At 32.0% G+C, this 57,671-nt stretch carries 32 protein-coding genes, 3 tRNA genes and 1 pseudogene; 22 read left to right on the top strand and 14 right to left on the bottom strand.

The window, feature by feature from the left end:
• Positions 1-1,393: 1,393 nt before the first annotated feature.
• From P3F56_RS00185 to P3F56_RS00165, 4 genes are all read left to right on the top strand, one after another.
• Entirely contained in the window at positions 1,394-2,257 is an 864-nt protein-coding gene (locus P3F56_RS00185) for a tetratricopeptide repeat protein (RefSeq protein ID WP_281152768.1), read from the top strand.
• A 1,357-nt stretch (positions 2,258-3,614) separates the two neighbouring features.
• On the top strand, positions 3,615-4,856 hold the full coding sequence (gene larC / locus P3F56_RS00175; protein ID WP_281152767.1) for a nickel pincer cofactor biosynthesis protein LarC: 1,242 nt from the start codon (positions 3,615-3,617) through the stop codon (positions 4,854-4,856).
• Positions 4,857-4,948: 92 nt separating this feature from the next.
• Positions 4,949-5,866, top strand: a complete 918-nt coding sequence (locus tag P3F56_RS00170; RefSeq protein WP_342637154.1) for a lysylphosphatidylglycerol synthase transmembrane domain-containing protein — start codon at positions 4,949-4,951, stop codon at positions 5,864-5,866.
• Positions 5,867-6,357: 491 nt separating this feature from the next.
• Entirely contained in the window at positions 6,358-7,068 is a 711-nt protein-coding gene (locus tag P3F56_RS00165) for a lysophospholipid acyltransferase family protein (protein ID WP_281152766.1), read from the top strand.
• A 1,746-nt stretch (positions 7,069-8,814) separates the two neighbouring features.
• Here the strand turns inward: P3F56_RS00165 and P3F56_RS00160 are convergent.
• Entirely contained in the window at positions 8,815-9,186 is a 372-nt protein-coding gene (locus P3F56_RS00160) for a YkgJ family cysteine cluster protein (RefSeq protein WP_281152765.1), read from the bottom strand.
• Between the two features lie 155 nt (positions 9,187-9,341).
• On the opposite strand from P3F56_RS00160, the gene psb30 reads away from it, so the two are divergent.
• A complete protein-coding gene (gene psb30 / locus P3F56_RS00155; protein WP_281152764.1) occupies positions 9,342-9,461 on the top strand; it encodes a photosystem II reaction center protein Ycf12/Psb30 in 120 nt (39 codons plus the stop codon).
• Positions 9,462-10,086: 625 nt separating this feature from the next.
• Here the strand turns inward: psb30 and P3F56_RS00150 are convergent.
• Both P3F56_RS00150 and P3F56_RS00145 read right to left on the bottom strand, forming a co-directional pair.
• Positions 10,087-10,290: a hypothetical protein gene (locus P3F56_RS00150; protein WP_281152763.1), complete on the bottom strand. Its 204-nt coding sequence runs from the start codon at positions 10,288-10,290 to the stop codon at positions 10,087-10,089.
• Between the two features lie 219 nt (positions 10,291-10,509).
• Positions 10,510-10,650, bottom strand: coding sequence for a DUF2256 domain-containing protein (locus tag P3F56_RS00145; RefSeq protein ID WP_281152762.1), 141 nt, complete (start codon positions 10,648-10,650; stop codon positions 10,510-10,512).
• A 2,308-nt stretch (positions 10,651-12,958) separates the two neighbouring features.
• Between P3F56_RS00145 and P3F56_RS00140 the strand changes: the two genes are divergently transcribed.
• From P3F56_RS00140 to P3F56_RS00120, 5 genes and pseudogenes are all read left to right on the top strand, one after another.
• Entirely contained in the window at positions 12,959-13,156 is a 198-nt protein-coding gene (locus tag P3F56_RS00140; RefSeq protein ID WP_281152761.1) for a hypothetical protein, read from the top strand.
• Positions 13,157-13,190: 34 nt separating this feature from the next.
• The gene (locus tag P3F56_RS00135; RefSeq protein WP_281152760.1) at positions 13,191-13,973 is read left to right on the top strand and encodes a cobalt-precorrin-6A reductase; all 783 of its coding nucleotides are present in this window, start codon (positions 13,191-13,193) and stop codon (positions 13,971-13,973) included.
• An 843-nt stretch (positions 13,974-14,816) separates the two neighbouring features.
• Positions 14,817-14,942 (top strand): hypothetical protein, encoded by a 126-nt coding sequence (locus P3F56_RS00130; protein ID WP_281152759.1) that lies wholly within the window; start codon positions 14,817-14,819, stop codon positions 14,940-14,942.
• 1,379 nt (positions 14,943-16,321) lie between these two features.
• A tRNA-Ser gene (locus tag P3F56_RS00125) sits at positions 16,322-16,408 on the top strand.
• A gap of 146 nt (positions 16,409-16,554) precedes the next feature.
• Positions 16,555-16,689: pseudogene (locus P3F56_RS00120) on the top strand (DUF29 family protein); the annotation flags it as partial.
• Between the two features lie 285 nt (positions 16,690-16,974).
• Here the strand turns inward: P3F56_RS00120 and P3F56_RS00115 are convergent.
• From P3F56_RS00115 to P3F56_RS00105, 3 genes are all read right to left on the bottom strand, one after another.
• Positions 16,975-17,214, bottom strand: coding sequence for a 2Fe-2S iron-sulfur cluster-binding protein (locus P3F56_RS00115; RefSeq protein ID WP_281152758.1), 240 nt, complete (start codon positions 17,212-17,214; stop codon positions 16,975-16,977).
• A gap of 35 nt (positions 17,215-17,249) precedes the next feature.
• Entirely contained in the window at positions 17,250-18,734 is a 1,485-nt protein-coding gene (gene cobQ, locus P3F56_RS00110) for a cobyric acid synthase CobQ (protein ID WP_281152757.1), read from the bottom strand.
• Between the two features lie 67 nt (positions 18,735-18,801).
• Positions 18,802-19,272, bottom strand: a complete 471-nt coding sequence (locus tag P3F56_RS00105; RefSeq protein WP_405054757.1) for an Npun_F0494 family protein — start codon at positions 19,270-19,272, stop codon at positions 18,802-18,804.
• A gap of 60 nt (positions 19,273-19,332) precedes the next feature.
• Here P3F56_RS00105 and P3F56_RS00100 point away from each other — a divergent pair, with 60 nt between their 5' ends.
• On the top strand, positions 19,333-19,767 hold the full coding sequence (locus P3F56_RS00100; RefSeq protein WP_281152756.1) for a peroxiredoxin: 435 nt from the start codon (positions 19,333-19,335) through the stop codon (positions 19,765-19,767).
• A gap of 52 nt (positions 19,768-19,819) precedes the next feature.
• Here P3F56_RS00100 and P3F56_RS00095 read toward each other — a convergent pair.
• From P3F56_RS00095 to mnmE, 3 genes are all read right to left on the bottom strand, one after another.
• Positions 19,820-19,906: transfer RNA gene (locus P3F56_RS00095), tRNA-Ser, on the bottom strand.
• A gap of 829 nt (positions 19,907-20,735) precedes the next feature.
• Positions 20,736-23,648: a DEAD/DEAH box helicase gene (locus P3F56_RS00090; protein ID WP_281152755.1), complete on the bottom strand. Its 2,913-nt coding sequence runs from the start codon at positions 23,646-23,648 to the stop codon at positions 20,736-20,738.
• Between the two features lie 1,590 nt (positions 23,649-25,238).
• Entirely contained in the window at positions 25,239-26,621 is a 1,383-nt protein-coding gene (gene mnmE, locus P3F56_RS00085) for a tRNA uridine-5-carboxymethylaminomethyl(34) synthesis GTPase MnmE (protein WP_281152754.1), read from the bottom strand.
• A gap of 1,509 nt (positions 26,622-28,130) precedes the next feature.
• Between mnmE and rimI the strand changes: the two genes are divergently transcribed.
• Complete coding sequence (gene rimI, locus P3F56_RS00080; RefSeq protein WP_281152753.1) at positions 28,131-28,724, top strand: ribosomal protein S18-alanine N-acetyltransferase; 594 nt, start codon at positions 28,131-28,133, stop codon at positions 28,722-28,724.
• 139 nt (positions 28,725-28,863) lie between these two features.
• Positions 28,864-31,332, top strand: a complete 2,469-nt coding sequence (locus P3F56_RS00075) for an ATP-dependent Clp protease ATP-binding subunit (RefSeq protein WP_281152752.1) — start codon at positions 28,864-28,866, stop codon at positions 31,330-31,332.
• 2,155 nt (positions 31,333-33,487) lie between these two features.
• Here the strand turns inward: P3F56_RS00075 and P3F56_RS00070 are convergent.
• The gene (locus tag P3F56_RS00070) at positions 33,488-35,086 is read right to left on the bottom strand and encodes a S8 family serine peptidase (protein ID WP_281152751.1); all 1,599 of its coding nucleotides are present in this window, start codon (positions 35,084-35,086) and stop codon (positions 33,488-33,490) included.
• Positions 35,087-36,844: 1,758 nt separating this feature from the next.
• Between P3F56_RS00070 and P3F56_RS00065 the strand changes: the two genes are divergently transcribed.
• The 5 genes from P3F56_RS00065 to P3F56_RS00045 all read left to right on the top strand — a co-directional run bounded on the left by P3F56_RS00065 (position 36,845) and on the right by P3F56_RS00045 (position 40,471).
• Positions 36,845-37,033: a hypothetical protein gene (locus P3F56_RS00065; protein ID WP_281152750.1), complete on the top strand. Its 189-nt coding sequence runs from the start codon at positions 36,845-36,847 to the stop codon at positions 37,031-37,033.
• 1,367 nt (positions 37,034-38,400) lie between these two features.
• On the top strand, positions 38,401-38,808 hold the full coding sequence (rsfS, locus tag P3F56_RS00060) for a ribosome silencing factor (protein ID WP_281152749.1): 408 nt from the start codon (positions 38,401-38,403) through the stop codon (positions 38,806-38,808).
• 26 nt (positions 38,809-38,834) lie between these two features.
• The gene (locus P3F56_RS00055; RefSeq protein ID WP_281152748.1) at positions 38,835-39,335 is read left to right on the top strand and encodes a CGLD27 family protein; all 501 of its coding nucleotides are present in this window, start codon (positions 38,835-38,837) and stop codon (positions 39,333-39,335) included.
• Positions 39,336-39,384: 49 nt separating this feature from the next.
• The gene (locus P3F56_RS00050; protein ID WP_281152747.1) at positions 39,385-40,338 is read left to right on the top strand and encodes an asparaginase; all 954 of its coding nucleotides are present in this window, start codon (positions 39,385-39,387) and stop codon (positions 40,336-40,338) included.
• A 59-nt stretch (positions 40,339-40,397) separates the two neighbouring features.
• Positions 40,398-40,471: transfer RNA gene (locus tag P3F56_RS00045), tRNA-Met, on the top strand.
• A gap of 1,270 nt (positions 40,472-41,741) precedes the next feature.
• Here P3F56_RS00045 and P3F56_RS00040 read toward each other — a convergent pair.
• Complete coding sequence (locus P3F56_RS00040) at positions 41,742-42,617, bottom strand: 4-hydroxybenzoate solanesyltransferase (RefSeq protein ID WP_281152746.1); 876 nt, start codon at positions 42,615-42,617, stop codon at positions 41,742-41,744.
• Between the two features lie 1,722 nt (positions 42,618-44,339).
• Here P3F56_RS00040 and P3F56_RS00035 point away from each other — a divergent pair.
• From P3F56_RS00035 to atpC, 3 genes are all read left to right on the top strand, one after another.
• Positions 44,340-45,956, top strand: coding sequence for a Ppx/GppA phosphatase family protein (locus tag P3F56_RS00035; RefSeq protein ID WP_281152745.1), 1,617 nt, complete (start codon positions 44,340-44,342; stop codon positions 45,954-45,956).
• 2,605 nt (positions 45,957-48,561) lie between these two features.
• Complete coding sequence (atpD, locus tag P3F56_RS00030; RefSeq protein WP_281152744.1) at positions 48,562-50,013, top strand: F0F1 ATP synthase subunit beta; 1,452 nt, start codon at positions 48,562-48,564, stop codon at positions 50,011-50,013.
• 99 nt (positions 50,014-50,112) lie between these two features.
• A complete protein-coding gene (gene atpC, locus P3F56_RS00025) occupies positions 50,113-50,523 on the top strand; it encodes an ATP synthase F1 subunit epsilon (RefSeq protein WP_281152743.1) in 411 nt (136 codons plus the stop codon).
• Between the two features lie 76 nt (positions 50,524-50,599).
• On the opposite strand, the gene P3F56_RS00020 is transcribed toward atpC, so the two are convergent.
• Complete coding sequence (locus tag P3F56_RS00020) at positions 50,600-50,929, bottom strand: 30S ribosomal protein PSRP-3 (protein ID WP_405054756.1); 330 nt, start codon at positions 50,927-50,929, stop codon at positions 50,600-50,602.
• A 48-nt stretch (positions 50,930-50,977) separates the two neighbouring features.
• Positions 50,978-51,592: an aminoacyl-tRNA hydrolase gene (gene pth, locus P3F56_RS00015; protein WP_281152742.1), complete on the bottom strand. Its 615-nt coding sequence runs from the start codon at positions 51,590-51,592 to the stop codon at positions 50,978-50,980.
• Between the two features lie 197 nt (positions 51,593-51,789).
• Between pth and P3F56_RS00010 the strand changes: the two genes are divergently transcribed.
• Positions 51,790-53,424, top strand: coding sequence for an alpha-D-glucose phosphate-specific phosphoglucomutase (locus P3F56_RS00010; protein WP_281152741.1), 1,635 nt, complete (start codon positions 51,790-51,792; stop codon positions 53,422-53,424).
• Between the two features lie 1,944 nt (positions 53,425-55,368).
• Here the strand turns inward: P3F56_RS00010 and P3F56_RS00005 are convergent.
• Positions 55,369-56,211 (bottom strand): tetratricopeptide repeat protein, encoded by an 843-nt coding sequence (locus P3F56_RS00005; RefSeq protein WP_281152740.1) that lies wholly within the window; start codon positions 56,209-56,211, stop codon positions 55,369-55,371.
• Positions 56,212-57,671: the final 1,460 nt, after the last annotated feature.

Here is a 57,671-nt window from a genome sequence, read left to right as displayed (position 1 = left end):
AGTAAAACTGTCCTAGATAAAAACATAATTAAGTATAAAAAATGGAAATATTATTCTATCTTTGTCCAAGCTGTAAAAGACTATAACTTTGTTAATTATACAAGTAATACTAATAACAACCAAAACTATTTTAATTAGACTAAATTTATAGTACTAAATTTACTGGTAAAGTATTAACTGTAAAAAACACTATAATTAAACATTGACACAATTTATCAATCTATAAATTATTTTTTTAGTCAACTTAAATTTATTGTTAATATCTTTGATTTTTTTATATTTATGCAATAAGTAAATTAAGTTTTTAAAGATAACAAGCTGAGTTTAATACTTATGCTATTTAGTCTTTTATCTTAGCAAGATATTATCAGTAAGTAGCATTACATATAATGTATTATTTTTTTAGATCTTGTATGTTAAAGATAACACACATTTTTTTATTTAGAATTAAAAAGATATTTGGCTATAAGTTAGTATTTTATTGGTCTGAACTTATAATTTAATATTTTTTTTGATTATTCAATTAAGTATTCTTCTTTTTCAAAAGAAACTATATATATTTTACTATTCTTCCAGATATTATTGATTTTAATCATGATCGTTTTATTAAATATCAACCGTTGCGATATTTATTTTTTTTGTATTATCAATCTTTGATTATTTAATAAAATTACTTTTAGTAATTGTTTACTTATTGTATTTTTTAGTCACACTATTAATCTCACTATTTTTAATTTTTTCAAGAAAAATTATTCTATTTTATCAGAAGATATTCTTTTATTTTTGGGGTAGACTAACTCTTCTACTAATTTGTTATCGGCATCTATATACATCTAATTTTATAACCATCTTTTCTGAGGTAAACAACTTTTTTAATTAATGTACTTTTTATAGTAAATTTCAATTTAAATTAATTTAACTGGTAGTTAAATCACAATAATTAATAAGTTGCTATTAGGTATGCTTTTTATAAATTGAAAGAGTTTAATTTTATTTAAAAAATAATAATTGGCAATAGTTTTATTTATATAAATATAAATTTTATTCATACAACTTAGCTTTTGATAAAAAAATATAAATTAAATAAAAGTATTGATTATACTATCCTCTGATTTATACATAAAACCTTGTTAGAATATTTATGTATAAAAGTCATAGCTGTTGATAAGTCTATCATTAACACTAAAACTTTATTCTTATAGTTTTATTTTTGGTACAACAGATTTGCTAGAATCAATACTTTTTTAGTTTTTTAAATTTAAATTAACTCTGTCTCAACACAACTTACAGTCTCCAAATTTGCCAACACTATCGTCCAAGCAAATTGGAACGAGACAGACTACAATAATTGGGATGACCGACTAGCTATTCTGAAGGACTTTAATAAAATACCGTGCCTAAACGTAACTGGTTGCTTTCCCTATTTGCTTTGACAGGTTTTTGGACTTTGATGACCCCCGTGATGGGACAGGCCCTTCTGCCCTACACTCCCAAACTAAACTTAGAACAATTGGAACAAAGGGGTTTAGAATTAGCCGAGGATGCGGTACAGTTAGTTCGCTTTCAACAATACGAGTTAGCCCTGTCAAGGGCTAAACTGGCCACTCAACTTGCCCCAACTCAATATCAACCTTGGTTTATTTTAGGAACTTTATATCTTCAAAAAGAAGAAGTAGATCAAGCGATTGAAGTATTACAAAAAGCATTATCCATAGCTCCAGAAGAAGCAGGAATTAAATTTACCTTAGGAAATGCCTATTTTCGACAAGGAAAGTATAAAACGGCGGCAAGGGAATTGGAACAAGGACTTGTCCTTAAACCAGATGTCCCCGCAGCTTTGTTTGATTTAGGTAATTCCTATCTAAAATTAAGAAAAACGACAGACGCAATTATTGTTTATAAAAAGGCAATTGCCCAAGAGAAAGATTTTTGGCCTGCGGTTAATAATATTGGTTTGATTAAGTACGAGCAAGGAGACACCAAGAGCGCGATCGAAGAGTGGCGCGCAGCATTAACAATTGATTCCGAACAAGCAGAACCCAAGTTAGCTTTAGCTATAGCCTTATATTCCCAAGGAAAAACAGAGGAAGGACTTAAGTTAGGGGAAGCTGCCTTAAAATTGGACAGTCGCTATGGCGAATTACAATTTCTAGAAGATAATCTCTGGGGGACTAAATTATTAAAAGATGCTGAAGTATTTTTAGCTGCTCCTAGGATTAGAGCCCTCTTAAAAGGTCTTGAAAAAACACCTTCATAGTTTACCTCAGTGGATAGACATAAATCAATTAACTAAAGATTTCTAAATCTTTTAAGAGAACCACTGTTTGATCTTTTTTGACAGTATTGGTTGTCCAGCTCAGTTAATTTTTAGCCGATCTCAATATCGAGATCATTCCAAAAAATAGTTTTCTCATACTGTGGGACAGAATAATCCGTCGCTTTATTAAATAAACTCTGCCTTATCTGATAGAACAATAAATCCATGGGCAAATTCCTCAGTAAAAAAACATATGTTTTTTACTGAGGAATTTGCCTACCCATTATCCAAAAGTAGGAGAATTTTTACGTATATCACGGGTAACATCTAACATTTCTTCTACAACATTTCGTACTAATTTTACTTGAGGTTGTTGAATTTAACAGTAAAAACTTCGCAGAATCTTTTTAAGGGACTTTGAATAATTTTTTAAAACAAAATTGAGCTTAATTTTAGTTGATTAAAAAATTTTTTTATAATTAAAATTTCCATAGAAAGAATATCAACTTTTAACTAAAATACGAGGTTCAATAACCATAACTTTAGAAATTATTATAGTAATAATTTTTATATTTGAGATATACTTAAGTTAATAATAGGTAATTGAGTAATCTAGTTAAATTATTACAGTAACTCTATTCTGCAACTTATCCCAATTTAATTTTTGTAAGACAACTATAGGATTATCAGAAGTCATCTCTCAAATAGTAGATACTTCAAATCTAAATTGAAATCTATTTTCAATAATTAAATTAACTTGATTATCTAGATATCAAAAAAATTCGCTTTTTTAAATTTAATGATAAAAAATTTTTTTCTTATTGAGAAGATTTACATAATAAAATACAATATCTAAAATTTCTAAAATTATTTAATAAATACTACTGGCAGGAACTTAGATTTCTATGTCTTTTTATTTGGAACTCACCACCAATTTAGAGACTAGTTTTATTCTTAGCAGAAAAAAAGTATAAGTACCAGGAATAATCCGCTTCATCATCAGATAAGCTTTGTTAAAGATACAAGCATAACCAGTAATCTTATACAAAGAATAACAGAGACAGGTCAAGCATTTATAATTAAATGATTGTCTTAATTGCTTAACCAGCTGTGCAGCTGATTTTGATTGAGATCACAACCAATAGCATAAACTGTATCGGTAAGGATATAACATAATTACCCCTTGTTTCAGCTTTTTTACAATTATTTCAATAATATGAGATTTGCGATTATTTTAGAATGGAGATTCTATACTTTAGCCATGTTAAACATCAAAGATAAAATCTTATTTTAAGTATTAAAATGAACTCAAGATAATGATGTTGTTTTAGTAAACAATAGAAAATCTATAAAAGTAATGAAAAAAATAGGGTATTTAGATTGTTCAACAGGAATCGCTGGGGATATGTGTCTGGGAGCATTAGTTGACAGTGGTGTTCCTTTAAAATATCTAATAGAAAAACTCCAAAAATTAGGTATTAAAGTAGAATATCGTTTGTGGAAAGAACAGGTCTATCGTCAAGGACAATTAGCTACTAAGGTTCATGTTGACTTGTTGAAAGATAATCAGTCAACTGAGCATCATCATAGCCACAATTATAGTGTGCGTCATCTACCTGAAATTGAATTAATGATTAAACAAGCTAATTTATCCTCCCAGGCAACTCAATGGAGTCTGGAAATATTCCGTCAATTAGCTATAGCAGAAGGAGCTGTACACGGAGTAACACCAGAAAAAGTACACTTTCATGAGGTAGGAGCTACCGACGCCATTGTAGACATTGTAGGAACTTGTTTAGGATTGGATTGGTTGGGGATAGAAGCCTTATATTGTTCACCTATGCCGACAGGTGGAGGAATAGTTTGGACAGCTCACGGATGTTTGCCAGTTCCTGTTCCAGCAGTAATTAAGTTATGGGAATTTCGTCAAGTTCCTATCTATAGCAATGATATTAATAGAGAATTAGTAACACCGACAGGGGCAGCTATTGCGGCAACTTTAGTAAAAAAATTTGGATTTTTTCCTCCAATGAAATTGCAAAAAGTTGGCTTAGGAGCAGGTTCGCAGGAATTAGTTATTCCCAATATTTTAAAGTTATGGATTGGAGAATCTCTTAGCGGAGATACTATTACCAGCTCAGATAATAGATCAGAAAAAATTGCTGTGTTAGAAACTCAGATTGATGATCTTAACCCCCAGATAATTAGCTACCTTTTCGAAAAGTTATTTTTAGTGGGAGCTGTGGATGTATTTACACAAGCTATTGGCATGAAAAAGTCTCGCCCAGGAATTTTATTAACCGTAATTTGTCCCCTGGATAAAATGGTAGATTGTGAGAAAATTATCTTTCAGGAAACAACTACATTGGGAATACGTTCTCTCATTCAAGATCGCTCTATATTAAACCGAGAAATCCAGGAAATACATACAGATTATGGTATGGTAAGAGTTAAAATTGCTAGTCAAGAAATTAATGGACAGAAAACTATCATTAATGTTCAACCAGAATATGAAGACTGCGCAGTGTTAGCTAGAAAAATTGACCAACCATTAAGAACTGTTCAACAGATGGTTTTGAATATTTGGCATAAAAAATAGAGAAAATACAGAAAATGTAAATAACTTATTTTAAGTTTTTCTTTTATTTTTACTCAAATATTTTTTAAAGGACATTTAAAGAAAACTGCTATATGAAAATAACTGTTGCTTTTCTTAAAAAATACTTAAAATGGTTTATTTTTGGAATGTCCCTATTGTTCATAGTAAATACTTTTCAAAATAATTGGAGTACTATCATAAAAATAACTCTTAATAAGAAAAGTTTTTATCTATTAACTTTAGCATTTTTAGTTACTTTTTTCTCTCATATTTGGTCTGCATTAGTTTGGGTTAAACTCCTACAAATGCTAAAGCACCCAATAAAAAAAACATGGGGACTAAAAGTTTATCTAACTACCAATATTTCTAAATATATACCCGGAAATATAGGACATTTTTATGGACGTATTTTAGCTATTTCTCAACAAGGAATCTCCTTAAAAATTGCTAGTTTTAGCGTTTTATTAGAACCTTTATTTATGGCTAATTCAGCTTTGATAATTACTTTATTAAGTCATCTTATTAGAACTGATAAAACCACTTATAATTTTTGGCTATTTATTATAAATATATTAACTATGTTAATTGGATTATTAGCAATTCATCCTTTTTTTGTAAATAAAATACTTTTTTATCTCAAAGGAATTAAGCAAGAAAATGTTCAGAAAAATATTTATTTAGAACAATATCCTAAGACAATTTTATTAGGAGAAATGGTATTTATTTTGCTGAGAGGACTAGGGTTTATCTTGACTTGGATGGCATTTATTCCAATATCAACTTTTCAATTTTTTTTATTATTAAATGCTTTTAGTTTTGCCTGGTTATTAGGATTAGTAATTCCTGGCGCGCCTAGTGGAATAGGGGTATTTGAAGCCACAATTATTATTTTACTAAAAACAGAAAACTTTCCCATTCAAATAGTTTTTAGTACCATTACTATCTTTCGATTAATTAGTATCTTAGCAGAAGTTACAGGGGCAGGATTAGGACTATTAACAAAAGAATAACTCAATAAAGCACTTATGTAAGTTTTCAATAGGCGTATTTGATAAAAATCTTTTATCAAAATTAATTATTGATATTTAAATCATATTATTAAAAACACTAAAAAGTGACTTCTAGCTTAGATAGAATAGAAATATATTTAACGTGTAGTTTTTTAAAAGTCTAAAAAAAAGTTATATTATCAATGTAATTGAAATAAATTTCACTGTTACTCCATATTTATAGCACTGTAATTACTAGAATCTTGCGAAGACAAAATTTAACTTTTTTTTCAAACTATGTCTTCGTAGAAGTCGCGATGCTCGATTATTCGTTTTTGTCGTCAATCTTCAAGGATTACTGATTGTATAGGTTTTGCCTGAATGACACTCGGCTAACTGTCCTCTACTTTTGAGACATTAATTTACAAGACAGATTAAAGTAAAGCTGAAACTAACTCTAGTTATAGAAAATCATTTTTTAAAATTTTTTCAATTGTATTTTGCCTAATTTTATGAATTCATCCACTTTACCTAGTAACTTTACTGAATCGTCTATTAATCCCTGGTTAGTTAAGTTGGTATACCATCTAGGGTGTTGGTTAGTATTGCCTTCATTTTTTGGTCGAATTATAATTACTGGACAGGAAAATATTCCAATAACTGGGCCGACAATTATTGCGCCAACCCATCGTTCTCGATGGGATGCTTTGATTATCCCTAAAGCTGTAGGAAGACTTGTTAGTAGCCGAGACGTACGGTTTATGGTAACATCAACTGAAATGAAGGGAATTCAAGGCTGTCTAATTCACCATTTAGGAGGTTTTCCTATTGATGTTAAACGTCCAGGATTAAGCAGTTTAGAACATAGTGTTGCGCTCCTAAAAGCAGGAGAAATGTTAGTTATTTTCCCAGAAGGAGGGATTTTTCGGGATAATAAAGTTCATCCTCTTAAGCGAGGAGTCGCCCGTATTGCCCTAGAAGTGGAATCCGAAAAACCAGGCTCTCAAATTAAAATTCTTCCCGTTGGGATTCGATATATTCAACCTTATCCCAGTTGGGGAACCGATGTAACAGTGACTATTGGAAAACCTATAGAAGTAGCTAAATATAATTCAAAAAGAATGAAAAGTAGTTCCGAAAAGCTAACTAATGATTTAGAAGCAATTCTCAGGGAATTATATCAAAAACAAGATCCTTCAAAATCAGTGGCAATTGCCTCCTAAATTATTACTATTTTTTCCGCAAAAAGATGCGAACACTCGACACAATGATGTCAGTACTTAGTAAAAGTAAATAGCACTATAACGACAATTAGTAACATCGCCATTTGATTATTTAACCAATGTTTAATAGTTATTAAACTTTTTTTAGAAAGTCTTAAAATTAAGTTTTTAAAACTATATAGCTTTATATAGTTGAATACAAATGATGCACGCAAATGAATCTTTCTCCTAGTTTTTCGAATACATTTCTGAAATTAAAGCTATAAATACAACAATTTTGGCTACAGTATTTAATATATTTTTTACGTGCCTGGAAGTCACGTTCGTGAGCATTAACTAAAACTCGGTTTATTATTTCTTAGTTATAATTTTAATTTACATCAACTTTATTGGACAAAGTAGATACTTCAATCTCACATATTGATGGTACAAAAAAATTAATTAAGCATGGGTTACCTCTATTTTTTTAAAAAAATCTAAACAAGTTTTTAAGAAGTTGTAAGTTAAAATTGCAAATTTGAGAAATATAAGTCTATTTTAGGAGAGAGTAAAATTCAACATATATAAACAAATAAGCGAAGTATATTTTAATACTTATTAAACTAGTTTATATTTAAAATTTGTATACTTATTAAGTTTTTACTGATATAAAAATTACAGACTACAACTATTTACTTCAACATTAACTACTGCTAGATAAATACCGTTTACTACTAAAATAGTAACTTGCCAATAAACTCCAATCTAAAATTAATTTGGAAAATATTTATTCTCAATAACTAACTTACATAATCTATTTATTTCAATGTATTTCTCTAGCTTAATACTTATTAAAACTATTTAAAAAGAAAGATATAAGAGTAGTTACTGCTAATTAACCAGTGACTATATCATATGATATCTCGTAGATTAGAAATAGTTTTCTAGCCCAATCATATAGAAAAAATGCAATTCTTAAAATAGTAATAGTTTGTATTTATTGATTTTAAGAAAGACTTATTTTTTAAAATATTGCGTAAATTCCTTGATGTTATCCATATAAATACGACAATAGCCAATATTTTAAAACTTGTTCAGTAAGATTAAAGTTACTATAATCCAAGTAATAACGTCTAAAAATATCGTGAGAATTAATGTTGAAGTTTAACTCCAAAAACTACATTAGTAGACCTAAAACTCTATCTTAACGAAATAGCTATCAGTTAACTTTTAACATAAATCTCTGCTAAAAATACTATCAATGACACTTAACCCAAATAATTGCGAATCTATTATGATTAATAAGTTTGATGTTCAACTAGTTTTTTATTGATAAATAAAGCTGCAATTGTAAGTAAAAGGAAACCTGCAACTAAATCTAAAGTTTCAGAGTATAAATGACAAGATAATAAACACCAAATTAATACCTCAAGTAAAGTAGTATTAATTACCTTAATTAGTACTACTTATAAAAAAAGGAAATTGATATTTTGAACTAATTAATAACGTTGCTAATTTTGTTCTGTAACCAATTTGCGCAAAAATATTGATACAAAAGTGGAACTACAAACAGGCTGGAAATACCATTTTTATCTAACTATTAAGTTTAATTTACTCCTTGTTTAATCATTCACTAGAAAATAAAACAGCTAAATTAGCATTGGTTTCGGTAGATTTTGCAGTTGTGGGATTTAAGTTAATTTTGGACTTATCTCTCCCTTAGAGATCAAAAATCTGTCCCGAAGAGAACATCCCAAAGTTACCGATTTATTCACTTCTCGTTTTCCTATCTACTACTACTTCTTGTTTATAATGCTCCATTTCGAGGCTATTTTCTCCGTAAACTCCTGCGATTTGTTGCTGACAACATTCGATGGCAAAGTCATTAAACTCTGTTCTCTCAATCTTATACATTTTCTCAAATGTATGAGGTGTTACCCGACAAAAATCGGGACGTTTTTGATAAATACGACATTTACGGGTGTCATGATCAAAGTTGATACACCACCTCCCCTTTCCTACTAAACTAAAATAATGGGTTATTTCGTCTAAGGTCAAATAATCTTCTAAGTTCGGGTAATCTACTGGATCAAGATTGCAACAAGCTCCACATTCTGTTACACATTGCCAAGTCGCCATAATTTAAAGAACCTTATCCTGAGTTTGTAATAAAATTTTATGGATTTTTGTATTATGACTTAAAAAAACTGAAATATTGTCAGACGTTATTGACTATGTTTTTTTGCTCTTTACCCTTCACACTCAACTTATGACAGAAACGTTAAGAAGAAAAAATGGAATTATTAACAGCCTTAAATCTAGATTCTATTTTTCAATTAACTTTTGTCGGCTTAATTACAATCTCAGGTCCTATGGTTATCCGTTTGCTGACGTTTTGTGGTGGTGGTTTCTAGAAATTAACAAATAGTAAATAGTTGATAGCTAGTTGTTCCTATCGTCTATGACCTACTCTTTGTTTTCTGTAGTCTCCTAGTTACAATAACCCATAAATCCTGTCAGGTTTCATTCCAGAGTTATTTTATGGAAAAACTATCTTGATAGGTGGGGAGGATGATTTTGCAGATTTTAATCCAAGTAATAAGCCAACTTTGATTCAAGAACTGTTGCGGCTAATTTCCTTTGGTTAGTTTTGGATTTTTACATAGCATCAGACAGGTTCATTCTAGCACTTACCTGAATTTTCATTCAGGTAAGTGCTAGACATTGCTATTGACGATATTTTTCCCACTCCCGTACAACCTAATCACTGTGGGAGTCAGCATAAGCATAGTTCGTAGTCAGTCATCACTGAGTCACTCATCAGCTCTAATCTTTAAAATTAACCCCTATAGAGGTTCCCGCAGTAATGTTCCCTTAGCTATTCAGGATAACCCCACCAATGGCTCCGCCCCGTTTCTGAAGACGGTTGAGCAGTTAATTCCCATGTATTACTTTAAAAGTTGTTTTTTTACTTTTTGAGCTATTCGAAAATACGAAATTCTGTAAAAATATTATAAATAAAAATTTTGAGTTTTTCGGCTAATTTAGCTGAATTGAGAGCAAAAATAATTCAAGCACTTTGTCTTTAAAGAAGATAGCTAATTCAATGGAAATTTCAACGTGATAAACCTTGATTGCGCCACTTATTTTTTGTTTAATTCCATTTATTAATGAAGCACTTATGCAAACTGGTCCATTGGATTGTAAAATTGAATCTAGTTTCAGCATTAAAACGGGGTTCATTTTCAAGGTATTGACAACCCAAGACTACATTACCTGTTGTACATAACTTACTTAATTGTTGAGTAGTTGATAGATTTCACTAACAATATTATGGATGGATTAATAGATACTTTCTAAACTCCCTATACTTGTAAGTAAACTTGGACTGTCCTGAATACTCAATTTAGTTTGAACTGTAGTCATAAATTAAGTTAAAAATTTAAATAATTATTTGAACTTTTAACCATGCCGACGACAGCGTTCGGAGCAATACTTTACATCATCCCAACACTTAGCCCACTTTTTTCGCCAGACAAAAGAAAATCCACAAACTGGACAAGTTTTCTTAGGTAAATTTGATTTTAAACGTTGACGTGCCATAAATTAAATTACTGAATTTACCACTTATTATAGATACTTTTTAAGTTAAGTGATTAACTATTCTTGATTAGAAATTATTAATTACTGATTATCATTCTTCTAGGACTTATTCTTAACCATAATTTTAATTAAACGATTTTTGTGGATAGTATAGAAACTACCCTGTTTAACTAACAAAAGCTCTTTTAGTTAGGTATTAGATTTTATTTTAATTATTTATTTTAAGCCCATAAATACTAGTGATTTAACTGATAAATGATCTTGTTATCTTAGGATAATTGCCAATTATTTTAAGTGCATGAATAAAGTATTAAGCATTAATTTTTAAAAATTAATCAAAGTTAACTCCAGATTTTTTTTAGAATAAGAAGATCAAAATTTATTTTGTAAAAATATTTTTGTTTCCTTTATTTTACTGAGAAATCATGCTGTTATTAGAGTAGTATTTAATGCTAAAATAGCAAATAAAAGCTTACGGATCTATGGCTGAATTAGCTATTTATTCTTAAATTAATTTAGAATTTATTTAATAGAAATTATATAATAGAATTATTTAAGTTTTTTCTAAACTTAATAATCAGACTTTAATACAACTTAAGCTACAGTTAAGACTACTTTTAAAAACCTAGCGATAAATAGAAAATGTTGTTGGCAATAAACAAAATTTAATCAAGAAAGTATTTTCTATAGCAAGTACATTTTTATTTCTTAGCTAGAGTAATTATTGCTTAAAAAATTAAGTAGTAGTTTATCAAACCTATACTATAAAAACAATTGTTCTATAAAAAGTTAGTTTTAAAATAGAAATATTAGAATCAGAACTTAATTTTTTAAAAAAATATTAACTTAAACTTTACTTTAAAAATTAAATAATGTAGTCTTACTCCAAGATGCATTTACCAGTTTTTATGAAGCAGGCTTAGTGATAAATGCTTTTGATTTATAAACGACTTTAAAACTACTAAATAAGAGATTTTTTATTTAAATAAACTAGTTATTTTATATATTTTTTAAGTCAGGTTTAGTTTGGAATAAAATATTGTTTTAGTTTACTAAAATAAATTAGTATCTATTAGAGGTGGTAAAAAATATTTACCTTGAATTTCCAAAACAATAGCAGTAAGTTCTTGAAAGAATGGTGATTACTTTTACTTTCATATTTACAGGTATTGTAAGATGGCTAGAAGTTGTGGACATAAAAAATAACAGTATGACTACTCTGAAGTAATTTATTAAAGTAGTTAAGAAAGATCTTTTTTTGTGAAATCAGAAGACAGATCTTATTATTTGAGTAGCAGGTTATTTCTATCGTTCTCAAATTAAACAGTTTTTAGCATAGTTACCTCAACATTCAATGTAAAAGTTGTTGACTAATTTTTAATTATTTTATAAATGAGTAATTCATTTATAAAAAATTTTGTTATTGTTTAATCAATTTTTAAAAAAAATAAAGAATTGCTTTAATTATTAAAATTAGAAAAATATTTAAGTTATAGTTAGCTTAATTAAAATTTTGTAATCTATCTAAAACTATCAATTATTTTTAGAACACATTAGAAATATTAAATTAAATAAATTGTAAATACTCAGCAAAAAAATAATTGTTTATAATATGATTACTAATTTAATCGAAGAAGATAATTTATCTTTCGTAATCAATGGTTATATAGGAACAGGTAAAAAATATAAAGAATAAATATGATTAATTGATCTACGTCTAATCAAAATAGTTGGTAGATTAAAATAATTAAATAATTAAAAAAAATTGATGTAAAAAATCTATATAATAGATAGTAGCTAATTTTTATTAAATAGTCTAAATGATACTTAAATATAAATTTAAAACCAAACTGAAGTACTACTATTTTATGAAGTTTTAAATATTAATTAATAATATAAAAAATGTTTTTTTATTCTAAATGATCTTTTTACAAAGCATAAATAAGGCATATTTAAATTATGGATATTAACATAATAATCAGAAATTAAGAGATAAAAAATAAATTTTACAGTGAGTGAGAGAAGATGTTTAAATTTTTAAAAAAATAATGAGTAATTTACTTCAAGTTAAAATTATTATCTGATAACATGGATTATACTGGTAGGTTAACTTATCTTGAAATACAAGAGAGTTCAATTGATAATTTATTCGGTTAGTCATATAGATCATTGTTCAGATAAACAGGAGATGCCTTATACAAAGTTGATTAGAGTTAAAAAATGTTGTTGCGTAGCTCAATTTGTTGACAGTTAAGATAGAATTGTAAAGAGATGTATCCTTAACTAACTTCTTGAAAAGAAAATAAAAATGGTTAAATTAATCCTGTTTACTATATTAGTTGTTTATTTAGCTGGTATCTGGAAATTTATCAAAGGCTATAGCCACACTAACTTTAGTCGTCAATTACCTAACAAGTTAATTTTAAGTCTATTATGGCCAGTTTTAATTTTTTTTGACACTTCCTATCGTCATAATTTTCAAAAAGCTTTAAAAGGACGAGAATAAGCATTATTAGTTATTAATTATGTAATCATTTACTGTGAAAAAAATTTGGTTAATTGGAGGAACAAGAGATAGTGTCACAATTGCTGAATCTATTGTTTCAGAACGACTCACTTGTCTCGTTACTGTAACTACAGAAAATGCTAAAACTCTCTATCCTATAAGCTCCTATTTAACTATCAAAATAGGTACTTTAAATCCAGGCCAGATTCGACTCTTATGTCAACAAGAAAAGATTATCGCTATTGTGGATGCTTCTCATCCTTATGCGGTGCAAATTTCTCGGCAGGTAATCACTGTTTCCAAAGAAAATTGCATACCTTATCTTCGCTATGAACGGGTATCCCTTCCTCCTTCTCCTGAAATCATTACTCTCGATAATTTTGATACTTTGATTAAAGGTAATTATCTTCAAGGAGAAAGAACTTTATTAACTATTGGCTATAAAGCATTACCCTTATTTAAAGTTTGGCAAGGTCGTGCTGTTTTATTTGCTCGTGTTCTTCCTAAAATAGAATCATTAGAAGTGGCTATAAAAGCCGGTTTTAGCAATGATCACCTAATTGCCCTACGGCCTCCTATTAGTGCAGAATTAGAACAAGCATTATGGCAGCAATGGAATATTTCTTTAGTCGTTACTAAAGCATCCGGAAGACAGGGAGGAGAGTTAATAAAAAGGTTAGTAGCAACTGAATTAGGAGTAAAAATAATTATTATTAAACGACCTTTAGTTAGCTATCCTCAACAAACAGATAAGTTATCAGATATAATTAGGTTTTGTCGTCAATATTTTTATATTTTAGGCATGAGTAAAATATAAAATTAGCTATTATCAATAGTATTTATAAATATAAAAATAATTACCAGTATATATACTACTACTATTCTCTACTAATTTTTTTAATACATATACTTAATACAGAAATCTATTAAATGCTAAATATTGATACAGAAGCAATAAAGATATCGATTGAATATAAATAATAAATTATTCTAGTCTAAGTTACTTTTTATGATTTGCCTAAGAGCACAGAAGTTTTTTAAAAATTGATTAACATTTTTTCAGTAAAAATTAGATTTATTCAATCTCAAATTTATTCTGACTTAAGACTAAAAAACTTAAAAGAAATATAAAAAGATGTTGAGTAGAAAAAAAAAGTTAAGACAAATCGTTAAAATAAAAGTACAATATATTAGATATAGTAAACAAAGTAATTACAGTTTTTTAGGGTTTAAGAGACAACATGCTTGTAATAACTTCATATCTTATTTTTTTTAAAAAAAATGAAGCCGCAGTATAAACTCTAACTTTTCTTACGAGGAGTAACCTTAATTAGTTTAACAAAAACCCTATACGTAATTAGCTTACTAATCTACTCTGGTAGTGGAGTTGCACACCTCATTAACTAAAGAAATTAACAACTTAAAACGTATGGAAGAAAAGGATGCCACGGTGGTTATTCTGCACTCTTTTTTGAAGAAAAATCACACAAACAACACCTAAAATTTTATCATTATTTTACTCACAGTACAGAAAGCTTTTTGTAAGCATTAACCTACTTCCCTGAACTAGAAATTTTTTATGCAGGTTCCCAAGAATATCTAAATCATATTTGTCAAGCGAAAGAAATGGTAAAGATTACTAATCATTACTATTCTTAATATGTCTACCCTCGGTGATTGCTTAAATCATGCTAAACAAATTCAACAGACGGAGGCTGATGTCCAAGAATTCAATATATATTACGTTTCCACCTATCTAGATATTGTAGGGGGAGAGGTAAAATAGAACTACCTCGACATTCTGCTAAATCTGAAAGCAGAAATCAACATCTTTGTAACTATCAAAATTGGTCTTCATTTCAACAAAATGGCTAATATAGCTAAATGACCAACTCAAGCAGGAGCTGACTGACTGGTACTATTTAATCTATCCTATCAACAAAATATTAATCTAAAAAACCTAAAAGTGTATATTGATGTGTTGTTGAATACCCTTCAATCCGTGCGTCTGCCCATACGTTAGACTTCTATTCTCTATCATAACATTGATACAAACTTAACAGCGACTAGTGGTATTCACAACACGATAGATGTTGTGAAAAAGGATGGCTGAAGCTAAAATTACTCAGGTTGCTAGTGCTTTGCTCCGTCATGATCTTGAATATATCAGTATCCTAGAAGAAAAAATATATGATTTGAATGAACTCAGTATAATGAAAGCACTACAAAACTATGCTCTTGTTTGGCGGACGTATTTATAGTTAACTCCAATACTTTGGAAATAAAACTGGTCGGACTTCTCTCCAGTAGGAGGGACTATTCCGAGTTAAATGCAGTCATTCAAGTAGTTTTTAATACATCTCAACTCAGACAGAAAACTAAGCCGCGATTCTCAAAAAATATAAAATATTGGGCTTAATCGTAGATGGTAATTATCGATACCATCTACGATTAAGCCCAATAGGGAAACTAGAATGTTATTGCCATTTCTAATACCATTGATAATAATATTCCTTTCACCGAATTACCTGTTAAATTTGCAACTACTGTCGAGATTGTTACCTGAGGATTATACAACTCAATCTTTACTGCTACCAGTTATAAATGAGTAATGTTAGTACAAGGGATAAGATGTTGGACATTTAGCCATTCATGAAGAAATTGGAGGAGTGCTGATATGATTTTTGAATCAATCTCCCATTTAATTTTGGACATCATTAATGGTTATTGTTATCAATTAGCCTATATTTCAATCTTTTCGTTGTCAATTTGTCTTGGTCTTCATTGCTGAAGAGGTGAAAAACTAACAAAAATAGAAAAAAAGTATATTGGAGATTATTTAGCTAAATACATTATGAAAAAAATAAACTTCTTGTGTTAAAAACAAGAAATGATGTTCTGCGAGCCTATCTATGCTTATCTGCAAGTGAGGATGTTAGAATATTTTCTATTTATCATGTTGACTCCTAGATATTTATGGTGAAAATAACGGAATTACTGGGTATTTGCCGTGATGAATGGCAAGCGCTAAAGTCTCAATGATATTCCTCTTAATAATAAAAGACAATAAAACATTCCCCTTACTTTGTCCTTTGCCCAAATTTTTTGTAAAAAACTTGATCTAATAGAACATTTTGGTCTATAATTATTGATTGTGACCCACCTGGAGAGGTGGCCGAGTGGTTGAAGGCGCAGCACTGGAAATGCTGTTTAAGGGTAACTTTAACGAGGGTTCGAATCCCTCCCTCTCCGTAGATACAGTTAGAAATTAAAAGTTAACCGTGATTATTATCTGAGTTGCAATTGTGTTGCACGGACAATGCTTGACCTCAGTCGTTTTCTGGACTTCAACTGCGTTCAGATTGAGTTAGAATAAAAGTCTGGATATTTATGACTTTATAGCTAAAACCCCTCTACGATACGATTGGGATTTTATCCTTTGGTTTATAAAAACGATTAAGCAATTGAAGTCTGGCAATTTATCCCAAGTTGGTCCAGAAAATTTAATTGAAGATGTCGGATCTTTAGAAAAAATCGATGTATAGTAGCAAGAAGTTATTTACTAAATAAATTAGCTTATAAAAGTGACTATAGAAGAAAAACAGCTAGATATCAATTTAGCTTGTAAATTCTGTTAATGGAAAAATTATGCAATGGTCTTAGAAAATGTTATAGATAGCTATCTTGACACTTTTTTCTGATGTCTGTCATTTTTATAAAAACATCAATAAGTTATTAAATAGTAAATTTTTGAAACCTTTAAAAATTTACTATTTAATAACAGAGATTCTATTTCTTTATCTATTATCTTCTGATAATTACCAAATAGGGTCGGAATAGATATAAATATTTAAAGAATCACTTCCAGCAGGAATTACACTGATACAAGAACAGACAGGATTACCCTGTCCTAATTCCACTTCACAAGCATGACAAGAACCCATTAAACATCCTGTGGGGATAAACACTCCTGCTCTTTTTGCTACATCTAATATAAGTTCACCAGGTTGAGCTTCAATCGTGATTTTATCAGGGATAAATTGTACTTTAACTGTCATAGTTTTTTAAAACTTAAAGATTAACAATTTGTTAACTAATTTAATACTGGTTTTAGATCAACAAATTCCTCCACTAAATCAGCTAATATATCAAGATTGGTGTCCCGTTGTTCGCAGTAATTACTAATCGCTGTAGGTAAAATAGATAAACCCCTACGTTGACACAGAAAATTTAACCAAGTCCGTCGCCAGACTCCATTATTAAATAGTTCATGTAGATAACACCCCCAAACAGAATAAGTATTGTTAACAACCCCTAAACTAGAATCATCAAATAAAGAATACAAAGTGATAGCTTTTTCTATGTTTGAGGACTTAATCAAACAAGTAATTCCTTGGTGAATTTCATACCCTGTTACGATTAAATTAGATTCTGGATAATTAGATATTACTTGTCGTTGACGGCAAATCTTTTTAGGGGTAATAACTGTTTTCATTGGAAGTAAATTTAGTCCTAAAGAGTAATCCTGATTGCCCTCTAATTGCCCAGGATCAAATATCTGTTTTCCTAACATTTGAAACCCGCCGCAAATCCCAAAAACAATACCTCCCGACTTTATATAATCTTGTATTTTTTTTGCCATTCCACTTTTATGAAGTTCAATCAAATCAGCGATAGTAGTTTTGGAGCCTGGAATAATTACTGCGTCAGGATAGTCTAAAGAATCTTGTAGATTAAGATATTTTAAATTAACTGTTGGTTCTGCATCTAAAGGATCAAAATCTGTAAAATTTGCAATGTGAGGTAAGCGAAGAACATTAATGGTTAACTCTCCTTTTGTATTAGATGATTGCCGATCTAATAAATTTAAAGAATCTTCCGAAGGAAATACAACATCACGCCAGGGAATAACTCCCAAGACAGGAATTCCAGTGTAATTTTCTAACCAATCAATACCTGAATCCAATAACGATCGCTGTCCCCGAAACTTATTGATAATAATACCCTTAATTAATGCCCTTTCTTCAGATTCAAGAAGTTGTAAGGTTCCCACCACATGAGCAAATGCTCCTCCGCGATCAATATCTACTACCAAAATGGTCGCTGCATTTAAATAGCGGGCGACTCGCATATTTGTTAAATCCCGGTGTTTTAGATTTATTTCAGCAGGACTTCCGGCACCTTCACAGACGATCATGTCATACCTTGTTTTTAGATGCTCAAGACATGATGTAATAGCATTCCATCCTTTATCAAAATACTTTTCGTAATATTCGGCCGCATGGGTTGTTCCTATCATTTTTCCCTTCATAATGACTTGGGAAACCATATTTCCTTGTGGTTTCAGTAAAATGGGATTCATTTCGACCGTAGGGGATATTTTAGCTGCCCACGCCTGTACTGCCTGGGCGTGCCCGATTTCCCCACCATCATGAGTAATATAGGCATTCAATGCCATATTTTGCCCTTTAAATGGGGTAACATTCCATCCTTGACGAACTAAAATTCGACAAATAGCTGCAGTGAGAAAAGATTTTCCGGCGTGGGACGTTGTTCCTACCACCATGATAGAGTTCATAAATCAGTTGAACCTATATTAAGGACACAAGACTTGTGCTCAGCTGCGCTGATGACTTTTCGAATTTTCAAAATAAGAGAAGTTGAAACCAACGGGTTAAGTTATTTACGATACTATCCCACCATGAAGGTTGAGACAATTGTCTTCCTTGGCTTTCCCACGTAGCGATAACTTTTCGTCCTAAGGGGGTTAAACGAAAACTATCGGTGATTCCTTGTCCATCAACTTCCCGTCGTAGAATACCCACAGTAATTAACCACATTAAGTCTCTTTCGGTTTTTTGTTCTGAAAGAAATTTTTGAGTATATCTTTCTTTAACACCGGCAGATCGAGCAATTTTAGATAGAGGAACACTATTCGTCCTCATTGCAACAAATAAAGATAACTTAAACGAAGTGCAACATAAAGCACGTTCAGCCCGTTTTATGGTCTTGCTAGAATAGTTGAGGTCTGAGGGATTCGAGAGTTGAGTTGAAGAAGCAGCCATGAAGATTTTTTTGGGGAAAAGTCCAACATCTTTATTATTAAAGGTGTTCAAGAAACATGTAAAACTTTATGATCGAAACTAACAAACTTTTAATCTAAGAACTTAGGAACTATGGTTTTATCCGTTGGAACTATTGCACCAGACTTTACTACTATAGATGATGAGGACAAAACTATTTCCTTATCTGATTTCAAAGGCAAAATCGTTGTTATGTACTTTTATCCAAAGGACGATACCCCTGGTTGTACTAAAGAAGCTCAAGGTTTTCGTGATAATTACGATCAGTATCAGGGTAAGGGAATAGTTGTTTTTGGAGTTAGTATGGACGACCAAGCCTCTCACAAAAAATTTAAGGAGAAGTATGGCTTACCTTTTCGACTCCTTGTTGATAGTGATGGAGAGATCTCTAAAGCCTACGATGTAGACGGCGACGGCTATTCTAAGCGTGTCACCTATATTATAAATGCTGAAGGTAAAATTAACCACGTAGACGAAAAGGTAAAAACTGACAGTCATGCCCAAGATATTTTAGCAAGACTAGGATAAACAAACCGTCGTAGGGTGGGCCCCGCCCACCTGAAAAACTTCGTAATTGTAACGGAGAGGGAGGGATTTGAACCCTCGTCTGAGTTGCCCCAGAAGCGGTTTTCGAGACCGCCGCATTCAACCACTCTGCCACCTCTCCAGAGACTGGCGTTTCCTTTCCATTATATAATGGAAAGGAAACGCAGAATCCTAGTTATGACTTCTAAAATTTTTCAGCAGTTAATTTTTGATATATCTTTTTAACTGTTATTAACTGTTTAGAATCAATCATGTATTAGATGATTTTTCCGAATTATATTTACTGATAATGATGGTAAACTTATAGAGAATAATACCCCTTAGTTTTGACGACAAGCTAAAATTAAAGAGCATTTAAAGTTATTATTATCCTGGATAATTCCAATATATTTATTGCTGATGATTTTTAATAGCATTCCCTCAGAGGTAATGTAAAGCTATGATGTACTACTGATTTTTCTCCTATCCTAACAAGATATAGAAGTTTTTATATATGTTTAAAAAATAAGCAGATTGCACCACTATAAGTGATGTTTGAGAACTCTTTCTCCTGCAACACTTTAACGAAAATGAGACATAAATTTATGTTTTCTGGTCTTTGTAGTCTTTATAGTCTCAAAAAACATTATGTGTATGATTATTAGCCTTGCAAAGTTCTTTTTTTTAGTTCGATAAGAGAAAATAATCAATTAACTCTTTCTAAAAAAATAGACATATAAATTGTTCCTCCTTTAAAAATTTATTTTGAGGTAAACGAGAATAACTTATAAAAAGTTACTCCAAACGATCAATCTTTCTTCACCTATTTAGAATTGAGGTAATTGTAGATTCTGGATACTTGAATGGTATTTAAAAGGTTTTAGCCATTCAACGAGAAACCCCAGTCTTTAGATATGGCTCAGCATAGGAACACGCTTATAAACACACACCACATATTGAAATTTACAAAACTAAATTGGAAACCTTTTGAGTTTAGTCAAAGCATCTTTAGCCGAACTCTTGAGATAGCTAGAAATATTTGGAATTTGGGGAATTTGTGAAAGCAGATCTATAGTTCGCCGCAATAAGCGCACTAAATCCCCTTCGTCAAGACTTGTATTCTTACATAATTCCTGCCAGTCTGTCCCTAAGGCCCATTGTTCAATTACTCCTGTTAATTCTAACTCTAACCACACTGGAATAGTTATATCATACCGGGACTGAGATTGGAAAAGAAGACGACGAATTTCCTTCAAACTTACTTCTTCTTCATCTGAATAGTTAAAAAAATCTAAAATTTCTTGAGAGGGTAAGTAATTCGTCCAAGTATCGGGACGCAAAGTTTCAGTAATTAAGGCACTCACCACAGCAGCCAGATGGTGAGACTCTAGACGTTCGAGAGATCCTGACATAATTACCAGTCCTAACCAAAGTTCGTTTTCTCCTCGAATAGCGGCGCAGGCTTGGCCTAGAGTTGTGGGTTCATAACCACTAAATGCTTTAAATTCTCGTAAAATATCGATTAAATTAAGAAATTCTTCCCAATAATAGGATTGACGAGACTGGAGTTTATGAAATTTTACATGGCTAATGTGAAGTTGTTCTCGGAGTTTCAAGCGTTGACGGTGTAGTTTTAATAAACGGGTCGGATTTTTTTGTTGAGCGAGGGGATGGCTATCTAGTTTCTCTTGAATTTGAGCAACACGTTGCTGTTGCTTGATAACCTCCGGAGCGATCTTTAAAGAAAAAGCATGATCGCTTATTTGATTACGGATCTTCACAAAGTTCTCATCGCCTTTATGACTTTTCCCGAAGGGAAGGATATCAAGATCGGGCAAATTTAGCTCCTTAACTAAATTGAGAGGTAGAGAAGTCCCACTGATATCGACCACATCGCCACGTTTTACTCTATACCAATAGTTATCTTCCCCTAAACATAGATAATCATGAGATTTTCCTGATCCAGGAACTATTGCTACCAATACAGCTAAGTGAGGACGGGATGATTTTAGCTGTTTTCCTTTGAGATAAAGAATATCCCCTAAATTCAACTTATCTAATTGAGGAGATATTTCTTGTTTATGGGTTTTCTCTGCTTGCTGTTGTAGAATTTTTAACAATCGCTGTTCTTCTTTAAGACGAGCCTTAAGTTTTTCGTAAGTAAAGAGATCGGTTTCTGTCAGTCCTGCTAAATCGACATCCACTTTTGTTAATTCAGTGGTTAAACTGGCAATATTCCGTTGTTCAGGTTCCAATTTTAATTGGGCCAGATATTCTGCAAAACTTCTTTCTAGTAAATGTTTGGCTTCATCTAAGGTATGTTTTTGTAAGAGGTTTAAAACCATGCCATAGGACGGAGTAAAACAACTTTGTAGAGGTTCCGAGTCGGCCATTGCTAGATGAGCGGCTTCTTTTGATCCCTCAAAGGGAGTTTGCACCGTTATTACATAACCTACTTCATCCATTCCTCGTCGTCCTGCCCGTCCCGCAATTTGCAAAAATTCGGATGGAGTCAACATGCTATGTCCACTATCGGTGCGTTTGGAGAGGGCAGATATCACCGTAGTTCTTGCTGGCATATTAATTCCTGCTGATAAGGTTGCAGTGGCAAACACTACTTTAACTAAACCTGCCTCGAACAACTGCTCTACTAATTCTTTCCAAACAGGTAGAATTCCCGCATGGTGGGCAGCAATGCCTCTGGTTAGAGGTTCGAGTTGATCTCCTCTGACTAATTGGCAATTCTTAGCTAATAATTGAAATAGATGGGTTTTAGTTTCTCCATCTTTTCTGAAACAGTCAAACAGATCGGCATCATAGGATGGGTTAGATAAAAAATTTAATAATGGTTCGTACAGGAGAGGGTTTTCAATTTGAACCGCCTGAAGCAAGCTTTCTTGAAGGGGGAGATTTTTAGAGAGAAAGAAGGTTAATAGATTGTATTGTAGAGTGTGAGCTTCTTCTGGAGAAACTAAGGTTAGACCATCGAGTCTCTGTACTGATTGATCGCACCCCCGACGACTAAAAATAACATAGATAGCAGGAAGTAAGTCCTGTTTATAGAGTTGCCTAATCACTGTCATTAGTCCGGGGCAATCTTCGCGTTTAAGTCGCCGTTTTTTGTTTTGCTGTCCCTTAGATTTCAAACAAGGATTGAGGGCATTTTGTTTCTGGTTAAGAAGCGGAGAAAGTCCCGTTTTACTACTAAAGTAAAACCGCAGGGGAACAGGACGAAAATCGGAATTAATCAATTTACACAGACTGACTTCATCAGTCTTTAGGTCGATACCAGGAGCAGTTTTTCGGACTTGGTTGATCCAATTGGTAAGGTCCTTGGGGTTGCCGATAGTAGCCGACAGGGCGACTAGTTGGATAGTAGGAGGACAATAAATAATCGATTCTTCCCAGACTGTTCCGCGATCTCGATTGCTGATATAGTGGCACTCATCTAAAATTACAGTAGCCACGTTTTCTAGAGACGTTCCTACCTGGCCGATAGGGGTTTGATAAAGCATATTGCGGAAAATCTCAGTGGTCATAATGACGATGGAAGCATTAGCATTAATCACTATATCTCCCGTGATTAACCCCACTGGGCTTTTCTTGTCTTGGTTGATTTCTGGGCAAAATTTATCTTGAAAATCACGAAATTTCTGATTAGAAAGGGCTTTCAGGGGAGTAGTATAGAACACACGCTTACCCATTTCTAGGGCATCGTAAATTGCATATTCCCCAATAACGGTCTTTCCTGAACCTGTGGGCGCACAGACAACAACAGACTTTCTCTCTGCAAGGGCTGTAATTGCTTCTTTTTGAAACCCATCTAGTTCAAAGGGAAAAAGCTTGTCTAAGTTTGATGGAGACGGATTTAAGGATTGTTTCACTCAAGTTATACGATTAACTATCAAAGGCTCATATCTCTTTCCCCATTCTATTACGGTGCTTAGGGAATAAATATAAGAATAACACTTCCACAGATAGATTTTGGTGAACTACTGCCTGATGATTTAGTGGATGTCTGTATAACAATTGTCGTCTTAAAATTTATCAGACAAAATAGCGTACAAGTCTCGCCAAATGCCTATCTTTTGTTAGACTAATTTTCTAGTCAAATAAGAATATAAGGTGAAAATTCAGAGAAAAATATGTAAGATGCCTTTTTAAGGACGACTTAACAGATTAATAGAACTCAAAGACATTTTGTCTATCATCTGTTTCTAAAGGATTAGATCCTGGAGCTTAACATTCTATCACTGTCTGTTTTTTAGATAGATTTTGGTGAGTTTTGAGTTAGGCTATTTTGACCATAAAAAAATCGAGATATGTCCAAAAAAATTCTGCAAATTTGGTAATATCTCGATTGTTTTACCATTTTGGACTATTTCTAGTATACTATTACTCGTCTTTTTTGGTTAAGAAGAGTTTGTTTAGGGTTTTTCAGATCAGCAATGTCTAAACTTGACATAATAACTATTTAATTAAATTAGCTTACCACTATTTTAATAGATATCGATACTTTTCAAGCTCTGATTATCGATATTATTTAGTTTTTTTTGAAAAAATTAAGTTAGTTTGATCTGAAATTCAATATCTAAAAAACATAAAAAATGAAAAACACCTGCTGACCTATTCATCTGAAAAGCAATTAATTAATAATGTGGTTATTGTGTTGTCTCAGTTACTAACTGTTTTATTCTTTTCAGATAAGCAGGTAAACTTAAATAAGTAAAAACTATAATTTTTGTTAAAAAATAGCTTTCTAGTTATGAAGAATCATGAAAGTAAAAGTTAACATAAAATATAAAAAAGATCTTCAAAATGAGAACGAAAGTAATTATATGTAACAAAATATAATCGAAGAAACAATTTTTATCTGGATTATCCAAGAAAAAGAATAATTTGAAGATTTTTAAATGACTGAAAAATATAAATAACAAAAATATAAAATATTTTAAATGGTATAAAAAATAAAATTATATTAGAAAATAACCCGTAATTTTTTTCAAAGATAAGCTAAAAATAAAGAATAAATAAAAGTAACTCCTAGAGTCTATTTATATCCTCTGAAAAACAGTAAACTTTATAGATAAAGATTAGTATTAAAACCCAAAATACACCATAAAAGAAATAAATACAGTAATTGTTTGTGATAGTTACTTGGTTTACACAAGTGGTTTATTTAAAGTAAAATTTAAATAACGGAAAGGAAAATAATCTTATTTAGATATCTACTCTAAATTAGTAGATATCTAAATAAAATAGAAGAAAAATAGTTTTAAACAAAACCTAATTTAAAAAATAAAAAATATTTAAAGATAAATATAATCTACTGAGTTTAGTTGTTCTAAAAGATGTAAATTTAAGTATTAGAAATGTAAGCCCAATTACTTAAACATAAGAATATAAAATCATTTTTTTATATTGATTTAAAGTTACTTACTTGCTAAATTTTATAATTTGAGTAAATAAGCTTACTACTTACCAATACAAAAACGGCTAAAGATTTTTTCCAAAATTGATTCTGTAACTTCGTCTCCGGTAATTTCTCCTAATGCTTTAATGGCGACACGTAGATCAATTGTTAAAAAATCTAAAGGTAATTGATTAGCTATGGTTTCTTGTACTTGTTCTATGGCAAGTTTAGCACTGGTTAAAGCTGCTGCTTGCCGTTGATTAATGGCTAAATCTAAATTAGCTGCTGTTATTTCTTGGATTTTAACCGATGCTAATATAGCTTTTTCTAAAGCTTCAATTCCTTGATTCTCTGCAGCGATTGTTTTAACAGTTTGTTTAATTTTCGAGGGAAATTCTGTTGGTTTTACTGTTCCTAAATCAATTTTATTAATAACTAAAATTAAAGGACGGTGATTTACCTGTTGATAAATTTCTTGATCCTCAGCAGTCCATCCTGCTTGGGCATCAATGGTCAGTAAAACAAGGTCAGCATGATCAGCAGCATAACGTGATCGCTCAACTCCTATTTTTTCAACTGCATTCATAGTGTCTCGAATTCCGGCAGTATCCCACACTTGAACAGGAATTCCTCCCACCACTAACTGTGATTCTACTAGATCTCTAGTGGTTCCTGGTAAGTTAGTAACAATAGCGCGATCACACTGACTCCAAGCATTGAATAAACTCGATTTTCCCACATTGGGACGACCGACAATAGCTACCTTAATTCCACTGCGAAGTAATTCTCCTTGACTGCCTGTGATTAGAATCTTCTGTAATTTCGCTAAAATTCTCTCTAAACCCTCAATAATTGATCTTTTATTTAAAGAGGGTAAATCATCTTCAAAATCGATTCTAGCTTCTATTTCCGCGAGGATATCTAAACAATCATCATGAAGTTGATGTATAGTTTTTGCTAGTTTTCCTTGTAACCCAGCTAATGCCATTTGAGATGCTTGAGGTGAGCGCGCTCCCACTAATTCTGCTATACTCTCAGCTTGGGTTAAGTCAATTCTACCATTAAGAAATGCCCGTAGAGTAAATTCCCCAGGTTGTGCTAGTTTTGCTCCTAATTCTAAACATAATTCTAGAACCTGCTGTACAGGAATCATGCCTCCATGACAATGAAATTCCACAACATCCTCACGAGTATAAGAACGGGGAGCTAACATCAATAATAAAAGGGCTTCGTCTATCACCTGTTGGGTTCGAGGATGGCGAATGTAACCGTAGAGAATACGATGGGTTTCCCAGGGTTGCTTTCCAGGGATATCAAACAAGGTTTTGGCAATGGCTAAGGACTGGTTTCCTGATAGACGCACAATCCCAATACTACCTTGTTCGGGGACAATAGCTGTAGCAATTGCAGCTATTGTTTCTCCTTGATTAATTGTCATAGTCATGCATTAACTGATTTTTTGGATTGATATTCTTATTTTTAGTTAAAATCACTCAATTATCCTCACTCTAAATATTGCCATTATTTATATTCCTTTATAGTATTTTGTATTCAAGTCCTACCAGTGCGGAGTTTTTTAGCGGTAAAGTGTAAAATTTTTAACCTTAAGCGGCATGACAATTTTGGTTTTCATACCACTATTGTCTGGATTGAGATGTTTCGACGTGAATTTTTATCTTTAAATTTCAGTTAAACTGTAAAAAAAATCAGTATCAGTTAATATGATGGAGCTGTTTAGACAGTTCAGATCGTCTGAAATAAATACCTTCGGTATTATTATGTCACGATAACTGTGGAATCAGTCGAAAAGCAATTTACATTTATTCAAGTTTTCTACAAAAAGAGTTTTCCAACAAAAGAGAACTTAAATTGGTTGCGTGTCAAGTCTTGGTAAAAAGAGCATGCCCAACTCTTATAGCAGCTTTTATAAAACCTGCTATAAAAGTTTAAAATACTTAGGAAAGATTATATCAGATATAAAGAATGATGTCATTAAGCTTAAGTACAAAGTAAGTAGATAAAAGCTTTTCAATAGTAGAAATAATAAAATCTTCTCTATAACAATAGATGGTCAGTCAAACTAAATATATTTAATTTGACTGACCATCTATTGTTTAGATTAGACAATTACAAACTATCAGACAATATAATAGTTGTCTATTTATATATTTATCTAAGAAGATATTCAACATTTTATCTATAAAAATCATAACTTACTGAACGTTGTGTGGTTATTTTTGATTGAAATACCTACACTAACAGCAAGAATAATTAGATATAAGTTTTTTAAGACTATCGTAAGACTGAGAAACATCTTAAGAAAATAAATAGAAGTAGACTTCGAAAGTAAAAAAAGTTAGGACTTAGTCTAAATATTTATTTAAAATCTAGTAATTGGTATGTCTGTAAGTTTTTAAGAATAAGTAAATAGCATATTGCTGTGACTGAGAAAATAGGATTGGGCATAGTAAAGTTAGTATTTTTGATAGTCAATATTTTAACATATTAAAAATATGTTAAAATATTGACCTTAATCGAGAGTATTAAAATACTAGATAATTAGTCTATAGGTATTATTTAGAGACTTAAATTTTAAATGTATAAATAAAAATTTTATATCTCTATAGTAAAATTATATACTGCAGAATATAAAATTTATAAAAATAGTCTTTTCAGAGAAAAAATCATATAATATGACTTAATTAATAACTTTTAATGAAAATTAACAATTTTGAACCCTGTTTAATAAACTAGTTCTGTTACTGGTTTATTAGAGTTCATCTAAGTAAAATGCTTTTTTTAGTTAAAAAAAACATTTTACTTAGAAATATATATTTTTTCTGCTGGATATCAACAAATTCATCTTCAAAGTCGCCATTCACCCAAACTCTTTGTCTTGATATTACAGCTACCTTTAACCTTGATTTACCATTTAGCCTAAATTGATAATTTAATGTTCTCCTCACGTCTTATCCTAAACACACCCCACTATGACCAACTGACTCAATTGGTTGAGTTAGATCGTATTTGTTTAGGAGGGTTATGGACAAAAAAAGGTTATCAGAGAGAATTAGATAACCCGAATAGTAGCTTATTGGTTCTATCTATAGAAGAATTCGGCTTTATTGTTGGTTGCGGTTGCTTTTGGACGATTTTAGAAGAAGCTCATATTGTATTATTGATGATTCACCCCGACTATCAAGGGCAAGGATTGGGACAACTATTGCTTTACAGTTTGTTAAAAGAAGCCGCTAACCGTAATCTCGAACGTGCTACCCTAGAAGTGAAGGTTTCTAATCAATCAGCTCTTGCAGTCTATCAAAAAATTGGCTTTCAACTAGTAGGAAGACGCAAAAGCTATTATCAGAAAACCGGAGAGGATGCTTTAATTTTGTGGCGAGGGGATTTAGACCACCCTCGATTTCGAGAAGATTTGTCTCATTGGCGGTTACGTATTAGTGATCGTCTCAATCAATATAATTGGCTAATTAGCGATTTAGATTTATATTTAAAGAGAGATGATAAATCAGGTAAGAAAATAAAATGAATATGGTCAACCTGATAAATAGCAACCAAGATGATTAACTAGCAAGAAAAATTTAAGGAAGTTTTTAGATTATTCTCTGGGATATTGAGTGCTAGAATCAGCTTACAAGGGAAAGCAGCAGGTGATGGACAAATAAATCATGTTTGAACGCTTTACAGAAAAAGCTATCAAGGTCATAATGCTGGCTCAAGAAGAGGCCCGCCGTCTTGGACATAACTTTGTTGGGACGGAACAGATTCTTCTGGGGCTAATTGGTGAAGGAACTGGAGTGGCGGCCAAAGTTCTCAAGTCAATGGGTGTCAACCTCAAAGACGCTCGCGTTGAGGTCGAAAAAATTATTGGACGTGGTTCAGGGTTTGTCGCCGTCGAAATTCCCTTTACCCCAAGAGCTAAAAGAGTACTTGAACTTTCATTAGAAGAGGCTCGACAACTCGGACATAACTATATTGGAACCGAACACCTCCTCCTAGGATTAATCCGTGAAGGAGAAGGGGTAGCTGCACGGGTTCTTGAAAATTTAGGAGTAGATTTATCCAAAGTTCGGACTCAAGTGATTCGACAACTTGGAGAAACGGCTGAAGTAGCTGCTGGAGGAGGTCCATCTGGACGAACTAAAACTCCAACTCTAGACGAATTTGGTTCTAATCTGACCAATATGGCTGGAGAAGGAAAACTTGATCCCGTCGTAGGACGACAAAAGGAAATTGAACGGGTGATCCAAATTCTCGGTCGTAGAACCAAGAACAACCCTGTTTTAATTGGAGAACCAGGAGTAGGAAAAACTGCGATTGCTGAAGGTCTCGCTCAACGTATTGCCACCAAAGATGTCCCCGATATCCTCGAAGAAAAACGAGTAGTTACCCTCGATATTGGCTTGTTAGTCGCCGGAACTAAATATCGTGGGGAATTTGAAGAACGTCTGAAAAAAATCATGGACGAAATTCGTCAGGCTGGAAATGTAATTTTAGTGATTGACGAAGTGCATACTCTTATCGGTGCAGGGGCAGCTGAAGGAGCAATTGATGCGGCTAATATTCTTAAACCAGCCCTAGCACGGGGGGAATTACAGTGCGTCGGGGCTACCACCCTCGATGAATACAGAAAGCATATCGAACGAGATGCAGCTTTGGAGCGTCGTTTCCAACCGGTTGTAGTGGGCGAACCCACTGTTGACGAAACTATTGAGATTCTTTATGGATTACGAGAACGTTATGAACAACACCATAAGTTGAAAATACTGGATGAAGCTTTGGAAGCTGCCGCTAAGCTTTCAGACCGCTATATTTCAGACCGTTATCTTCCTGATAAGGCAATCGACCTCATTGATGAGGCAGGATCGCGGGTAAGGTTAATTAATTCCCAATTACCTCCGGCAGCTAAGGAACTCGATAAAGAGCTTCGTTCTATTCTTAAACAAAAAGACGATGCAGTCCGAGCTCAAGACTTTGATAAGGCTGGAGAACTGCGTGATCGTGAAATGGAAATTAAAGAGGAAATTAGGTCAATATCCTCAACGAAGAAAGCAGAAGGAGATAACGATGAACCTTTTGTAGACTCCGAGGAGATTGCTCATATCGTCGCCTCTTGGACTGGAGTTCCAGTGAACAAACTGACGGAGACTGAATCCGAGAAGTTGCTTCACATGGAAGATACTCTACACCAGCGTTTGATCGGTCAAGAAGATGCGGTGAAAGCAGTGTCACGGGCGATTCGCCGGGCGCGAGTCGGTTTGAAAAACCCTAACCGTCCCATTGCTAGTTTTGTCTTTTCTGGACCTACTGGAGTAGGTAAGACTGAGTTGACTAAGGCATTAGCAGCTTATTTCTTCGGTTCAGAAGATGCCATGATCCGTCTGGATATGTCCGAATACATGGAACGTCATACAGTATCTAAGTTAATTGGATCTCCTCCTGGATATGTGGGTTATAACGAAGGAGGCCAGTTGACCGAAGCAGTGCGCCGTCGTCCTTATACGGTGGTTCTCTTTGACGAAATTGAGAAAGCACACCCCGATGTCTTCAATATGCTTTTGCAAATTTTAGAAGACGGTCGCCTTACTGATGCTAAGGGTCGTACAGTGGACTTTAAAAATACCCTGTTGATCATGACCTCTAATATTGGGTCTAAAGTGATCGAAAAAGGTGGTGGTGGCCTTGGATTTGAATTTGAAGACAATAAAACAGAAGCCCAATATAACCGGATTCGAGCTTTGGTTAATGAGGAATTGAAGAATTACTTCCGTCCTGAATTCCTTAACCGTCTCGATGAAATTATTGTCTTCCGCCAGTTAAATAAGAATGAGGTTAAGGAAATTTCTGACATTCTCCTTAAAGAAGTCTTTGCTCGCTTAACTGAAAAGACTATTACTTTGAGTGTTACCGAAAAGTTCAAAGAACGTTTGGTGGAAGAAGGATATAACCCTGCTTATGGGGCACGGCCTTTACGTCGTGCGATTATGCGTCTCCTTGAAGATGTCTTAGCTGAGGAGATTCTTTTAGGCCGAGTTGGTGAAGGGGATACAGCATTAGTAGATATTGATGAAGAGGGTAAAGTTAAGGTTATACCCAACGAAAAAAAGCAAGATCTGTTAGCAAAGGCTACAGATTAATGACGGGTTATCGGATAACTACCTGAATTATTAATCCTAACTTATAGCGGTAGTGGGTTATTTCTACTACCGCTATTTAAGTCATAACCTCAGAAGATAATGACATTTTTATATTTGATCTAATTTAATTAATTATTAAATAGATAATTGTGTTCAAGTTATCTTGATGAAGATTCTAATCGCTTCTGAGGAAACCAAATTGTAAGCTGGTTGTAAGGATTTTAATATTTTCTTCTTTCGATAAGTTGTGATTGCCATAACATTGATATTGGCGGGTAAAGGATCGTCATTTTGAGTTCAATAGAAAATGTTTAAACCCTAATACGCTGTAACTAAGTCATTATCTCTACCAGGGTCTAATGAAATCAGATCATTGCCAAGTCCTGCATCAATACGGTCATCAGTCTCGATAAATAATGATATCTATCATCCTCTGAATTGGTCTGAACTATAATTATCTCCTGGAGTATAGATAACATTAACTTAATTTTGACCACTATTCATAATCAAAGTTTGAGAATTTTCAACAAATTAGGGCGTTAGTGGGGAGTACTGTGTCATAACTATTTTTTTGTCTATCTTCAGTTCAGACGACAGTTGAAATATTTTCCAAAAGGTCATCAACCTAAATTGTAAATTGATAGTCAGGGGATAATACTTGACTGTCAGTAGTTTAAATTAAAATAGTGTGGCTAGTTTTAGTTTCAAAATCGAATCACGTGCCATTAGCAACAATTATTTGATTATTGTTGAAGCTTAATCCTTTTTTGGGATACTCACCAGAGTACAGCTAGACATTTTTTTCATCAGTCGGTAGTGGTTAAAGTATTAATGACTTCATTCGAATAACTATTTTTAATTAATATTTTTTCTAGTAAGAAATCATAAAATTCTATTAGTTGCTATATGGTTATGAGAGGTGATCATAAAATTATCGACTTTGATACAATTTATATTGATAGTTCTCTTGTTAACTTGAAGAAGAAAAATAATAAAGATACATTGTTGATTGTTGTCATTTAAAGCTTTATAATTTTTCTCCTATACAAATATTTTCAATAGAAATTTTGAGAATATTTGATTGTTAATGATAATTATAAAAAGAGAGAATGCATCTCTACTACAATTATGATTGTAGATGTTGCTGGTAACAAAACTTTTATAAATAAAAAAATAGTTTTAAAAAAGCGATCACTGAATCTAAGTCTATCTAAAAATTCAGCTAACAGAATTAGAAGAACAGTAATTATCAAAGTTTACTTGAGACCTAAAATTTTCTTTAGAACGAAAACAAGAGCAAAAATATTATGTAGAAATTCTCAAAAATAGAAAGTTTAAAAAAATTAGATTTAGTGAAGCTATTAGAAAATATAATAAAAAAAAATAATTTATAGATTTTTGAAGAAAAAGAGAAACTATTCCTTTAAAAAATAAGTAGTAAAGAATCAACTTTCCTTAAAGAAAATATAAAATATATTGGAGAGCTTTTAAAAAACAATCAAAGGACTCATTGTAGCTAACAAGTATCTATAGATTTTAAAAAAAATAAAGACAAATTAAATTAAATACTGAAATAAATTGCCACAGATTGATAAAGTACTGATTTCAATAGATAAATTTCTAGATTGGTACTCAGAGAGTGTAGAAAACTCCAATAACTTGAGGATTGGGGTGATTATTGAGAGATTAAAATTGAGGATAAACATTTGAAAATTGCTAAAATCATGATTAAATATGTGAATTCTCTTGCTAAAGAGGAACAGACTCCTTACTTTAATCCCCAAAAAATCTGTTAGTAAAATATCGAAAGATATCGATAATTGAGAATAGAGAATTTATTGCTCTGATTATTCAGTTTGCATAAACTAATTAGCAAAATGATTATGTATTTGAAATAACATATTATTAAGAGTATTGAAGTTAACAAAATCGGATTATGGATTATTTTAGGGACAGGGTTATTGGCTTTAACTATAAAGCTAAACTAGCCGACAGTTATAATTTGTCCCCTGATGGAGGGAGAATATGAACTCTAACAGTTTTAAAAAAACAGGTCAACCTTAACCCCTACTATATTTTTTAGAGTTAACTTGACGGCAAAAATTTATTTTGTTGTGGGAACCTAGCGATCAGGCTTCGACTTACTTAAGAAGAGTTACTGTGGAAGGGACGTCAAAGAAGCAGTCCACCAAGCTAATCCATAAGGTTGTTTGTATTGATTAAGGGGTTGAGGATAATGAACTCGTACTTTGTATAATCCGGTGTTAGGAACTTGACAAAAAATATGTTCAATATTATCGACTTTACTAATAGAAGAACAGACACTTTGAGAAATATTTTTACCTGTTGCCGGCATTAAATATAAATCTAAATTATTTAAGCCGCGATCACGAAATGTTTCGCCTAAATTATATCGCTTATTTCTATTAGTATCATTTAACTCAACATGGCGATCCCAAACTAGGGTAATAGCCACATAACTTCCTTGGCTTAAGGGGGTTTTTATTACATAATCATGGTTCTTATTATAAATGATTGTATCATAATTCCAACCTAAAGAAGAAACTGCCTTATCAGGTTTCCATTGACCCGCACTAAATTGCTGATAAGCTCGAAAGGTGTTGAGATGTCCTGTTCCCATCTCTATATCTAAAGGAGTCTTTGGGTCGCGATAGGCATCAGATTTTAACCAGGTTTGATTTTTTTTACTTAAAACTGTGCGAACCATCCCTAGTAATAAACCATCGCCATGGTCTTGTAATTTATCAGCAGAATTAAGCAAGACAGCTTTCATCACTTGATGGCGACGAGAATCTAAACTCCAATTAGCTTGTTTTTCTCGTAGTTGGCGATCACCAAATTCCTGGAGTAAAGCTACTGAGGCCGTAATATGAGGGGCTGCAAAACTTGTCCCACTGACCTCATTAATTTTTCCCGACAGATCGTATAAAATAATTTTATTCCCTGGGGCGACTAAACTCACTGCCCGCCTTAATCCTGTATTAATTTCGCGTCTAATCAGACGTCGACCAATTCCCACTGGAAGTGCGCTTAAATTCGCAAAATCAATTTTAGTAAATTTTCCTTTTTGTTTAGTCGTATAAGCAGTGGTAATTCCATTGTAATGATCTGTCGGAATAGGAATTCCCCCTTCCCCTTGATTACCAGCAATCACATAAAGAACGTCATGAACCCTTGCCGACCAATCAATACATTGAGTTAACAAAGCATTGCCGTCAAGCCTAGCATTTTCTCTAGGATCTCGTTGTAAAGATTCCCCAAAACTAAAATTAATCGCCCGAACATCACCACTATTTTGCTGAGCTACGTGTTGACTAGCTAAACATTCTTCAGGTTGTCCTCCTCGTTTGAGCTCGCCAACAGCTGAGGCGTATAGTCTAGCTTTTGGAGCAACTCCAGGTAACCGTTTATCCTGACTCACCATCACTGTTGCCACCATCGCCGCATGGTTATCTAAATTGCTGTTAGGTTTAACAAAATTGTTGCGAAAATAGACTCCTGCTAGATTAATCTTTGGATTCCAGGCAGCAATCTTATCAAACCCAAATTGTCCAGGTCGGCCAATCTCCACTTGACCAATGGCAATTTTACGTCCTGTTAGATTATAAGGGTCTTTGTGTAACTTTTCAGCATTAATTCCTGCTTCGCCTATAGAGTTTTCTAATGCCCCAATGGGAGTAATGATTTCCAATACACTCAAACTCCCTACCAACCATGCGATACTCTTTTTCATTTATTGTGAATCTATGTCACTGCTATCACCTATATTAATGAGAGTTCTAAAGTCTGGGTAGACTTGTAGGTACAAATTCCCCTTTAGAGTGGTCAATAGAGAACAAAACTTATAGTTAAAGCATTAAACAGTTAATTGATATAGAAGCAATTTTTTCTATAAAAATCTCTAAAACTGGAGCCTAACTAAATTATTTATTTTGTTTTTACTTTAGGAGTGAAAGTAAAATTCTTTATTTTTTTAAGCCTAACCTAAAATCTTAAGAAATTAAGAGTAAACTAAATTTGTATAATAAACTATGAGGCTAATTAACTGAGAAGAATTGATGTTATAAGAAAAAGATGACAACCATGATAGGTAAGTAGCTATAAATAAATGTTAAAAATGTGAACGGGATGCATTTATATATCTAGAAAATTAGAGTTAAATTTAACTTGTTTTAATTTACCTTGTTTAAGTAAATCTTTATTTTATTAATTTTTTAAAAAATATTTTTGTTTCCCATCATAGACTAAATTTTTAGTCAAGCTAGTATTTAATGTTTTCTTTTCTTTAACTGATTTTCTAGTTTATACTCATTTAAGCTTACCTATTTAGATATCGTTTAAGTATAAAGTTACTGTAGATTTTTATGGTTGTCTTTTTATGTTTATAACATTTATTTAATGAAAGTTATAAACGTAAATATTTAAGTAAATTAACTAGAAAAAATTAAATTTATAATTAGTTTTTAGATCATATTCTTCGACATTTACCACGAATAAAGGATGGATTTATTAAAAATAGGTCAAGCTTTCAAATGCTAAGCAGACGATTTTAGATTACTATATGCTGACGGTATTTCTATTCTGGTCAGGTACGGTAGTAACAAAGGATTGTAACGTAGCAGATATTACTTAAAAGTGTTCCACGGATGTTAACACTTTTTCACGACTAGGATAATATTCTTACACGTTTAAGTTGCGAAACCTCTAGATTGATTTTACTAGAAAAGTTGCCAACGTTTCCTTTCTATCTTACTCAAGAGATACATCAAGGGAATATTAATGATTTTTATAGTACTTTTATAAGTAAAAGTAATCTGCAGACTTGTTTTTTAACTTACTAATCGATTAGCAAAACTCTCTATCCTATTTTAGTGCGTGTTTACCGTGCAAACCACGATGGATTATCATCTTGCAGAGATTGTATTATCCTGAAACATATCTCCGAGACAAATTTAATACAAGCAACTACTCTCACAGGACGATCCCATCAAATTCGCATTTATTTTGTTTTTCTCAGTGATTTTTTAGTCGGCAATCCTTGATTTTTTATGAGAGAAGTTGCTCAATCTTATCCAGAAAATAATATAAGCAACTTTCTGTTTTTGATAATTGTGGTTGTAATTTTCATGTTTACTGTTTATGCTTTAATCATTCCACTACTTATCAACTGATAAAAGTTGTCTGTCCTTATCTAAAAAAAAATAAATAACAGAATAATATACTTTAATTGTTGGGTATTTAAATTTCAGTTATCAATAACTATCTATAGCTTAAATAATCACCTCATTTAATTGCCTATTACTATAGCCTAATGACTATAGCTATATAATTATTAAGTTTGAAATTGTTTACCCTAAAAACTGTTGATATTGTGACTGCTCTAAATTAAGAACAATTCCAACTTAAATATCAAGTAGGACGAGATTTATTAGCACTAGGCCAATATCATCTGAGTGTCCAAGTTCTCGAAGAAGCAACCGAATTAGTTAACTTGTCATCCCAACTAGGAGGAGAAGTTCAGATGTGGTTAGTTACCGCTTATCAAGCTGTAGGAAGATTACACCATGCGATCACTTTATGCCAAACCTTGACCTGTCACCCCTGTTCTGACATTCGGAAACAAAGTAAAGAAATTCTTTATATTCTCCAAGCTCCCAAACTTAAACGTCCTGAAGAATAGATGGTATAAATTCTTGATTTGGTGGAAGTGTAAATTCAAAACAACCTCCAATATATTGCTGCCAAACCTACTAACAGATTACAGAAGAAGTTCGTGATTAATTCAGAAGATCTAAGTCAGATAAACACCAAAGACAATTATTTTATTTGGGTAGTATTAGGGCTTTTGCTTTCAATTTTAGGTGTAATTTTCTTGCTTTAGTCACAAAGCAATTATAAAGTCATCAGAAAGTTAACTTAAAAATTTATTTGTGAAATATTTGAAACCGATACAATTTCATAATTGTTTAGCTGGTAAAATAAAAAAAAGAATAAAAACCTCTGTTTAAGATAAAACAAAGGTTTTTATTCTTTTTAAGAGATAAAGATCTTTTAGTAAATATTTAACTCTGTCATTAAAATACTTTGATTTTTAACGCAATTTATATGACTTTAAAAAGCAATAGAATAGGAGTAAAAATTTTTTAAAAGAGTACCCATAAAAACTCCTTAATAAATTAAGTATTAAGAGAAAAATTACGAAGTAGAGAACCCTATTTACTAAAAAATATAAAATTATTTTTTTTAGTAGAAGTGTTTGTTAACTTTAAAAAAGTTTTATATCTCAAAGAGTAAATTACTTAATTGTTGATAATTTATCTTGGTTGTAAAAATTTAGTAAATTTATTTAATGACCTTAGAAAGTATGAATGTAATTTTTATGACAAGAGCTTGAAAATTATTAAGATGAGTTTACTCCAATAGGAAAATAAACAGTTTCTAATGATAGATAAGTATAGAAAGGCAGATAATTTATTAGGTTAGAAAACAAAATTTATACTAATTGTCTATAACCTAATTTTAGGAGGAGAGAGAGTGTTTATTGAATTAGCTACTTATTATCAGGTTATCCTCTAGAAAATAGCGTTTACAAGATTGATGCATGACTTGGCTCAATTATATTCTCCACATAAACTTTTAGCCATCGCAAGAAATAAATACGGTTATAACTAAAGAACAATTTGAGGTAAAAAATAAAGAGATGTTGACAGCTATAAGTAATTCTACTCTAGCCAGTCCTCAGATGTGTATCGTATTTTCAGCTAATGTCTTAGAATATAATTAGGAAAATACGCTAGAGTCAGAGTACATACGTTGTATTTGGTTAGCAAGACTTTTATGAAAGCGTGCAGCAAGTCTTCGACGTTTGCTTAAAAAACTTAATTCGGATAGCCATCCATCGTCATATTCATCTCAAGAACTATTTTGACTTGCAATTGGGCATTTTTTCAAACTAAAATAGATTCTAGCGCAGTTACCAAGAATAATTAACACTTTGACCTTGCTTAAACCATAAATAATTGAAGGTCTAAGATAAAACAAAGCTTAATGATCAATTACGAACAATCTTTCTCAGAGAACACTCTAACGGTGACAGATAATTCAACTGACCCAAAAACCCCAAACATCATCTGCGCGATCGTCCAAGCAGCTGATGACCGCAAAGCCGATGATATCGTTGTCTTGAAAGTCACAGAAATTTCTTACTTAAGTGACTACTTTGTTATCGCTACCGGGTTTTCTACCACTCAAGTGAAAGCAATTGCTGATGCGATCGAGGAAAAGGTCGATCAGACCTGTAGACAATCTCCCCTACGCATCGAAGGAAAACGACAAGGAACTTGGATACTTCAAGATTATGGGGATGTTATCGTTCATATTCTCTTGCCTGAAGAACGAGAATTTTATAAATTAGAAGCCTTTTGGGGTCATGCTGAACGTATTGAATTATCCTGATTACAAGCTATACAAATACAATTATTATGAGGAAATTGCCCACAAACATCTGTCCTGTTCCTACTGAACAACAACCGGTTAACGAATACGAAGACTTAAAAAAATCGTGGTTTTTTCGATGGGCAACTCTAGAAACCAAACTCTATTGGCGGAAAATTATTTATGTAGGATTAATTGGATGGATGTTAACTAGTCCCATTGCTGCAGTTAGTTTTCCTCCTCGAACATCCCCTTTTTTGTTTATCCTGTGCAATAACTTCGGGGCAGGGTTGATGGTTTCCTTCGTCGTCATACAATTAGGATTAGGCTGGTGTTATGTAGGTGATCGCCTAAGAAAAAAAACAATTTTTTATGAAGAGTCAGGATGGTATGACGGACAAACCTGGCTTAAACCCCCAGAAGTGTTAACTCGTGATCGCCTAATTGTCTCCCATCAAGTAACTCCAATTTTACAACGTCTAACTCGTACAGAAGTGATTATTGGAGGTATTATCATTGGTGATATCATGGTGTGGCTGTCTCAATAATATTTTGACGTATTCAATACCAACCCACAATCCTAAACTTTAGAATCGAATGACCAGAGGAACACGCACCCATACTCCTAAACTAGAAGTTCACTTATTACGGGAGGGCATTGTTGAGTCAGCCCATCAAGTTGAAGCAATGATTTGTGATGCTCGTGGAAGACTCTTACTAGTCGCCGGAAATTCTGAAACCACAGCCTTTGTTCGTTCAGCCCTAAAACCCTTTCAGTCCTTAGCTCTAGTTACTACTGGAACCTTAGAACGCTATGAGCTTAATGATAAAGACTTAGCAGTTATTTGTAGCTCTCACCAAGGGACGGTTGAACAGGCACGACAGGTTTTCAATGTACTCTGGCGAGCGGATATTGACCCCAGTGCATTGCAATGCCCAATTCCTGAAGGATGCCGAAGTCCTTTACAGCACAACTGTTCGGGGAAACATGCTGCAATGTTAGCTATTTGTCGACAACGCAACTGGCCCCTTAATACATATCTTGAAAAATCTTCCCCTGTACAAAACTTAATTTTAGACAAAATTAGTGAATTATTAGCCATGCCAGGAGCAGAATTGATCAGTGCTCACGATGATTGTGGAGCTCCTACCTACTCTATGAAACTTAGTCAAATGGCTCATTTATACGCTCAGTTAGCATCGGGGAATAACCTAGACCTAGAAAGAATTGTCCGAGCAATGGTTTACTACCCGACGATGGTAGCTGGGGTGGGAGCCTTTGATACAGAATTGATGCGTTTAACTGAAGGAGAACTCGTGAGTAAATCTGGAGCTGAAGGCATTCAATGTGTTGGTCGTGTAGGACAGGGAATGGGATTAGCCATTAAAGTAATGGACGGTTCAAAACGAGCTAAATACGCTACAGCTATTCATGTGTTGCGAAGTATGGGTTGGATAACTCCTAGTGTAGCCGAAACCTTAGCCGAAAAATTTATGAGTCTTAGTAACTATAAACGTCTTGAAGTCATTGGGGAATTATCCATGCTGTAAAATTATTTAGCAAATAACTTGCCATATACTTATAGTTTTTGCTATGATAGGAAAGGCGACGCGGGATAGAGCAGTCTGGTAGCTCGTCGGGCTCATAACCCGAAGGTCGGTGGTTCAAATCCGCCTCCCGCCATTTTCTAAAGATAATTCTAGTCATAAATTGAGTTAATGCATGCTTCTACTGAGGTTCTGTATTAGACTTTGTTGTAAATTGAAGACTGTTGAAACTTAGCCTACTGCTAATCTTCTCAAGTTTGGTGATATTTGCCTCGGAAACTCGGACGAAAATCTAACTATGATAGCCAGAGCTTTGAAAGATTTTGACGATTCAGAAAAACTAACAGATAAGATGACTTTAACTAACTTTTCTTCCCAATTGGGAAGTTTATGAAAATAGGATTACTTTTCATAAAATTCGTTTAGGATATCGTCACTTTTTCAAAACTCTTGTTTAAGCAAAGATTATAGACGGTTTATTTTCATTGACCAGTTGCTGAAAATCATCCTCTCAAACAGCATTATAAATATAGCCTTAAGCCGTTTAAACTAATTAAAGTTATTAAAAAATTGACTTTTACTATAGTCAATTTTCTTATTACTAAATAAATAGTAGCTGAAAAATATAATAAATTCTACGAGTTTGGAGGAACCCAAAATTTTTAGTTAAAGGTTCAGAAATTACTAGCTGACCCTTAGAAAATAGAAGTTTTGGGCTCAATAAAAAAATCTCAAACCGTATTTTTTTAAAAATAAAAAACCTTAAATTATCTTTAAAAGAAGGAATTTATCGTTTTTGTCGTGTCAAAGTTTGCTCAATAGTTTTGCTTTTGGTAGAGTTTATGATGAAAGCCTTGATTTATGTTGTAAAATTTATAGTCTTGGCTAAATTTATCTTCTTTAATTTATTTTAAAATTCTGATATTATTCCAGGACCTAGCCTCTATTTAAGTTTTTTACCTTAGCTCTATTAAGAAAGATTACAGATTTAAGAAGTGGTCAATCAGTTAGCTTTCTTGCTGTTAAACGTCATTCCCTAAGCCACACAATGTATCCCCACGTATGATTATTTCTTGAGGATTTAAATTTAAAGGAGCAAATATTGTTAACCCCAATAGATCCTATTCTCGTTGTCTGAAACCACTGAGAAGTTCATTAAGACAGAACTTAGATTATTGTGGGATGATGTGAAAAAGACTCTACATTAAAACGGTTATGAAGAATATATAGCAAGTTTATATTGTTATAGGGAAATAATTTTTTGAATAAAAAGTAGTTGAGAATATTTTCCAGAAAAGAGATTTAACTACAATTGTTGAGGCAGTAAAGAAAAAAACCATTTTAATTCTATCAAACTTAAAAAATTTAAAAAATATTGCTATCTATACAGTATTTAAAACTGAAAATTAACCGAACACCATTCCTAATAATAAGAAAAAACCTAATATGACATTCTGACGAAAAATTTCTCCATAGACAGATTTTGGTATATCTGTTGAACGGAGGTAAAAATATTGGACTGTCCAACCTACTAGGGCAATAACTACAGTAATCCAAAATGCAATTTCAAGTCTTAAAACTATTCCTAAATAGGATAATAAAACAACAGTTATTGCAAAAAATATTCCTACAGCATCAGCAGCATAAGAACCAAAAAATAAGGCACTAGAATTAACTCCAATTTTTCTATCATCTTCCTGATCTGACATAGCATAAACTGTGTCAAATCCTAATGTCCAAAATACTGTTGTTCCCCATAATATCCAAGTAGGAAGTTCTAATCGAGCCGTCACTGCTGTCCAACTGATTAAAACAGCAAACCCCCACGCTAAGGATAAAACTAATTGGGGAAGAAGAAAAACTCGCTTGGACAAAGGATAACAAACAATAACAGGAAACGCAGCGATACATAGCCAAAAACTTAAGTTATTGAGATAAAAAGCTAAAATAACTGCGCATCCTAGAGCAATAGAAGCAACAATAATACCTACTTTTACGGATAAAGACTTTTCTGCTAAAGGACGGGTACGAGTCCTTTTTACTTGAGAATCAATATCTCTGTCCAACAAATCATTGATAACACAACCTGCCGCACTGGTGGCTAAGGTTCCTAAAATAATTATTCCCACTAATGGGAGGGGAGGCGTTCCGCCAGACGCTAAAGTAACTGCCCATAACGCAGGAATCATTAAAATAAGCCTTCCAGCAGGTTTATTCCACCGTAAGAGTCGAATAATCGTTAGCCAAGTAGGTTCAGAGGTTGATTTAGAAGGAGTAACCATAAAATAAATTAGACTAATTATTTATAACTTTTTTATCACAGAAGTTACCATAAAACCAGTGCGATATATTTCAAAAAATTGTTTTACAGTCTATATTTTATATATAAACTTAGTGTAAACAAATAAAAACTTTAAATTAAAATATACTAACAAAATAGTAGCAAGACTATTTAATCTCATGAAATAGACTGACAATAAATTAGACAGCGAAAAAAATAATAATGGCAATATATTAGATATAATTAGTTTAATTTAGATTTTTTATTCTATTTTTTAAAACCTATTTAAATAAATTTTAACTATAATATTTTTCTGCTGATTAGCATATAAAAGCTATTTAGTATCTTGTCTAAAGTTTTTTTACAAAAGAATTGAGTATTAATTGATCTAATCAAATAATACTCAATTCTTTTAGTCTTTACTATGAGTTTAGATAAATTTTTAAAAAATTTATCTAAATCTAGATTAATTTACTTGATTCTATCTAAGGTCTATTTATTGAGAACTTATAGCTATTTTCTATCTTTTAAAAAAAGCTTGTTTAGAACACTTTAATACCCACTCTTTTGTCTAAAAAAACTAGTTATAAACTATCGGTTATTTATATGTAATTTTTGGATATTATTTTATTATTTATAACCTCTTGTAATTATCTTATTCAATGAACTAAAGAATTTCTAATATCTTTATTTTTTTAAAAAATTATTTATTTTTAGGATATAAATATCCTAAAAATAGTTTATTTGGCAGTAATTAGTATTCAGATAAAAAATTATATGCTTAAAGTTAATTTCTCATAATTAATTTTATTAATTAAATTTTCTAACAATTAGATCATGGATTTTATTTCTATATATTTTATTTATTAACAATAATAAAATTTAATTTTCTAAAAAAATAGAGACTATATTTTATAACTATTTTTTCTATGAAATAGTTATAAAATAGTTATTTACGTATTTATTTTATTTCTTTAAAATTATTTATTTATTAATACTGACTTAATAGAAATTTTTTGTTAAAACATCTATCTTACTGTTCTAAATAGAAGAATTAAAGTTTATTCAAAAACCACTGAAGTAATCAGTAAAAGTTTAATCATTTTACTTTTAAAATTAAGTTTTTTTTAAAAAAATCTGTAATATCATTTGTGGATTTTAAATCTAGTTTTAGAGAGTAAATATAATTTAAAATTATTTAGATTAAGAATAATCTCTAATATTTAGATATTCAATATTTTATTATTTAGTTTATAAACTATTCTGACATTAATATCTTTTAAGAATTAACTATTACTTTATTTAATTTAGATTGACTAAGATGTTATAATAATGTTTTTTATTATTCAAAGTAATTTTTTAAATGTATTGCTATAAATTAAATAAATACGTTTACATCTTGCTATTTCATGGCTAATTTTTTTAAAAAATATGCATCAAAAATTCTTGATACTTAAATTATTTTTAATAAATAAAAAATATGATATGATACGATTTTGCGTCTATAATTTTTACTACCGATTTTACATTGCTAATATATCTGATAGTTTTTGTAAAAAAACAATTTTTATAAGCAGGAGTAAATTATGCATTACCCAAATATTTTTATTTTTATAAAAATATTTGGGTAATGCTTATGTTATTTTATTTTGATTAGGTTTAAAAAATAGTTCAATAAATTGCCCAAAGGCATTATTCTATAAAAAATCGAAAAATTAAGTCTATGACAACATCTCTTAAGTCTAATTTTATTAATAGTGACAGCCGTAATACTTGTCTATTAGCAGCCATTGATATCGGCACAAACTCAATCCATATGGTGGTAGTAGAAATCAATAAAACTCTGCTTACCTTCACGATTATTAACCGACAAAAAGATACAGTGCGGCTAGGGGAACGGGAAGCAAAAACTAGAAAGTTAACCGAAGAAGCTATAGAACGAGCAATCGCATCTCTAAAACGCTGTAAAGACTTAGCCAATAGCCTAAAAGTGGATCATATTGTCGCCATTGCCACCAGTGCTACTAGAGAAGCTCCTAATGGAAAAGATTTTATTCAACGAGTCTCATTAGAAGTTGGTATTGAAATTAACCTAATTTCTGGCTATGAAGAAGCACGTCGCATTTATCTAGGCGTCTTGTCAGGTATGGATTTTCAGGATCGGCCTCATGTCATTATTGATATTGGAGGAGGTTCAACAGAAATTATCCTTGCTGATGTTCATGAGCCCCGTTTTCTCAGTAGTATCAAAGTTGGAGCAGTAAGACTCACAGAGGAATTGATCACTACTGATCCAGTTAGTGAAACAGAATTTTCTAACTTACGGGCTTATGTACGGGGAATGCTTGAACGTCCAATTGATGAATTACGTCGTCAACTAGGTGACAATGAACAGCCCCAACTCGTAGGAACTTCTGGAACGATCGAAACTCTAGTGACTATCAATGCATTGCAAAAATTAGGAGAAGTTCCTAGTCCTCTTCAGGGTTATCGAATGGGACGTAAAGAGGTTAAAGACTTGGTAAAAAAATTTGTTTCAATGACTTATGAAGAACGATTAAAAATTTCAGGCATGTCCGATAAACGTGCTGAAATTATTGTGGCAGGTGGAGTAATTTTAATGGAAGCAATGGCCATGCTAACATTGGATAACATTACCGTTTGTGAACGGGCATTACGAGAAGGAATGATTGTTGACTGGATGTTAAATCACAAGTTAATTGAAGATCGCTTGTGTTATCAAGGAAAAGTACGTCATCGTAGTGTTTATCAAATTGCTCATAAGTATCAAGTTAACATGGAATACTCTGAAAGAGTAGCACAATTTGCCCAAAGTTTGTTTGAGCAATTAAAAGGATTTTTTTATGATTGGGGAACAAAAGAATGGGAGTTACTTTGGGCAGCAACTATTTTACATAAATGTGGATTATATGTTAATCATTCTGCTTATCATAAACATTCTTATTATTTAATTCGTAATGCAGAACTATTAGGATTTACAGAACTTGAATTAGAAACTATTGCCAATTTAGCTCGTTATCATCGTAAAAGTATCCCTAAGAAAAAACATGAGCCCTATAGTAAGTTGCCTGATACTTATCGAAAAATAGTTAAACAACTAAGTACAATTTTGCGTTTAGCTGTTGCTCTCAATAGTCGACAAATAGGAGATGTTAAAACTATTAACTGTAAATATAATGAAAAAGATAAAAGGCTTTATTTACATTTATTTTCTACTGATTCTAGTGATGAATGTGGCTTAGAACTGTGGAATCTAGACTATAATAAACTGGTTTTTGAAAATGAATTTGGAGTCAAAGTTCTCGCTACATTAAACTAAGTTTCTATTTATTAGTAGTAACTTGGCTTTAGTAAAACTAATTTAATCAAAATTAGTTTACCATTGTCACTTAATATGCTCATACCTAAATTTTTATTGTCAAAAAGTTTTTATAGTTAACTCTTAGAATTAACTAGTAATACTAAATAAGGTTAGAAAAATTTACTTGGAATGAGAGATAAACAATTCATATAAAACAATGCTTAAAAAACATCTTTAAATTTACATTCTGTATTTTTTAGTAAAAAATCAGCATTTAAAAAATAGAAAATATGTTTTATATCTAAATTTTTTTAAAAAAAAATTAGCCTAGCAATTAAAATAAAGACTAGTACCTAATAAATATAGACAAGATATGAAATAGTTTGCTAAATAGATTTAATTGTATTTAAATAATCTAAAATTAAACAGAGTAGAATTACTTTAAAAAGCTTAGATTTTTTTACAAAATTCTAAAACTAAGACATGTAATAAGAAGATTTTTTAAACAAAAAAAATTAATAATTAACTTTTATAAAAAAATAACTGTATATGACAGAATAAAATATTCTATATATTAGAGTAAATATATATTTTTTATACAAATGGAGCCGGATTAGAATTAATACTTTAAAAGTACATTGGAAAATAACTAACTGCTATGGTAAGTCAGGACTATGAATAATCATATATCTCAACAGAAATCTTAGCGAATTAAATTTTGATAATGAATACAAAATGACTGAATCTATCTAATTAATGAACATTAAACTGATGATATCAAATCATCTAAAAATAAGTCTTATTGATCAATAAAAGATAATAATAGATAGCATTATAATAAAAAGGGAAAAATTATTTTAGAAATTAATAGAGAATAGTTGCTAGGTTGATCTTTAAAATTAGAGCTAACATAAAGTTTATAAAATTTAATATATGAGACCTAAGCTAATGAGTATTTCAAAGTAATTAATAAAAAAAAATATTTATGAATCATTATGATTTCCTTAATAAAACTGCGGAAAATCTCAAGAAGTAACTCATTATCATTGGTTAAATTTTTAGTTTCTCTATCAGGAAAGAATAGCCATTAAATTTAGTAAGAAATACTAAGTAAAAAACTTAAAATTTTAATTTGCACATTTTAAAAAACCTGACAAAGTTTCATACATCTAATCTAATTGAACTTTCTGTTTGTTACTTAAATCGATTTGCTTTTTAAGCAAAACATATAGTTTCTTATTTGGACTTGATATGATTTTTATTTTCAACTAGTTTTTCAAGCTCTTTAGCTTCTCATTTTTAAAACTTTATTTGATTATCTAACTGATTATTAACTTATTTAACAAGATGAAATATATTTACTGTTACTTCAGTTTCTTACATTAGTTAGTTAGCAATATTTAGTTGTAATTTTGTATAAATCTAGAAAGTTATATGGGATATACTATAGTTTATGCTCAGCTTATTTTAACATTTTTTAATTTCTTATTTTTTATAAAAAGTGACTTCATTTATGTTAATAAATATATTTTTTAGTCTCTATTTAGAGATTAATTTTTAAGACAAATAAGCTTACAATAAATCTTTATTACAACTATTTTAAAAAAATGAAGTATTTTTTTTCTGTAAAAACATGAACATATAAAAAATTATTTTAGTTATCTTATCTCTTAATGCTCATTAAGTTTCCGGTTATTTCTGTTTTTTTATAAAAAGTTGTATCTTTTTAAGTAAGACTATTCGGCATAATTAAGCTGATATAGATCAGACTATATTATTATGATATTTAACAAACAATAAATTCTATTGTTTTAATTCATTAGTTTTGTTAATTAGTAACTGCTATGTAATTCTCTATTTTATCTACTTCTTTTAAAAAAAGTTATAGTACTATTACTAGTTTTGTATAAACAACAATTCCTAAATTTTCACTAAACCTTAATCCTTTATTAAGGTTTAGTGAAAATTTTTATCTGTTAAAATTATAGATATAACTTTTAACTTGAATATATCAGTGTATATCCTCTTGTTTTTGAAACAACTTAACTCTTCTGTCGATTTGTACCTATATTGATTAACTCTCATTTAAAAATAGATAAATTTTTCTGCTCAAAAAAATTTTTTGTAGTTAATTAATTAATATAATTAGTTTTATTGATAGTCAAATCTTATAAATATAAGCTTATGCCCAGTAAACTTTTTTAATAAATCAAGCTGTGCTTTTTAAAATTTAAAATTTTATAACAGGTAATTATTAAGTTCTTCTAAATTTAGAATCTCATTCGTTGATCTGAATTTGGCACTTAACGTCATAGGTATATAGGTATATTTTAAGCAAAAATATTGAATTTGACTTAATCTAACTTAGATTTGTTATCTAATAACATGTCATTTACACTAAAATATTATTTTTTGATAAGCTTGTTATTAGTGATTGAACTTTGTTTTTAGATTTTTTTTTACATGACAGGTTTTGATAAAACTATTTTTCTCTAAACAATCTTAGAGACATTCCCCCTGTCACCCAGAAGTGGTACTCTATAGGGTGGCGAAAAAAGATTAATGAGAGTAGGTTCTCCCTTAGCCAAACTCTAAGCTAATCCCTTAAACAGATAGAATAAGTATGGTAGTCGTAACAGAACAAACCAACGTTGGTAAAATCACTCAGGTCATTGGCCCGGTTGTTGATGCCGAATTTCCCAGTGGCAAATTACCTCGAATTTATAACGCGCTCATAATTGAAGGCACAAACCCCACTGGGGCAAATGTTTCCGTCACCTGTGAGGTACAGCAATTATTAGGAGATAACCGAGTTCGCGCTGTTGCTATGAGTGGGACAGACGGATTGATTCGCGGAATGGAAATTGTTGATACTGGTGCGCCTATTAGCGTTCCTGTAGGTAAAGTTACTCTTGGTCGCATTTTTAATGTCCTAGGAAAGCCTGTGGATGAGAAAGGTGATGTAGATATGAGTGAGACTTCTCCTATTCATCGTCCCGCGCCTAAGTTAACTGAATTAGAAACCAGACCTAAAGTTTTTGAAACTGGAATTAAAGTTATCGACCTCCTAACTCCATATCGTCAAGGAGGAAAAATTGGTCTGTTTGGTGGTGCAGGTGTTGGTAAAACCGTCATCATGATGGAATTGATCAACAACATCGCTATTAACCACGGGGGAGTCTCCGTTTTTGCTGGTGTAGGAGAACGTACTCGTGAAGGAAATGACCTCTACAACGAAATGATTGAATCTAAGGTTATTAACCCTGATAACCCTGAAGAATCGAAAATTGCTCTTGTTTATGGTCAGATGAACGAACCTCCAGGAGCTAGGATGAGAGTCGGTCTATCCGGTTTAACCATGGCGGAATATTTCCGTGATGTCAATAAACAGGACGTATTGTTGTTTATTGATAATATCTTCCGATTTGTTCAAGCAGGTTCTGAAGTGTCTGCATTATTAGGAAGGATGCCATCTGCAGTTGGATATCAGCCCACTTTAGGGACTGACGTTGGAGATTTACAAGAAAGGATTACTTCTACAAAAGAAGGCTCTATTACTTCTGTTCAAGCAGTTTATGTCCCTGCAGATGACTTGACTGACCCTGCTCCTGCAACCACCTTTGCTCATCTTGATGGAACTACTGTGTTATCCCGTGGATTAGCCTCTAAAGGGATTTATCCTGCAGTTGATCCTCTAGATTCTAGCAGCACCATGTTGCAGCCTTCCATTGTTGGTCAAGAACACTATGATACAGCCCGCGCAGTGCAATCAACCCTACAGCGTTATAAAGAACTACAGGATATTATCGCTATTCTAGGATTAGATGAATTATCTGAAGATGATCGCCGTACTGTAGACCGTGCTCGTAAGATTGAGCGATTCTTATCTCAGCCTTTCTTTGTGGCTGAGGTCTTTACCGGCGCGCCTGGTAAGTATGTAACTCTTAAAGATACTATTAAGGGGTTCCAAATGATTCTTGATGGAGAATTAGATGATCTGCCTGAACAAGCATTTTATCTAGTCGGAAACATCGACGAAGCTAAAGCTAAAGCCGAAAAACTGCAAAAAAGTTAATTCTTCCTCAGTCAACAGTCTCTTACAATAAATACCTTTCGAGTCACTGTTGACTGACAACTAATGACTGATAGTTAAAACTAATAGCGAATAACTGATATGACATTACAAGTCCGTGTAATTACTCCAGACAAGACCGTTTGGAATGACGCTGTAGAAGAAGTAATCTTACCGAGCACGTCTGGACAGTTGGGAATCTTATCTGGTCATGCTCCTCTCTTAACTGCTCTCGACATTGGGGTCATGCGAGTTCGCCCTGGTAAAAATTGGAAAAATTTAGTGGTTATGGGCGGCTTTGCCGAGGTCGACCACGATGTTCTCAAAGTCTTGGTCAATTCAGCAGAAGTTGAAGATGATATCAGCAAAGAAGAAGCACAAGTGGAATTCAGTAAAGCTCAAACCCGTTTAGAGCAAGCAAATAAAGGGAATGACCGTCAAGAAAAAATCAGAGCATCCCGAGCCTTCAAACGGGCTAGAGCACGTCTTCAAGCGTCTGGTGGACTAGTTTAAGGATTTAATTCCAAGGGAAAAGTTAGGTGAGGGCAAAGGGTCAAATACTCGGCCCTCATCTGTTGATCTCATCGGATTAATTACTTCCACCGAAGACAACTTCTGGAAACTTGGCTTGAGCATCAGCCATGGAGATGCGCTTGCCTTGGTTACGAAGATCCTGCCAATAATTAATGACTTCTGTGGCTTGATTGAGAATCTCAATCCGTTCAGTTTCTGAAATCCAATGTTTGGCTTCTAATTCATCTTTCAACTGTTGCCAAGCATCGTTCCTTGGCCAGAAGAAATAGTCAGTTAGGGGACTTGTTCCTTTTCCCACTATCTGATCCACAGTAATTGCCACATTAGCATCCAACCAAAGTACTTTTAAAAGAAATCTTGACTCTAACTCTAATGACTCCTGCAACAGATAAACCTCGTCTATTCTAGCTACACTACGGCACTGTATTATACCTTATTTGATAATTGTGCGGTTATTATAAATACTCATAGCTTTTTCAACCCCTTCTTTGAGACTCATGTCCAAAGCATTGACGACTAAAGGGAAGACGTTCTTTATAACGTTCTTTTCATCAGAGCTGAACTTTCCTAAAACATGGGAAATCGTTTCTTTAGAAGAATGAGATTCACCAATTCCAATGCGTAACCGAGGAAAGTTTTGGCTACCTAAGTAGGCAATAACTGACTTCATGCCATTGTGTCCTCCGGCTGATCCCCCTAATCTAATTCGTATTCGTCCAACAGGTAAATCCATATCATCATAAATTACCAAAATGGAAGCAAGTGATAGTTTATACCAATCGCTGACGGCGCGAACTGATTGACCTGAAAGGTTCATGTAAGTGAGGGGCTTAAGTAAGTAAACTTTTTGATTTCCTTTAACTATTCCTTCAGAGAATAAACCTTGAAAACGGCGATTTTCTGTAAAGGATAATTTCCAAGTTTGAGCTAAAGCATCAAGAGCTTCAAACCCGATATTGTGACGGGTTTTATCGTATTTTGCTTCGCAATTTCCTAACCCGATGATCAGTTGGGGAATAATCAGAGAAGATAAGAGAGATTTAGACATTGGAAATACAATTCTTATTTGAGTATAGGCAAAGAAAACAAATCTTATAGGATCACCTAAAAAGCAAGCATCTAAATAACTCCAAGACTGTTCCATTGTCTATTGACTATAAAATAAGGCCAAGTCAATTTACCATATTGATGAAGTTATCTAAATCATTCAAACACTTACACTATTAAGATTAGAGCTAAGTTAACATGACCATTCGTACTGTTTCGACTACCCCATTTAGTGATCAAAAACCAGGAACTTCTGGACTACGGAAAGCTGTTACTGTATTTCAACAACCTAATTATCTTGAAAACTTTATTCAGTCTATCTTGAGCTCATTTAATGAGATCGAAGGCAAAACTCTTGTTTTAGGAGGAGATGGTCGTTATCACAATCGTCAATCCATTCAAGTTATCCTGAAAATGGCTGCGGCAAATGGCATTGGGCGCATTTTAGTAGGCTGTAATGGGATTTTCTCTACCCCAGCAGCTTCAGCCGTTATTCGCAAATCTAACGCGATAGGAGGCATTATACTTTCAGCCAGTCACAACCCTGGAGGCCCTAACGGGGACTTTGGGGTCAAATATAATGTAACCAATGGTGGACCGGCCCCCGAAAAAGTTACTAGTACTATTTTTGAGCGTACTAAAACTATCAGCGAATATAAGATACTTGATGCAGCAGACGTAAACCTTGATCGCCCTGGATCTTTCAGATTGGGAACCATGGAAGTAGAAGTCATAGATTCTATTGCTCCTTACGTAGAATTAATGCAGACATTGTTTGATTTTGACAGAATAAAAACTTTGTTGAGTTCAGGAAACTTTAGGATGTGTATGGACTCCCTTCACGCCGTAACTGGACCTTATGCTCATGCCTTATTTGAGAAGTGTTTAGGGGCTCCAGAAGGAACTGTAAAAAATGGAATCCCTCTGGAAGACTTTGGGGGTTGTCATCCTGATCCTAATTTAGTCTATGCTCATGACTTAGTAGAAATTCTTTTTGGAGAAAATGCTCCTGACTTCGGAGCAGCTTCCGATGGAGATGGCGATCGAAATATGATTTTGGGACGTAACTTTTTTGTGACTCCTAGTGATAGTTTAGCAATACTAACTGCTAGTGCGAAATTAGTCCCTGGATATAAAGACGGTTTAGCTGGGGTTGCTCGTTCCATGCCTACTAGTACAGCCGTAGATCGAGTGGCTAAAAAACTGGGTATTAATTGTTATGAAACCCCCACCGGTTGGAAATTCTTTGGTAACTTATTGGATGCTGGGAAAACAACCCTTTGCGGAGAAGAAAGTTTTGGAACTGGTTCAAATCATATTCGGGAAAAAGATGGTTTATGGGCAGTACTTTTCTGGCTCAACATTCTAGCAGTTCGAAATAAGTCTGTTCAGGCAATTGTACAAGAACATTGGGAGGAATACGGACGAAATTATTATTCTCGCCATGACTATGAAGAAGTGAAATCAAAACCTGCTAATAAATTGATGGATCAACTTCGATCAACGGTAGAAAATCTGAAAGGAAAAAAATATGGTAACTATGAAGTTGCCTATGCTGATGACTTTTCTTACGCTGATCCTGTTGATGGTAGTATAAGTCAAAAACAAGGTGTTCGGATTGGGTTTACCGATGGTTCTCGCATTGTTTTCCGTTTGTCTGGGACGGGAACGAAAGGGGCGACTTTACGAGTTTATATCGAAAGTTATGAACCGGATTCTAGTCAACATAATATTGAAACTCAACAAGCCTTAAAACCTTTAATTCAACTAGCTGATGAAATAGCTAAAATTAAGGAGTTCACAGGACGAAATAAACCCACTGTTATTACTTAACTTATTGCCTTAGTCTATATTTGTAGGGTAATACTTACCCTACAAATATAGTTTTTTAGTTAAAACCAATTCTCCAATCATTTTTTTGCCAAAACTATTTATAATAGTCTTATTACCGAATTTATTTTTCTATCTTTTTATAAAACATCATGTATAAGAAAAACAGTAGCTTCTAGAAAATCGAATAATTCACTAAAAATATAATTCTTAACTCATATGATATTGATTTGATAAATTTAAAAAATTCACGAATAATATGAGTCATTGGTAAACTAGAAAAAAGATAGCAAGTTTAATCTTTATTTAATGTTTGCTCACATAAATTTAAGTTCAAACTATTTTAAATATGTTATTAATAAGCTTCCGTTTAAGAATTTTTAAACTAGGTAAAGAATTCAGTAAAGCTTTGGTATTTATCTCCAATTTAGAAAAGTTAATATAAGCTTGTTCTTTAATTAAGACTAAATATTTATGTTTGGTATTAACCGATACAAATATTTTTAGTGTTTTTTACTTCTATTAATGTGGTCTAATCACAACTTCTTAACCCAATCATAGCTACAACTGCTAGTTTATTTATTTTTTTAAACTTCTTAAAAAACTGATTATTGAATTAATAAATAGAACTTAATTTGCCTATTTATATCGTCATTCATAATCCTGACAAGGTCATCTTAATGCCCTATATTTTAAAGACAAAGAGAGATTTATCTCTCAATTTTTATAACTGCAATTCTCTTTCAAGGTTTCAAGATTAAGTGATTGACTGTTCTAGCTAAAGTCGCATAAATATTAAATTAGCTTTATACAAGTAACCCATTACTCCTACGTTTTAAAATCTAAATGCGCAACTATTGCTGATTTATTCTTCCTAATTAATAAACAATATCATCAACGTCAGAAGGATAGTCTCTAAAATAGACGAACTTAATATATTTCTTAAGAAAAGATTTCTAACATGTCTTAAAGCTGTTGAAGATTATTACCGATATATCATCATAAAGTCACTAAACAAACATGGGAAATTAATTGTTTAGCCCTATTAAGAAAACTACCAATACGACACTAAACCATGAGAAATCAAATGATTAGGATTTACCTATCGTGTAAATTCAAGGGTGGCATAGCGATAACATCAAAGATGTTATCACGGTTCGTATCAGTTAATAATAGTATCGATTCAGATATAATATCACAACTGCCAGGTTGACGAAAATCCAGTAGAATTGAAAGTTCTACTGAATAGTTATTCTCTGCTTTAAGAGTAGTTAACTATTTTATTTGTCCAACGACTGTGTTATTTCCCTGTCCAAATGTCTTTACACAGTCAGCAGCCACAAAAATTCTATTTAAAGGGAATTAAATATTAACGGCTAGGTAGTTAAAGAAATTAAAAAGGGTTAAGCTATCTTTGTAATCAAAAGCTACTCAAGCCATTATTTTTTGTGAACAATATTTCTCATTATATTTCCTTTGAACAGAAATTAGAAATTTATATTTTTCTTAAACTTACTTTCCAACAGAGAAATTTAAATAAGCAAAAATTGAGCAGAAAAAATATTGATTTTTTTTGAGAAAGCTCCACAACATACAGTTTTATGTCCTTAATCAACTTCAGAAAAATTTATGTAACAATCTGATTTTCTGTTAGCATCGCCTATTTCAGTAAAAGTAGCTAAAGAATTAATTTTTAGTAGTTAAACAAGGGAACTGAGTTTATAGAATGAAATGTTGATTTGGGTAAAGAGAAAAGACAGTTAATAAAGCTAAAATGTTTCTGAATATCAAACTATGTAGTAGTTTATAGAAAAATTATTGAGAATCAAGAAAAAGTTCAATATTTAATCATAATTCCTAATTGGAAAGATGATTGCCGTTTATTTTGGACTAAAGTACTAAAGAACTATACTCTTTTGAGTGTTGAGTGGGCCTAGAACTAAAAATTCAAGTATCATTTTGAGATCGCAACTTCTCAATAGTATCGCGAGCTTGCTTAGCATAATCCGAATTTCCTTGAACCTTAAATAATTCTGCAGCTTTATGTATATCAGTGAAAGCCTCTGTCTGATTTCCTATCATAAATTTAGTTATTCCCCGATTGTAATAAGCATCAGCTAAATTAGGGTTTAATTCTAGACATTTGGTGTAATCACTGATCGCTGCTTCTGATTTTCCAGCGTGATTATAAGCTAAACCACGATTGTAATAAGCTTTAGCATAATTAGCATTAAGGCTGATAGCTTCAGTATAGTCAGCAATAGCTTCTTGATGATTACCGAGGTAATCTTTAGCATTACCTCTATATATGTAAAAATCAGCGTATTCAGAATTAAGATTAATTGCTTCGGAACAATCAGCTAATGCTTTTTGATATTCTTTTAATTGAAAGAAGGCATAACAACGATTACCATAAGCATAGGCAAACTCGCGATTGACCTTTATAGCCTGATTATAGTCATCGAGAGCCTCGTTAAGCTTGCCCAAAACGTGTTGAGCATAGCCCCGATTGTAATAAGCATCAGAATCTTGAGGATTTAACTCGATAGCTTCGGTAAAATCGGTAATTGCTCCTTGATAGTCTCCTTCATTAATTTTATCTACTCCTTGGTTATACCATTCGATAGCATCTAACTTTTGAGATGACTTTGGAGTGTCGCTTGGTTTTGGGGTTAATTCTGTTGGAGTATCGCTTGGTTGTTGAGACAACAGCAATGGATGAGCGGAAACTAGAGAACTAACAGTGAGAACATTAGTTAAAATTCCCAAAATATAAAAATTATTAGTCATCAGTCTAGCTTGGAGTTAAGAAATAATTTTTGAATATTCTAATAGCCTAATTGATCTCTAAATTTTAAGACTTCCCTCTATCTGGTGATATTCTTTCTTATAGACTAAGTTCTAAATTGTTTAAAACACTCCGATTAACCTCCAATAACAATCAGTTTTACATCTATTAAGACGACAAGTTGATTTAACTATAGACTTGGTTAAGATAGAATTTTTCCTTTGACGAGTTATTTTTTTAATTAAAAACTATCGTCAAGAAACTTGTTAAATCAATCTCTACATTTAGATTAATAAAAAAGAGCATAAATTTCTTTCTTTTCTAATCTATTTAAATACATAAAATTTGTTCTACTGCATAGATAGTAGACGAATATTTCTGAGAACTTGATTATCAAGATTTACTATTACAAATAGTTTTATAAAGGTATTTGTAATTTAAAATGTATGTATGAGTTTATCTAAACTCAGTTATAAAAACTGACATTTTTTTGCCAGAATAATTAAGGTTTTTTTAAAAAAATAGCTTATTCCTGAAATAATCAATAACTAGATGAGATAAGTAATTATCTTATGCTTGTCAAGCTCTAACTAAATTAGTTAGATGGAATTAATAAAATTATAATAAGAAAATTGGTGGTTCGTAAAATTACTTTTTAAATCTGTGCAATATCTCTATATATAACTAATCTAAAATAATTTTATTTTAATTAGATTTACTATTTTTTATAGTAAATCTAATTAAAGATTAGTCAAATAAAATTTGACTAATCTTTAATATTTAAACATTTTTTTGTTAATTTTACTATAGTTTTTTATCGTCGATAAATGAATCGTTTGGTAACTTTTTATTTTGCTTTTTTCTAAAAAAAGTTTGAAGTATCAAGACTAACTTTAAATAAAGAAAAAGCCATGACTTTATTTATTTGAAGAATATTACAAAATTTTCTAGTATATTTCATTAATTTTTAAATTTAAAAATTAATGAAATATACTAGAAAATTGATAATTATTTTAGGACTAAAAATACTTGGCTGCAATATCAACTATTACAAAATTAGAGCAGTCAATAAAATTAGATTAACTATATATAAAATATTGAATTTTATTGTGAGCGACTATTATTTAGCTGTTTCTATGATTTTCTTACTATCCTAAACTACTCGCTCTAGTCTGGTTAAACTGTTGATTAAGTTAAGTATTCTTCGCAGTCAAATCACAGTTTAACAATCTTTTTCTAGCTAAGCTTTTTACTAGTGGTGAACACAAAACATCATTCCATCATGATCTTCATCATCCTGGTGAGTTCTGGCGGATGTTACCTTAAAATCTTTATTACTCAGTTAAACCTATTTTATAGACTAGAGTACGTACCAAATAATTTTTAGGTGTTTCAAATCTATTTTGAAACAACACGCGACAAAACATCTTTACCCCAAGATCGTTACACAGACAGGCTTACG

Origin of the sequence: cyanobacterium endosymbiont of Epithemia clementina EcSB, assembly GCF_029919255.1 — a bacterium.
Taxonomy (GTDB): Bacteria; Cyanobacteriota; Cyanobacteriia; order Cyanobacteriales; family Microcystaceae; genus Rippkaea.
The sequence above is the reverse complement of the archived record's forward strand: the minus strand, read 5'-3'. Positions and strand labels throughout refer to the sequence as shown.

What these genes read in the sequence shown, in the direction of transcription:
- P3F56_RS00140 (WP_281152761.1), top strand. Translation starts at nt 12,959, where the DNA reads ATGGTTAAATTAATCCTGTTTACTATATTAGTTGTTTATTTAGCTGGT.
- pth (WP_281152742.1), bottom strand. Translation starts at nt 51,592, where the DNA reads ATGTCTAAATCTCTCTTATCTTCTCTGATTATTCCCCAACTGATCATC.
- P3F56_RS00010 (WP_281152741.1), top strand. Translation starts at nt 51,790, where the DNA reads ATGACCATTCGTACTGTTTCGACTACCCCATTTAGTGATCAAAAACCA.
- P3F56_RS00040 (WP_281152746.1), bottom strand. Translation starts at nt 42,617, where the DNA reads ATGGTTACTCCTTCTAAATCAACCTCTGAACCTACTTGGCTAACGATT.
- cobQ (WP_281152757.1), bottom strand. Translation starts at nt 18,734, where the DNA reads ATGAACTCTATCATGGTGGTAGGAACAACGTCCCACGCCGGAAAATCT.
- psb30 (WP_281152764.1), top strand. Translation starts at nt 9,342, where the DNA reads ATGGAATTATTAACAGCCTTAAATCTAGATTCTATTTTTCAATTAACT.
- mnmE (WP_281152754.1), bottom strand. Translation starts at nt 26,621, where the DNA reads ATGACTATGACAATTAATCAAGGAGAAACAATAGCTGCAATTGCTACA.
- P3F56_RS00070 (WP_281152751.1), bottom strand. Translation starts at nt 35,086, where the DNA reads ATGAAAAAGAGTATCGCATGGTTGGTAGGGAGTTTGAGTGTATTGGAA.
- P3F56_RS00035 (WP_281152745.1), top strand. Translation starts at nt 44,340, where the DNA reads ATGACAACATCTCTTAAGTCTAATTTTATTAATAGTGACAGCCGTAAT.
- rimI (WP_281152753.1), top strand. Translation starts at nt 28,131, where the DNA reads ATGTTCTCCTCACGTCTTATCCTAAACACACCCCACTATGACCAACTG.
- atpD (WP_281152744.1), top strand. Translation starts at nt 48,562, where the DNA reads ATGGTAGTCGTAACAGAACAAACCAACGTTGGTAAAATCACTCAGGTC.
- P3F56_RS00170 (WP_342637154.1), top strand. Translation starts at nt 4,949, where the DNA reads ATGAAAATAACTGTTGCTTTTCTTAAAAAATACTTAAAATGGTTTATT.
- P3F56_RS00005 (WP_281152740.1), bottom strand. Translation starts at nt 56,211, where the DNA reads ATGACTAATAATTTTTATATTTTGGGAATTTTAACTAATGTTCTCACT.
- atpC (WP_281152743.1), top strand. Translation starts at nt 50,113, where the DNA reads ATGACATTACAAGTCCGTGTAATTACTCCAGACAAGACCGTTTGGAAT.
- P3F56_RS00165 (WP_281152766.1), top strand. Translation starts at nt 6,358, where the DNA reads ATGAATTCATCCACTTTACCTAGTAACTTTACTGAATCGTCTATTAAT.
- P3F56_RS00100 (WP_281152756.1), top strand. Translation starts at nt 19,333, where the DNA reads ATGGTTTTATCCGTTGGAACTATTGCACCAGACTTTACTACTATAGAT.
- P3F56_RS00160 (WP_281152765.1), bottom strand. Translation starts at nt 9,186, where the DNA reads ATGGCGACTTGGCAATGTGTAACAGAATGTGGAGCTTGTTGCAATCTT.
- P3F56_RS00130 (WP_281152759.1), top strand. Translation starts at nt 14,817, where the DNA reads ATGTCTACCCTCGGTGATTGCTTAAATCATGCTAAACAAATTCAACAG.
- P3F56_RS00055 (WP_281152748.1), top strand. Translation starts at nt 38,835, where the DNA reads ATGAGGAAATTGCCCACAAACATCTGTCCTGTTCCTACTGAACAACAA.
- P3F56_RS00115 (WP_281152758.1), bottom strand. Translation starts at nt 17,214, where the DNA reads ATGACAGTTAAAGTACAATTTATCCCTGATAAAATCACGATTGAAGCT.
- P3F56_RS00050 (WP_281152747.1), top strand. Translation starts at nt 39,385, where the DNA reads ATGACCAGAGGAACACGCACCCATACTCCTAAACTAGAAGTTCACTTA.
- larC (WP_281152767.1), top strand. Translation starts at nt 3,615, where the DNA reads ATGAAAAAAATAGGGTATTTAGATTGTTCAACAGGAATCGCTGGGGAT.
- P3F56_RS00075 (WP_281152752.1), top strand. Translation starts at nt 28,864, where the DNA reads ATGTTTGAACGCTTTACAGAAAAAGCTATCAAGGTCATAATGCTGGCT.
- P3F56_RS00145 (WP_281152762.1), bottom strand. Translation starts at nt 10,650, where the DNA reads ATGGCACGTCAACGTTTAAAATCAAATTTACCTAAGAAAACTTGTCCA.
- P3F56_RS00150 (WP_281152763.1), bottom strand. Translation starts at nt 10,290, where the DNA reads ATGAACCCCGTTTTAATGCTGAAACTAGATTCAATTTTACAATCCAAT.
- rsfS (WP_281152749.1), top strand. Translation starts at nt 38,401, where the DNA reads ATGATCAATTACGAACAATCTTTCTCAGAGAACACTCTAACGGTGACA.